At 56.4% G+C, this 57,671-nt stretch carries 54 protein-coding genes and 1 pseudogene (2 of these 55 running past the window's edge); 21 read left to right on the top strand and 34 right to left on the bottom strand.

The genetic code is table 11. The features are described 5' to 3' along the window. The 5 genes and pseudogenes from AC0N03_RS13635 to AC0N03_RS13615 form a co-directional block, all read left to right on the top strand. On the top strand, positions 1-2,827 hold the 3' portion of the coding sequence (locus tag AC0N03_RS13635) for an AAA family ATPase (RefSeq protein ID WP_474289360.1). It extends 902 nt beyond the left edge of the window; the window shows 2,827 of its 3,729 coding nt (coding positions 903-3,729); its start codon lies off the left edge, out of view; its stop codon occupies positions 2,825-2,827. Between the two features lie 364 nt (positions 2,828-3,191). Beyond that, positions 3,192-6,506, top strand: a complete 3,315-nt coding sequence (locus tag AC0N03_RS13630) for a TM0106 family RecB-like putative nuclease (RefSeq protein WP_474289359.1) — start codon at positions 3,192-3,194, stop codon at positions 6,504-6,506. Continuing rightward, entirely contained in the window at positions 6,503-6,832 is a 330-nt protein-coding gene (locus tag AC0N03_RS13625) for a DUF4357 domain-containing protein (protein WP_474289358.1), read from the top strand. The genes AC0N03_RS13630 and AC0N03_RS13625 overlap by 4 nt, the downstream gene beginning before the upstream one ends. Before the next feature lie 120 nt (positions 6,833-6,952). Then, entirely contained in the window at positions 6,953-7,324 is a 372-nt protein-coding gene (locus AC0N03_RS13620) for a hypothetical protein (protein WP_474289357.1), read from the top strand. A 72-nt stretch (positions 7,325-7,396) separates the two neighbouring features. Beyond that, positions 7,397-7,834, top strand: a pseudogene (locus AC0N03_RS13615) (winged helix-turn-helix transcriptional regulator); the annotation flags it as partial. A 159-nt stretch (positions 7,835-7,993) separates the two neighbouring features. On the opposite strand, the gene AC0N03_RS13610 reads toward AC0N03_RS13615, so the two are convergent. From AC0N03_RS13610 to AC0N03_RS13595, 4 genes are all read right to left on the bottom strand, one after another. Beyond that, positions 7,994-8,767 carry an NYN domain-containing protein gene (locus tag AC0N03_RS13610; protein WP_474289356.1) on the bottom strand — a complete coding sequence of 258 codons (774 nt, stop codon included), beginning with the start codon at positions 8,765-8,767 and terminating at the stop codon, positions 7,994-7,996. Positions 8,768-9,347: 580 nt separating this feature from the next. Next, complete coding sequence (locus AC0N03_RS13605; RefSeq protein WP_474289355.1) at positions 9,348-10,271, bottom strand: hypothetical protein; 924 nt, start codon at positions 10,269-10,271, stop codon at positions 9,348-9,350. 1,033 nt (positions 10,272-11,304) lie between these two features. Then, the gene (locus AC0N03_RS13600) at positions 11,305-11,736 is read right to left on the bottom strand and encodes a YybH family protein (protein ID WP_474289354.1); all 432 of its coding nucleotides are present in this window, start codon (positions 11,734-11,736) and stop codon (positions 11,305-11,307) included. 101 nt (positions 11,737-11,837) lie between these two features. Next, the gene (locus AC0N03_RS13595; protein WP_474289353.1) at positions 11,838-12,320 is read right to left on the bottom strand and encodes a cupin domain-containing protein; all 483 of its coding nucleotides are present in this window, start codon (positions 12,318-12,320) and stop codon (positions 11,838-11,840) included. A 113-nt stretch (positions 12,321-12,433) separates the two neighbouring features. On the opposite strand from AC0N03_RS13595, the gene AC0N03_RS13590 reads away from it, so the two are divergent. Further along, entirely contained in the window at positions 12,434-13,033 is a 600-nt protein-coding gene (locus tag AC0N03_RS13590; protein ID WP_474289352.1) for a TetR/AcrR family transcriptional regulator, read from the top strand. Positions 13,034-13,416: 383 nt separating this feature from the next. Here the strand turns inward: AC0N03_RS13590 and AC0N03_RS13585 are convergent, their stop codons facing one another. Continuing rightward, entirely contained in the window at positions 13,417-13,815 is a 399-nt protein-coding gene (locus tag AC0N03_RS13585; protein WP_474289351.1) for a VOC family protein, read from the bottom strand. A gap of 95 nt (positions 13,816-13,910) precedes the next feature. On the opposite strand from AC0N03_RS13585, the gene AC0N03_RS13580 reads away from it, so the two are divergent. The 4 genes from AC0N03_RS13580 (at position 13,911) to AC0N03_RS13565 (ending at position 18,446) form a co-directional block, all read left to right on the top strand. Beyond that, positions 13,911-14,633 (top strand): helix-turn-helix transcriptional regulator, encoded by a 723-nt coding sequence (locus AC0N03_RS13580; RefSeq protein WP_474289350.1) that lies wholly within the window; start codon positions 13,911-13,913, stop codon positions 14,631-14,633. Positions 14,634-15,710: 1,077 nt separating this feature from the next. Next, positions 15,711-16,040, top strand: a complete 330-nt coding sequence (locus tag AC0N03_RS13575) for a hypothetical protein (protein ID WP_474289349.1) — start codon at positions 15,711-15,713, stop codon at positions 16,038-16,040. 109 nt (positions 16,041-16,149) lie between these two features. Beyond that, positions 16,150-17,670 (top strand): D-arabinono-1,4-lactone oxidase, encoded by a 1,521-nt coding sequence (locus AC0N03_RS13570; RefSeq protein ID WP_474289348.1) that lies wholly within the window; start codon positions 16,150-16,152, stop codon positions 17,668-17,670. A gap of 311 nt (positions 17,671-17,981) precedes the next feature. Next, positions 17,982-18,446, top strand: coding sequence for a nuclear transport factor 2 family protein (locus tag AC0N03_RS13565; protein ID WP_474289347.1), 465 nt, complete (start codon positions 17,982-17,984; stop codon positions 18,444-18,446). 193 nt (positions 18,447-18,639) lie between these two features. Here AC0N03_RS13565 and AC0N03_RS13560 read toward each other — a convergent pair whose 3' ends face one another. Beyond that, a complete protein-coding gene (locus AC0N03_RS13560) occupies positions 18,640-18,921 on the bottom strand; it encodes a GlsB/YeaQ/YmgE family stress response membrane protein (protein ID WP_474289346.1) in 282 nt (93 codons plus the stop codon). Positions 18,922-19,483: 562 nt separating this feature from the next. Here AC0N03_RS13560 and AC0N03_RS13555 point away from each other — a divergent pair. Continuing rightward, positions 19,484-19,918 (top strand): hypothetical protein, encoded by a 435-nt coding sequence (locus tag AC0N03_RS13555; protein ID WP_474289345.1) that lies wholly within the window; start codon positions 19,484-19,486, stop codon positions 19,916-19,918. Between the two features lie 94 nt (positions 19,919-20,012). Here AC0N03_RS13555 and AC0N03_RS13550 read toward each other — a convergent pair whose 3' ends face one another. From AC0N03_RS13550 to AC0N03_RS13535, 4 genes are read right to left on the bottom strand one after another with little or no spacing between them, the layout of a single operon-like run. Then, complete coding sequence (locus AC0N03_RS13550) at positions 20,013-21,086, bottom strand: NAD(P)-dependent alcohol dehydrogenase (RefSeq protein WP_474289344.1); 1,074 nt, start codon at positions 21,084-21,086, stop codon at positions 20,013-20,015. Continuing rightward, positions 21,083-22,348: a multidrug effflux MFS transporter gene (locus tag AC0N03_RS13545; RefSeq protein ID WP_474289343.1), complete on the bottom strand. Its 1,266-nt coding sequence runs from the start codon at positions 22,346-22,348 to the stop codon at positions 21,083-21,085. The genes AC0N03_RS13550 and AC0N03_RS13545 overlap by 4 nt, the downstream gene beginning before the upstream one ends. Further along, positions 22,348-23,331 carry an aldo/keto reductase gene (locus tag AC0N03_RS13540; protein WP_474289342.1) on the bottom strand — a complete coding sequence of 328 codons (984 nt, stop codon included), beginning with the start codon at positions 23,329-23,331 and terminating at the stop codon, positions 22,348-22,350. The genes AC0N03_RS13545 and AC0N03_RS13540 overlap by 1 nt, the downstream gene beginning before the upstream one ends. Before the next feature lie 17 nt (positions 23,332-23,348). Further along, the gene (locus AC0N03_RS13535; RefSeq protein WP_474289341.1) at positions 23,349-23,759 is read right to left on the bottom strand and encodes a (R)-mandelonitrile lyase; all 411 of its coding nucleotides are present in this window, start codon (positions 23,757-23,759) and stop codon (positions 23,349-23,351) included. A gap of 132 nt (positions 23,760-23,891) precedes the next feature. Here AC0N03_RS13535 and AC0N03_RS13530 point away from each other — a divergent pair, with 132 nt between their 5' ends. Further along, complete coding sequence (locus AC0N03_RS13530; RefSeq protein ID WP_474289340.1) at positions 23,892-24,788, top strand: LysR family transcriptional regulator; 897 nt, start codon at positions 23,892-23,894, stop codon at positions 24,786-24,788. A 499-nt stretch (positions 24,789-25,287) separates the two neighbouring features. Here the strand turns inward: AC0N03_RS13530 and AC0N03_RS13525 are convergent, their stop codons facing one another. The 5 genes from AC0N03_RS13525 to iolG form a co-directional block, all read right to left on the bottom strand. Then, on the bottom strand, positions 25,288-26,310 hold the full coding sequence (locus AC0N03_RS13525; protein ID WP_474289339.1) for a Gfo/Idh/MocA family protein: 1,023 nt from the start codon (positions 26,308-26,310) through the stop codon (positions 25,288-25,290). 185 nt (positions 26,311-26,495) lie between these two features. Continuing rightward, complete coding sequence (locus AC0N03_RS13520) at positions 26,496-27,542, bottom strand: ABC transporter permease (RefSeq protein WP_474289338.1); 1,047 nt, start codon at positions 27,540-27,542, stop codon at positions 26,496-26,498. Further along, positions 27,539-29,038 (bottom strand): sugar ABC transporter ATP-binding protein, encoded by a 1,500-nt coding sequence (locus AC0N03_RS13515; protein WP_474289337.1) that lies wholly within the window; start codon positions 29,036-29,038, stop codon positions 27,539-27,541. The genes AC0N03_RS13520 and AC0N03_RS13515 overlap by 4 nt, the downstream gene beginning before the upstream one ends. Positions 29,039-29,058: 20 nt before the next feature. Continuing rightward, a complete protein-coding gene (locus tag AC0N03_RS13510) occupies positions 29,059-30,123 on the bottom strand; it encodes a sugar ABC transporter substrate-binding protein (RefSeq protein ID WP_474289336.1) in 1,065 nt (354 codons plus the stop codon). Between the two features lie 248 nt (positions 30,124-30,371). Continuing rightward, a complete protein-coding gene (gene iolG, locus AC0N03_RS13505; RefSeq protein WP_474289335.1) occupies positions 30,372-31,382 on the bottom strand; it encodes an inositol 2-dehydrogenase in 1,011 nt (336 codons plus the stop codon). Between the two features lie 146 nt (positions 31,383-31,528). On the opposite strand from iolG, the gene AC0N03_RS13500 reads away from it, so the two are divergent. Next, on the top strand, positions 31,529-32,347 hold the full coding sequence (locus tag AC0N03_RS13500; protein ID WP_474289334.1) for an SDR family oxidoreductase: 819 nt from the start codon (positions 31,529-31,531) through the stop codon (positions 32,345-32,347). Positions 32,348-32,460: 113 nt separating this feature from the next. Here the strand turns inward: AC0N03_RS13500 and AC0N03_RS13495 are convergent, their stop codons facing one another. Together AC0N03_RS13495 and AC0N03_RS13490 are read right to left on the bottom strand one after the other, a co-directional pair. Continuing rightward, positions 32,461-33,624 (bottom strand): substrate-binding domain-containing protein, encoded by a 1,164-nt coding sequence (locus tag AC0N03_RS13495; protein ID WP_474289333.1) that lies wholly within the window; start codon positions 33,622-33,624, stop codon positions 32,461-32,463. 887 nt (positions 33,625-34,511) lie between these two features. Next, positions 34,512-34,745, bottom strand: a complete 234-nt coding sequence (locus AC0N03_RS13490; RefSeq protein ID WP_474289332.1) for a Flp family type IVb pilin — start codon at positions 34,743-34,745, stop codon at positions 34,512-34,514. A 343-nt stretch (positions 34,746-35,088) separates the two neighbouring features. Here AC0N03_RS13490 and AC0N03_RS13485 point away from each other — a divergent pair, with 343 nt between their 5' ends. Then, positions 35,089-35,535, top strand: coding sequence for an Rrf2 family transcriptional regulator (locus AC0N03_RS13485; protein ID WP_474289331.1), 447 nt, complete (start codon positions 35,089-35,091; stop codon positions 35,533-35,535). A 3-nt stretch (positions 35,536-35,538) separates the two neighbouring features. On the opposite strand, the gene ccoS is transcribed toward AC0N03_RS13485, so the two are convergent. The 6 genes from ccoS to ccoN all read right to left on the bottom strand — a co-directional run bounded on the left by ccoS (position 35,539) and on the right by ccoN (position 40,127). After that, positions 35,539-35,700, bottom strand: coding sequence for a cbb3-type cytochrome oxidase assembly protein CcoS (gene ccoS, locus AC0N03_RS13480; protein WP_474289330.1), 162 nt, complete (start codon positions 35,698-35,700; stop codon positions 35,539-35,541). Continuing rightward, positions 35,697-36,488: a DUF2189 domain-containing protein gene (locus tag AC0N03_RS13475; protein WP_474289329.1), complete on the bottom strand. Its 792-nt coding sequence runs from the start codon at positions 36,486-36,488 to the stop codon at positions 35,697-35,699. The genes ccoS and AC0N03_RS13475 overlap by 4 nt, the downstream gene beginning before the upstream one ends. 207 nt (positions 36,489-36,695) lie before the next feature. Continuing rightward, complete coding sequence (gene ccoP / locus AC0N03_RS13470) at positions 36,696-37,577, bottom strand: cytochrome-c oxidase, cbb3-type subunit III (RefSeq protein WP_474289328.1); 882 nt, start codon at positions 37,575-37,577, stop codon at positions 36,696-36,698. Further along, positions 37,568-37,735: a cbb3-type cytochrome c oxidase subunit 3 gene (locus AC0N03_RS13465; RefSeq protein WP_474289327.1), complete on the bottom strand. Its 168-nt coding sequence runs from the start codon at positions 37,733-37,735 to the stop codon at positions 37,568-37,570. The genes ccoP and AC0N03_RS13465 overlap by 10 nt, the downstream gene beginning before the upstream one ends. Positions 37,736-37,738: 3 nt before the next feature. Next, on the bottom strand, positions 37,739-38,476 hold the full coding sequence (gene ccoO / locus AC0N03_RS13460; RefSeq protein WP_474289326.1) for a cytochrome-c oxidase, cbb3-type subunit II: 738 nt from the start codon (positions 38,474-38,476) through the stop codon (positions 37,739-37,741). A 4-nt stretch (positions 38,477-38,480) separates the two neighbouring features. Beyond that, positions 38,481-40,127: a cytochrome-c oxidase, cbb3-type subunit I gene (gene ccoN / locus AC0N03_RS13455; RefSeq protein WP_474289325.1), complete on the bottom strand. Its 1,647-nt coding sequence runs from the start codon at positions 40,125-40,127 to the stop codon at positions 38,481-38,483. A gap of 132 nt (positions 40,128-40,259) precedes the next feature. Between ccoN and AC0N03_RS13450 the strand changes: the two genes are divergently transcribed. Beyond that, positions 40,260-40,427 carry a hypothetical protein gene (locus tag AC0N03_RS13450; RefSeq protein WP_474289324.1) on the top strand — a complete coding sequence of 56 codons (168 nt, stop codon included), beginning with the start codon at positions 40,260-40,262 and terminating at the stop codon, positions 40,425-40,427. On the opposite strand, the gene AC0N03_RS13445 is transcribed toward AC0N03_RS13450, so the two are convergent. Next, on the bottom strand, positions 40,407-41,291 hold the full coding sequence (locus AC0N03_RS13445) for a hypothetical protein (protein WP_474289323.1): 885 nt from the start codon (positions 41,289-41,291) through the stop codon (positions 40,407-40,409). The genes AC0N03_RS13450 and AC0N03_RS13445 overlap by 21 nt on opposite strands. A 422-nt stretch (positions 41,292-41,713) precedes the next feature. Between AC0N03_RS13445 and AC0N03_RS13440 the strand changes: the two genes are divergently transcribed. The 6 genes from AC0N03_RS13440 to AC0N03_RS13415 all read left to right on the top strand — a co-directional run bounded on the left by AC0N03_RS13440 (position 41,714) and on the right by AC0N03_RS13415 (position 46,753). Beyond that, positions 41,714-42,052 (top strand): ribbon-helix-helix domain-containing protein, encoded by a 339-nt coding sequence (locus AC0N03_RS13440; protein WP_474289322.1) that lies wholly within the window; start codon positions 41,714-41,716, stop codon positions 42,050-42,052. Between the two features lie 62 nt (positions 42,053-42,114). Beyond that, positions 42,115-42,510, top strand: coding sequence for a VOC family protein (locus AC0N03_RS13435; RefSeq protein ID WP_474289321.1), 396 nt, complete (start codon positions 42,115-42,117; stop codon positions 42,508-42,510). Between the two features lie 86 nt (positions 42,511-42,596). After that, positions 42,597-43,163, top strand: a complete 567-nt coding sequence (locus AC0N03_RS13430) for a gluconate 2-dehydrogenase subunit 3 family protein (protein WP_474289320.1) — start codon at positions 42,597-42,599, stop codon at positions 43,161-43,163. A 63-nt stretch (positions 43,164-43,226) separates the two neighbouring features. Then, complete coding sequence (locus tag AC0N03_RS13425) at positions 43,227-44,795, top strand: GMC family oxidoreductase (RefSeq protein WP_474289319.1); 1,569 nt, start codon at positions 43,227-43,229, stop codon at positions 44,793-44,795. A gap of 276 nt (positions 44,796-45,071) precedes the next feature. Further along, positions 45,072-45,212, top strand: a complete 141-nt coding sequence (locus AC0N03_RS13420; RefSeq protein ID WP_474289365.1) for a DUF2256 domain-containing protein — start codon at positions 45,072-45,074, stop codon at positions 45,210-45,212. Continuing rightward, positions 45,209-46,753, top strand: a complete 1,545-nt coding sequence (locus AC0N03_RS13415; protein ID WP_474289318.1) for a cryptochrome/photolyase family protein — start codon at positions 45,209-45,211, stop codon at positions 46,751-46,753. Before AC0N03_RS13420 ends, AC0N03_RS13415 begins: the two co-directional genes overlap by 4 nt. Before the next feature lie 166 nt (positions 46,754-46,919). Here the strand turns inward: AC0N03_RS13415 and AC0N03_RS13410 are convergent, their stop codons facing one another. From AC0N03_RS13410 to AC0N03_RS13365, 10 genes are all read right to left on the bottom strand, one after another. Then, positions 46,920-47,549 (bottom strand): SRPBCC family protein, encoded by a 630-nt coding sequence (locus AC0N03_RS13410; RefSeq protein ID WP_474289317.1) that lies wholly within the window; start codon positions 47,547-47,549, stop codon positions 46,920-46,922. 19 nt (positions 47,550-47,568) lie between these two features. After that, on the bottom strand, positions 47,569-48,387 hold the full coding sequence (locus AC0N03_RS13405; RefSeq protein WP_474289316.1) for an XdhC family protein: 819 nt from the start codon (positions 48,385-48,387) through the stop codon (positions 47,569-47,571). A gap of 2 nt (positions 48,388-48,389) precedes the next feature. Beyond that, on the bottom strand, positions 48,390-49,574 hold the full coding sequence (locus tag AC0N03_RS13400) for a vWA domain-containing protein (protein ID WP_474289315.1): 1,185 nt from the start codon (positions 49,572-49,574) through the stop codon (positions 48,390-48,392). Between the two features lies 1 nt (position 49,575). After that, positions 49,576-50,457: an AAA family ATPase gene (locus tag AC0N03_RS13395; RefSeq protein WP_474289314.1), complete on the bottom strand. Its 882-nt coding sequence runs from the start codon at positions 50,455-50,457 to the stop codon at positions 49,576-49,578. A 15-nt stretch (positions 50,458-50,472) separates the two neighbouring features. Further along, entirely contained in the window at positions 50,473-52,902 is a 2,430-nt protein-coding gene (locus AC0N03_RS13390; RefSeq protein ID WP_474289313.1) for an aerobic carbon-monoxide dehydrogenase large subunit, read from the bottom strand. Continuing rightward, complete coding sequence (locus AC0N03_RS13385; protein ID WP_474289312.1) at positions 52,899-53,399, bottom strand: (2Fe-2S)-binding protein; 501 nt, start codon at positions 53,397-53,399, stop codon at positions 52,899-52,901. Before AC0N03_RS13385 ends, AC0N03_RS13390 begins: the two co-directional genes overlap by 4 nt. Before the next feature lie 11 nt (positions 53,400-53,410). Beyond that, positions 53,411-54,277 (bottom strand): FAD binding domain-containing protein, encoded by an 867-nt coding sequence (locus AC0N03_RS13380; RefSeq protein WP_474289311.1) that lies wholly within the window; start codon positions 54,275-54,277, stop codon positions 53,411-53,413. Positions 54,278-54,473: 196 nt separating this feature from the next. Continuing rightward, positions 54,474-55,682: an MHYT domain-containing protein gene (locus AC0N03_RS13375; protein WP_474289310.1), complete on the bottom strand. Its 1,209-nt coding sequence runs from the start codon at positions 55,680-55,682 to the stop codon at positions 54,474-54,476. Positions 55,683-56,102: 420 nt separating this feature from the next. Further along, positions 56,103-57,080: an ABC transporter permease gene (locus AC0N03_RS13370; RefSeq protein WP_474289309.1), complete on the bottom strand. Its 978-nt coding sequence runs from the start codon at positions 57,078-57,080 to the stop codon at positions 56,103-56,105. Next, positions 57,016-57,671, bottom strand: partial view of a sugar ABC transporter ATP-binding protein gene (locus tag AC0N03_RS13365; protein WP_474289308.1) — the 3' end only. Its footprint extends 886 nt past the window's final position; only the last 656 of its 1,542 coding nucleotides appear in the window; the start codon falls outside the window, past its right edge; it ends in the stop codon at positions 57,016-57,018. The genes AC0N03_RS13370 and AC0N03_RS13365 overlap by 65 nt, the downstream gene beginning before the upstream one ends.

The raw sequence follows: 57,671 nt of genomic DNA, 5'->3' as shown, positions 1-57,671 counted from the left end.
GATTGAAAAAGCCGAGCCCTTGCGTGCGCTCTGGATAGCAATTCAGGATACGCAGAGACGGGTTGACAGAGCCAATTCCGAACTCGTCGAAATACGCCAGCTTCGCGATAAAGCTGCGGCAATAGCCGAAGATTTGCGACAGGTTGCCGCCGAAGCTGCAGCAGCTTTTGCCGCTAAGGAAGCTGAGTTCAAGACGTTTGGTCCGCAATGGGACGAGGCGGCTTCATTGGACGCCCAGATTGTAACGGCGACCAAGGAGGCGGCCTCGGCGCATTTGACTGCCGCAGATATGGCGAAGGCGGCTGCAACTGAAATCACAGCCGTTACAGAGTTGCGTGATGCGGAAATGGACGCACAGACGGCCTTGATGGCGGCAAATGCAGAACTCATCGACCTTTCATCCGCGCACAGGCTTGCAGACCTCTGGGACCAGGTACAGAGTGACATCCTCGCGCACGCTGACGCGCGGAAAGCAGCCGAAGAGGCAGAGGCCAAGACAGAAGAACTGCAGGCGATTCTTTCGAGCTTGCAGGAGAAGGTCGATGCTCTGAACGAGACAGCGGCGATCAATGGCGAAGAGGAAGCCGCATTGCAGAGCGCGATCAGCAGCCTTTCCGCTAAGATCGCGGCCCTCGAAATCCAACACCAGCCCGAAATGGCAAAGCAGATTTCCGATCTGGCTGCGGCTCTTTGGGCTATAAACCGCGCAGGAGAAGACCACGCCGCCGCCCGAAACGATCTATCTGAGGCGCGGTCAAAGCAAGTATCGGCGCAGAACGCGGCGTCTGAGGCTCAAGAGGCCATCGCTGCCGCCACCAAGACGCTAGCCCAGCACGAAGCCCGGATAGACGCCCTGGCAGCACCGTCGGAACAGGCGGACCTCGCGCTCTCTGATGCCGCGCGCAATCTTCGGCTTCGGCTTGAACCCGATGCCCCTTGTCCGGTTTGCGGATCGACCGAACACCCAATCCATGCCGACGCGGCCTTGGCGGATATTGCGTCACGTCTTCGGGCCGATCTGGCCAGCGCCCGGCAAGCCGCACAAGACGCGCGCAAAGCCCAATCGACGGCGGAACGGCAGCTCGCCCAGGCTGAGGCGCAAGCCGAACAGGCTCGAAACGGGATCACATCGGCCAACAAGCGCCTCGAAAAGGCGGAGAGTGATTGGGCCACGGCACAGACTGAGGCCAGCACCTTGCCCAGCTGCCCTGCACTGTCTGATGCACCCTGTGAAGACCTCACCGCCCTACAGGCTGCGCGCCAGCAGGTCCTTGAGGCGCAGGCGGCAGAGGCCCGGGCGCAGAATGACATAGCGAAACTGCGCAAGGAGCTGGCCCAGGCCAGTGAACGGCGGGAGACCCTGCGGAATCTTTTGAAAGCCAAGGCCGCCGAAAATGAGGAAATCGCAATAGCGAAAGCCGAGGCCGACCGTGCACTGGTTCTGGCGCTGCAAGCCGCCCAGAACCATAATACTTTGGCAGATCGACATGGCGCCGCCGTTGCACCATTTCTGGCGGCACTGGAAGAACCGCTGGACGCGCTAAGCGACCCCTTGCTTGTGCAGCGCCTGAACGCCGTCGTCGCCAGTGTCACCGCTGCGCGCCAAAACCAGACACGCGCCAGGGATATTCTGGCCGATCTTGGACCAAAGATTGCAGGACAGACTAGCAAGTCGGAAGCCGCCGCAGCTGCGGCTGAGCGTGCTCGCTGGCAAGCAGGTGAACGCCAGCATTTGCTTGACGACCTCCTTGCCAAACGCGCGCTGCTTCTTGGCGGCGAGGCCACCTCCGATCACCGCACACGCTTCAACGACAGCCGAAAAGCTGCGCTGTCTCTCCGCGATGAGGCCCAGAAGGCCCATGCTCAGGCCACAAATGAGGCCGTCGCGACTACAACCCGTTACACGGCAGCAGAGAGCGAGCTAACCTCCGCCTTGGCTAAGACTGAGACCGCAAATGCCGAGCTGATGATAGCGCTCGAAGGTCTCGATCTTTCGGCGGAAACACTTGAGGAGTTGTTCGCTTTCAGTAAAGCCGAGGTGCAGACGCTACGTGACCATCTGCGCAGCCTCGACGACGCGGTGACAGCGGCCCGTGCCGCGAGCAACGCACGACGCCTTGATCTGGCCGGACTGCAGGATACTCTGCCCGAAACGCCTCCGGAAGAACTGCGCGCCAGGATCGACGCAATAGACGAGACAGCGACTATCCGACAGCAGCGGCGCGGAGCCATCGAAAGCCAGATCGTCGCGGACGAAGAGAGCCGGCGCAAACTCGCCGGGTTGGAAGAGGAAATCGAAACCGCGCGCGCGGAACTTGATGTCTGGCTGGCGGTCAATGCAGCTGTCGGTTCTCGTAACGGTGACCGTTTCGCCCGATTTGCGCAATCCATCACTCTTGATGTTCTGGCGGACAGCGCCAATCGCCATCTGGCCGATATAAACCCGCGGTACCGCCTACGCCGTGCCGCAGATCTGGCGTTGCAGGTAGAAGACATCGATATGGGCGGCGAAGTCCGGGCCACCCGCAGTCTGTCGGGCGGTGAGCGCTTTCTTGTTTCGCTGGCTCTTGCGCTGGCGCTGTCGCGAATGGGGAGCAAGGGCGGCCTCGCCGCTACCCTCTTCATCGATGAAGGCTTCGGGTCCTTGGATACCACCAGCCTCGATCTGGCCATCGACGCGCTGGAGAGCCTACAATCCCAAGGGCGAAAGGTGGGGGTCATCAGCCACGTCGAGGCTATGAAGGACCGCATCCCGGTCCGCATCATGGTTGCAAAGCTGGGCGGCGGGAAGAGCGCGGTGCGGATCTCTGACAGCAGAGATGTGTAGTTGCCTGCACGATCACTCGAAGATTCAACCTGGAACAGACTGAGTCCCGGGCTGTTCTGGCGGCGCGACTCGAAGCTGTGAACGCATCAACTTGTCCGTCTCCTCCTGCGACCAACTCGACCAAATTATTGAGAAAATCGCGGGGATCAGGTCTCTGATTGCGCCACGGAGCTTGCGGATTATGCGGCGCGAGAACAAAATCGAGGACTGATGGGAGAGGATGTCTGTATTACCGGCGACGACGAGACCTCACAGCGACTTGCCAAGCCCGACAATTATTGACACCTACATGAGTTATTGACGAAGCGTCAGCCGAACGAGACGATTCCGCCTCGGGTTGCGCTCACCAGGCTTGCAGGAGCCCATGCGGGAATTCAGGAACAACATCCTCTTTTCAGCGAGCGACCTTATGCGCTTCATGGGTTGTGCTCACGCAACAACCCTCGATCTGGCACATATGCGCGGAACTGGCCCAGAACCGCGCGCCGATAGCGAAGATACCGCGTTGCTGCAGAAACAAGGCGATGCCCACGAAGCGGCACATCTGGCACGACTCGGTAAGGCGGGACGCCAAGTGGTGGAGATTGCGCGGGGCGATCTCGCGCAGAACGCTGAAACCACCCGCGCAGCGCTCGCCTCTGGGCCGGAAGTTGTGTATCAGGGGGCGTTCTTGTCCGGCAACTGGGGTGGTTGGTCGGATTTTCTGGAGCGGGTTGAAAACCACTCAGCGCTGGGGGCTTTCAGCTATGAGGTGACTGACACCAAGCTGAAGCGCCGCCCGCTTCCCAAACATGTATTGCAACTCGTACTCTATTCGGACCTACTGACCGAAATTCAGGGCATAGCGCCCGAGTTCGCCCATGTAGAACTCGGCGATGGAAGCCGCGCAACTCTTCGACTTTCCGACTATACAGCCTATGCCCGTATGGCGCGGGAACGTCTCGAAGGCTTCGTGGCAAATCCGCAGCCGACACGTCCCATCCCTTGTGCAGATTGTAGCCTTTGCCGTTGGGCCGATCATTGTGCAGATGTTTGGCAGGCAGAGGACAGCTTGTTCAACGTCGCCAACATCAGCCGCGTACAGGTGAAGAAACTGGAGATGGCCGGAGTCAGAACGATGCAGTCCCTTGCCGGTCTCGATCATCCAATCCGTAACATGGCGGAAAACACCCGAATCCGCCTGGTCACTCAAGCCCGGCTGCAACATGCCCGCAAAACTGGCGCGCCTTCATTCGAATTACGCGCACCAGAACCCGGCAAGGGCTTTGACCTGCTTCCGGCGCCGCAACAAGGCGACATCTTTTATGACATCGAGGGCGATCCGCATTTCGAAGGTGGCCTCGAATATCTTCATGGCGTCTGGTGCGATGGCCAGTTTCGTGCTTTCTGGGGGCATGATCATACCGCTGAGGCGCAGGCGCTCGCCGATTTGCTCGATTTCTTCCGCACTGGCCTTACCGCCCATCCAGCTGGACGTATCTACCATTATGCGCCCTATGAGATCACCGCGCTGCGGCGGCTGACCACAAAATATGGAATTGGCGAGGCTTTTCTCGATCGTCTCTTGCGAGAGCGTCGCTTCGTCGATCTATTTGCCGTCGTACGCGGGGCGCTGATCGGATCGGAAGCGAATTACTCCATCAAGTCAATGGAAGCCTTCTACGGACGTATACGCGACGGCGAGGTAAAGACGGCGGGCGGGTCGGTCGTCGCCTACGAACGATGGCGTGAAACGCACGATCAGAACATCCTCGACGAAATTGAGAACTATAATCGTATTGACTGCATATCGACCGAAGAACTGCGAAACTGGTTGCTCGGCATACGACCCGCCCGGCCGTGGCCAACGCCCGGTCAGGACGCGGACGCGATAGAGGCCGAAGAAGACGCAGAGACGCAAGCCTTACGGACATTGCTTTCGACATCGGGTTTGCCTCAGAATCGGCAGGACATGTTGTTCAACCTCGGGCTCTTTCACAAACGAGAGGCCAAGCCAGCACAATGGGCCGTATTCGACAGTGTCGGCAAGGACGAGGACGATCTGATTGACGATCTCGATGCCCTTGCCGGTCTGGAAGCCACAGGCCCCGCCAAAAAGATCAACCGCTCTACGGTGCGGACCTATCGTTTTCTTCCGCAAGAGACAAAGTTACGACGCGGCAAAAATGCCACGGTACCCGTCGTGGATGGGGCGCCGGCGACGGTTCACATCGAGGCCCTGGACCGAACCGCGCGCGAATTAACCGTCAAAGTTGGTGCTGCGAAGGCCCATCTGCTGTCAGATCGACTGACGCTGCACCCAGATTGGCCATTGAGCACCGACGTTATTGCCGACGCCATGCGCGAAGTGATCGCCGATCAATGCGGGACAAAACGTTTCACAGCCGTTAGTGATATTCTGTCTCTTGCTGCCCCGCGCCTGAAAACGGGAGTGAGTCTCGATCTGTTGAAAAGAGCAGATCCGGTTGCTGGCACGATCGCTGTTGTGGCGGCCATGGCCGATACAATTCTGCCGATTCAGGGGCCGCCCGGCACAGGCAAAACCTATGTGATAGCCCGCGCTATCCTGTCTCAGGTGCGCCAAGGCTTTCGTGTTGGCATTGCTTCGAATAGTCACGAAGCGATTCGCAATGTGCTGATGGGCTGTCTGAGTGCGCTGGAGGAAAGTCCCTCGGGCGCCGCTCTGAAAAGAATTGAGCTCGCGCACAAGGTCAGCGGAAGTGATGATGGTTATCCCGAAGACTTCACCGGCATTACACGGACCACCTCAAACGACGATCCCAAGTTGACACAGGCGCATATCGTCGGGGGCACTGCGTTCTTCTTCTCACGCCCCGACTTCGAACAAGCTTTCGATTGGTTGTTCGTGGATGAGGCCGGACAGGTTAGCCTAGCCAATATGGTTGCCATGGCTCGGACTGCTCGCAACATCGTGCTCGTCGGTGACCCGAGACAGCTGCCTCAGGTCATCCAGGGGGCCCATCCCGAGCCAGCCAATCTGTCATGCCTTGACTGGATGCTTGGCGACCATGCCACCATTCCGCCTGACCGTGGAATCTTCCTGCCTGTCTCCCGGCGGATGCACCCGCAAGTTTGCCGATTCATTTCTAATCAGGTCTATGAAGGACGGCTTGAGAGCCATCCTGATACCATTCACCAACGGGTGAGCGGCACATCTTTCCCCGAGGCTGGCGCTTTCTGGGTACCGGTTCCCCACGAGGGCAACGCCCAAATCGCGCCGGAAGAAGTCATCGCTATTCAAGCAGCCATACGCAAGCTGCTCTCTGCGATCTGGACGGAGAAGGACGGTACGTCCCGCCCCATGCGTGAGACGGACATCATCGTCGTTGCTCCCTATAACGTTCAGGTGAATGCCCTGCGCGAAGCGCTACCCAACGGGATCCGCGTTGGAACTGTGGACAAATTTCAAGGACAGGAAGCGCCAGTCTGCCTTGTCTCAATGACCGCTTCGTCGGCAGAGGAAACGTCGCGGGGGATGGAATTCCTGCTATCGCTTAACCGCATTAACGTGGCAATCTCCCGCGCCAAGGGCTTGGCGCTGGTATTCGGCGCGCCGCGCTTACGCGAAACTAAATGCGAAACAGTTGAACAAATGCGGCTGGTGAATACGCTCTGTGCGCTGCCTGCTTATACGTTGAATCAAAAGGAAGAAAAATGAGTGACAATGACTGGTTTGTGATGCGCCCTCAAAAGGCCCAGGCCTTTGGCCGGCCTGAAGGCAAAGGTTTTATGGTACAGAAAGGATCAACGGCGATGCGGGAAGGTTCGCCGCTAGTGAAACGGGATCGAGAAGAACGTGACCGATTAGTTCGACTAGGTGTTCTTGTGCCTGACAATGACCCGGATCTCTATTGTTTTTCGCGCGATCACCTGTTGAGCAGCGCTAGTGTCGCGGGCGGCATAGTGAAGGACGGAAATTGTAGTGGACGGCAAAGCTGGTGCAGGCCCAGTGACGGGAAGACGCTCAAAGACGTATTGGGTTGAGCCTTGGGATACCTTTCACCTCACTCAAAATGAGTTATGGCTGACAGGCAATCGTAATGACGGTTAAGGCCTCAGGCTATGTCGTCATTTATATCAAATTGCAGCAGACGGACCGGTGCTATGGGAAATGACGCGAATTTGGACCTGATTAACCACACCGACCAGATGCCCGCTGAAACTTGGAATGATTTCATTGCAAGTGAACTTCGGTCAACTTTTGGTGCCTATCTCGCGAAACCTGCTTTCCTTCTTGGTCACTCTCGAACCGAGGCGCAGACCTCAGCTGATTATGCGGGCCGCGAACTTCTTGAACTCGTGCAGAACGCAGCTGACGCCGCAAGTGAATCTGGTGGTGACGGACGCGTCCTGATCGAAGTCAACGGCGAAGCGCTTTTCGTAGCCAACACTGGACAGCCTTTTCGTAAACAGGGCGTAGCGGCACTAATGACGGCTGTTGATTTTCACTCAGAACTGAGCCGGGTGGGCACATAATTTCCACTGAGAATTGAGCCATGTGAACCTTCCCCCAAAGCGGTGAGCGACGGGGGCAACGGAGTGATCCACATGGGACTTTTGAACATCATCCGACGAATGCATTTGCGGCAGCAGCTGTCGATCCGTGAGATCGCGCGGCGCACGGGACTGTCGCGGAATACGGTGAGCAAGCATCTGGTGGCGGACACAGTCGAGCCAAAATTTGCCACGCCCGAGCGTTCGAGCAAGCTTGATCCCTTCGCCGAGAAGCTGGCCGGCTGGTTGAAGACCGAAGCTGGGAAGTCACGCAAGCAGCGTGAAACGCTGAAGCAGGTGCATGCCGATCTTGTGGCGCTCGGCTTCACCGGCTCCTATGGTCGGGTGGCGGCCTTTGCGCGTCAATGGCGGGCAGATCGCCAGCGCGAGCAGCAGACCACGGGGCGAGGAACATTCGTTCCACTATCTTTCCGCCCAGGCGAAGCCTTCCAGTTTGACTGGAGCGAGGACTTTGCCGTTCTGGGCGGTAAATGTTGTTTACCGTTGCGATTTGATCCACTTTTTCATTTCATCGTAGCCCAGCGCTATATCTGAAGAGTTCATAAAAAACAGATACTTAAAGAGCTCTTGAATGGATCGGCACCACATGAAAGAGCGGATCAATTACTAGCGGAGTTCATCACTGTTGTTCTACTTTGCCCGCAGGTACAGGTGTTTCATCGTTTGACCGGGAGCCGTTCGTTCTTCGGTTACGAAAAGGTCTGTCTTTGCTTTGACTAAATCGGACAGCTTCTTGTAGCCATACAGACGAGAATCGAAATCGGATTGCAACTTGGTCAAGTAGCTTCCGAATGTTCCTAGGCGCGCCCATCCGTTTTCGTCGGAAGATTGCTCCAAAGCATCCAGCATGAATTTCTTCGGAAATTTCGGCGACATATTCACTGGTGGGGAGGGATTTGGAGGCGTAGTGGCCTTCGCTGGGGCAAGCGTAGCTTCGACTTTGTGGCTCGGTACAACGATTTCTGGCTCAGCAACGCTAGGGCGCAAAACTTCGGTAAAGATGAATTTATGGCAAGCGCTCCTGAAAGCGTCTGGTGTTTTCTTTTCACCAAAACCAAGGACCGTTAAACCTTCTTCTCGAATCCGTGTTGCAAGCCCCGTAAAGTCGCTATCGCTCGTTACAAGGCAGAACCCATCAAATTTGCGGGTATAGAGCAAATCCATTGCATCAATAATGAGCGTGCTATCGGTGGCGTTTTTGCCTGTGGTGTAAGCGAATTGCTGCACGGGCTTGATGGCGTATTTTTGGAGGACTTTCTTCCAAGATGAACTGCTGGAAGAAGTGAAATCGCCATAGATGCGTTTTACGGTTACCTCTCCGAACCGTGCCACTTCTGCTAGGATCCCTTCAATGACCGATGCCTGTGCATTGTCCGCGTCAATCAGGACCGCCAAACGAGCCATAGACTCTTCAGATCCTTTTCTAGCTATGAGCCTCGGCGAAACCATCCCTTGCAACCTCTCTCTACAAAGAAGAAAGCAGGATTGCATATGACGAATTAAGACGCAAATTCCCTATATTATTGATACATTTATATTGAATAAATCCAAAAAATTTAAAAATATATAGCGCAAGATAATTGGCTTTATTATATTTTTGCTTCTGTCTTTTACGAATAGATAAAATAAAATTTATGAATGAACCAAAGACCCAACATAAACGCAAAAATAATTACGATTAATACATCTTCACTAAACGGAATATAGAACCATATTGTTGAATTTCACTAAAAACTGAAACATTTTTCCGCTTTGCTAAGGTCCATAGTAACTTTGTCAAACCACTGAAATTTAGAAAATATTCCAGACTACCCGGATCACCACGAGATAAAAAATTGAGTCAATCCGAAAAGGGAATTAACACGCGTGGGTTGCGAATGAATTCCCACCAATATTTATCTAATAATCCGGCCACCTTTTTAAATGATTTCAATCCGTCAAAATCGTCTGACAATTTTCGCTGCTCTCACTTAGCATGCCATTTTTAGCGCTGTACCATCGCTGCATACGGAAGAAGCAACCGCGCTGCTTCAAATGCAGCATCTACCAGGTCAATCTGATTTTCTAAGGGTTCTGTCAGATCAATCGGTTCAACGCCGATGAGCAGGTGAAGAGTACCAGCGTGAACAGTTGTCCACATATTTTCTGGGATTTTACCCGGAAGAATGGCTAATGCCCTTTCCTTCCAATTCTGTTCGCAGACAAGCACCATTGTGGACGTAGTGAAGCTGTGTTTCAGTCGCATATTCTTTGGAAAATTCAGACCTTTAAAGTAATATTCCTTGTCTCTGCCATATTGCGCAGTGAAAGCAAATTCATGATAATTTTTTTCTACGTAATTAAAATAATCTTGTTTAAATTTCGCCAAAATCGTATCAACAACCACCGTTTCGTTTCCCGGTGTCCCCGCCATGCTACGCCGCTGACGATTAGCCGAGCGCATCAAAGTGTCCCGTCGCCAGTGCGCGCGAGGTTCATTTTGTTTGTCGAACCAGTCGGCAATATCCTCAAAGGACAGAGTCGCATGCCAATCTTCTAGAGGCACACCAGCAAGATAATAACGCGGAGCACAAAGTATTGCGAAATAGCGTTTGACGGAATTTGAACCGCAAAGTGCTGCGCCACGCTCATGATAGCGTATAGCCTGCCGTGGTTGCATGGCGGCGCCAATTTTATCCTCGATCATCAAAGCAACACGCTCGCCGCCAGTTTCAATCAGTGCGAGCACATCTGTTTCACCATTGCCTCGATAGACACTATGTTGCGCCGACACCAGAGACGCCCCCGCAACCCCAACATGCTCCGCGAGCCAAATTATAAATTTAGGGTTGCAATGCATCTCCTCAAGCAAGAGCAGATCGATGTCACGTTCCTGAGCATTGAACGGTGGAGGGCTGTAAATCATCAATTGGCTTTCATGGCACAATTACAATCGGTAAACGTGCCATTATGCCACGTTGTCGGCTTAGATAAAGCGAACATCAGCGGAAAGGTGAGCGAGCCCAAAACGGAAAGGCAACACATGTTATGAAATTGCCTGATAAGATCAAAATCAATCTGTAAATTCCCTGATCTGCCAAATATTTTCCCTGTTATGATTTACGATTGAAAATGTCCAAGCATCAGAAATTCCGAAGAAATTTGAGAAATTCAGATCAATCTGGCCCTCAAAAATCCAAAAATTCCCTGTATTTTCCCTGTAAATCAGGGAATTTGTGCAGAGACCGGTTCGCTCCAGACTGCGTCCACCGCCAATCTATCAAATAACTGAAAGAAATCAGCAAGCTACTGTAATTGCTGACCTTCTAGCTGTTGTTCACCTTACGATCTGATCCACTTTTTCATTTCATCATAGTCCAGCGCTATGTCGGAAGAGTTCAAAAAGACAAATACTTAAAGAGCTCTTGAATGGGTCAGCGTCACATGAAAAAGCGGATTAATTACTAGCGAACATCAACAGCGACCTCGTTAAAGAGCGCGCCAAGGCAGGGCTTGCCTTCGCCGCGCGCGGGCGACACGGCGGGCGACGTCCGGTCGACACGCCCGGTAAACTTGAACACGCCCGCGCCCTGTTCACGAAAGGGCTGAATTTACGGGAGGCCGCGACAAGACTGAAAATTGGGAAAACCGCGCTTTACGACGCCCTCGCGAGCACGAAATCGAGCGGCGGCTCAGTTCGAAATTCCGTTCAGCGGCGGAACGCGCCATTCAGCAGGGAATTGCTCTTTCGTGCTTCGAATAAACATGCTTTGGTCAAATCGGTTTGCGAAGGCCTCGTGTCGCAAACTTCCTCACGCCTCGGGGCGGTATAGCGGAAGTGGGCGGCGCGAGCCTGCGATCGAGGACGAGCGCCGGCACGATGCCAGGCACGCCGACCCTGATCCCGGACTGCACTCAACGCGGCGGGGCCCCGCCGCGTTTGGGTCTGAGCTGTGGTGACATTACATTACTGCCGCAGGATTGCTGCTGTTCCAGATGTCGCGAGCCATTCGCCAGGTTCCGGCAGGCTGTCTCTCGTAAATCGTAATGTACTTGCCGGTCTCGCACATGGGCGATCCACCGGTCGCCGGACTTAAGCTTATGGTGTAGCCGCCACGTTCGAATGCCCATTCGCCGGAGATTCGGACTTCATCTACAGAAAGAGCAAACTGCACTCGAAACTGACTAAGCATCCCGTGACACCACGATGCAATCATCGGTTTGCCGATATTTGCGGGCCCATTGGGAGGCATTTGTATGCCGTCGTCTGCGAAGAGCGCCGCCCAAGCGCCGGCATCGCCGACGTTGAGTGCGGTGACGTGGGAATCTCGTACGCTGTCGATAGCGCCGAGATCGGCTTCGTTGCTGTATCGTGTGTCCTGCATGATGTTCATTTCCCTCTTGAATTTCCGTTTAGGAAGGGTGGGACGATGAAGCGAAGCTGTCAGCCTTTCGCAATGTTCGGGTTGGCCGATAGCGACGCCTATTCGGTGGATCAGCGATCGGGCATTGGTCCGAGGATCGACAGGCCGTGGCGCTGCGCGGCGGCGACGAGTTTCTGTAAATCGGCTTCACTGGGTTCGGAAGGACTTGCACTGTCCCCAGTTTGACTCGTCTCGCGCACAAATTCCGCGAATGTTCCTCCGTTGGTCATGAGCAGGACGCGGGCCGGCTTCGTGCCCTCAATGCGGAAGCCGTGGGGGATTCCGCGCGGGCCGAAACCGTAGTCTCCGGTATTCAAGGTAACCGAACGATCTGCGACCACTACGGTGACGGTTCCGTCTATGACGTAGAACGACTCGTCCTCGTTGTGATGAACGTGCCAGGGCGAGGCAAAACCGGGCGGGATTAACTGTTCGATCAAGCTGAAAGTGTCGCCCGTTTCCGCGCCGCTGGCGCGGATCCAGGTTGGCAGAGACAAGAACCATCGCTGGGGAGCGGGCACGGCTTCGACGGAGGTTAGTGTTTGCGGGGTCATATCGGTGTCTCCTTCTGGACAGGCAAGGCAGCATGAGTTATATTAACGAAATGATAATTTCATGAAATAAAGATTTCGTCAATATGAAAACTCGCGGTAGTAGACAATATCGGATGACCAGTCGCGCCGTGGCCCGCGATGAGACGCGGGAGCGGATCGTGCGCGCAACGATGGCGCTGCATGACGAACGGGGCGTCGCGACAACTTCATTTGCGGATATTGCTGAGCGGGCCGGCGTCGGCCCGGCGACAGTGTTCCGCCATTTCCCAACGCTGAGCACACTGGTGATGGCTTGTGGCGCTCACGTCGCCGCCGAAATGCGACCGCCATCACCGGCGGATGCGCCGAAGGTTTTCCAGGGCCTGACAACCACGCGCGCCCGGATCGAACGATTGGTCAATGAGTTTGACGCTTTTTACGCTCGGGGTTCGCTCCGTCTGATCGCGGCCGCCAACGATAGAGATCGCATACCGGAACTCGATCAATTCCTGACGATGGTAGACGCCGGAATTGAAGCCTACATCAAGGAAGCCGTCGCGGATGAGGCGCCGGACAGATCGCTTATTGTCGTACTGATGGCTCTTTGCAGCGTGCACGTCTGGAAAGCGATGACACGCGCCGATCTTGCGGCGGCGGACCGTCAAGCGATTCTGGTTGACATTTTAATGAGCGCGATCGTTGCAGTGCGGGCGCAGAAACAGGGCCGGCAGTGAATTCCGGCCTGTCGCCATGCACGCTTTTGGCCACCGCGTCAGCTTCGCGAACAGGGCGTTCATCCCACTCTCATGAACCACGCCTCCAAGGATCAAGGGGCGCGTACGCCTCGGTAGCGGGGCTTGGCGGGCCCGGACGTCACCAACGAGGCTGCGGCTATTGGTGTTGTTTACGGTTACGATTTGATCCACTTTTTCATTTCAACGTAGCCTAGCGCGACGTCGGAAGAATATACAAAAACAGATACTTAAAGATATTTTTAATAGATCAGCGCCACGTGAAAAAGTGGATCAATTACTAGTCAAGTTCAACAGGATCACCATAAATTGGCAAAATGGGCCAATTGAAAAAGGGAAATCAACAGACTCCCATTCTAATCCACTCAGCGGAGTGCAAATCGTTTCTTCGCAATCTCGCTTACAGGTGTGTACAGAGCGACCAGTGTACCCTCGGGATCTCGGAACTGCGCCGTTTTGTTGCCCCAAGGCATCATTTTCGGGCCGTGCACCACCTCGGCCTTGTCTGCAAGCCGGAGGAACTCGAGGTCGACATCGTCAACCATAAACTCAAGGATAGCCGTTCGGTTGGACGCGGGCGCTGCGCTGCCCTCTTTAAATAATGCCACCGTGTCTGCGGCGCCAATAGCTAGTGTCGCAGAGGACGTGACGATCTCGGCGAATACTGGCGCCAGCCACTCCGCCGCCATGCCCGTCAGCATCTCGTAAAACGAAACTAATGCCTGAATGTCGCTGGCGATCAGGCGCGTAGAAGCAAATTTCATGACCAATCCTTGTCTGTGATATGCATGATCAGGGGTTGGTCGCCTATATACTCTCATGCTACTGACAGCATCCCGTCAGCAGGAGCTACTGCCCAATGCGCCGCGCCGACCGCTTGTTTCAAATCGTCCAAATCTTACGCAGATCGCACCATCCGGTCACCGCGGCTCGAATTGCAGCGGAACTGGAAGTCTCGACGCGTACGGTTTATCGAGATGTCGCGGATCTCATCGGACAGCGCGTTCCTATCGATGGTGCGGCCGGTTTTGGTTACGTGCTTGGAGCTGGCTATGACCTGCCGCCCTTAATGTTCACGACAGACGAAATCGAGGCAGTAATCCTTGGCGCTCAAATGATCGCCAAACTCCCCGACCCGTATCTCGCAGCAGCAGCTCTTGATGCAGTGTCCAAGATTATGTCCATTTTGCCGGAACAACTGCGAACGTCTGTCGCGACACCGAGCGTGGCCGCGAAGCCCGCGCTGGAGACGGCTGCGGTCGGCCTGGACATGCGGGCGCTCAGGTCGGCTATTCGGACTGGTCGCAAGCTGAAGCTGCGCTACCGTTCGAAGTCAGGCGACGAAACGGAACGTACCGTCTGGCCGGTTTTCTTGGGGTATGCGGAAACCGAATGCATGTTGATCGCCTGGTGTGAACTCAGGCAGGGCTTCCGTCATTTCCGCTCCGATCGCATTCTTGAAGCAAGCGTGCTCTCAGAGGCGGTGGAGGTCAGCCGAACCCAGTTGCGGCGGCGTTGGGATCACTGGCGTGAACACGACCTTCGAAGAATGGCCGAATTGTCAATTCTCGCTTCCGATTGATCCATTTTTTACTCTGCAATGATTCATTGCAAATGTGCCAAACCACTGAAATTTGGTAAATTATTTCAGATCAGACGGGTCGCTATAAAATGGCAAAACGGGTCAATCTGAAAGGCAAATCAAAGCAACAGTATCAGCCTTTCCATGCCCCGTGGCCGAGTTCATATGGCTCACTCCAAGCAGACTTCAGATTATGGATTCCGTCAGTATCCAATTTTCAGGAGAAACTCACCTCAATCGAATTTTAAACAAGATTTTTGTTCGTTACAGTCTGCTGTATTCCGGAACGTCAGCAACAACAAAAAGCTGAGCTACACGCCGTGCTTTTGCTGGAGTCCGAGTCGGTACCCGATACCAGCCCTCAACCAGAAATTGTGCTGGCTCAAGCCCCTTCGAAATCGTCTCCCAACCCTCAAAATATGAACCGTACTTGGGAAGCCCCGGCACAAAGCAAGCCAAATGCATTAAAGGCGCGGCCAATTCCTGCCGCGGCGATGCCTGCTGGCAACCTTTAGCCAGGGCAATTTTTCAATATTACAAACAAAATATTCGAATAATTTTAGATTAATATCGCGTAAAATTTCATATTTTTGAGAAATATTACAACATTATTTCAATATATTCTATATATATGAAAGTATTTTACAAAATTTTAAGGATATTTAAATTTATTCTATATTGTCATACGAATAAAATCACACTAGGTTAATCACGTTGCTGCCGGCGAAAGTGTTCCAGCGTTCAATTCCGGCAATAAAGCGTCTGCGTCAGCCCCTCAGGGGCAACCCAAATTAACCAGAATCAACCTGATCGATGCGCAATCCCTGCTCGCAGCTCATGTGTGGCAGCAGGACGAGTGCGCGTCCAAACAATAACGACCGGGGATGTCCGACAGGGCCTCGTCGCCGGCAAACGAACCACGGCAGGAGGGACACTGGAAGGCAGCTAACCAACAACACAGGCATATTCGTCGCCGGGTCTTCCGGCAAAATAAAACGCGGCAAGCAAGGGAGCGCAAGCTTCCGGAACTGCTTTTGCACCCGAAATCCATCAGATCCAGAAAGACGGAGTTTCATCATGGCAATGAGTAAGATCGGAAAATTCACGCTGCACAATGGCGGCGGCTTCGTGGCGCGCGGCCAGGTCGCCTATCTCGACGATAACGGCGAAAAACACCTGACCGGCAATCAGGGGGATATATTGCTGGGCCAGACCAAGGATGTCGATCCCGGCGCTCTGGGCGTCCCGGATGGGTCGATCATTGATCTTTATGTCTTCGTGGTCTGGGGTACCGACAATGAAGCCCGCCAGTCGTTCATTTATCAGGCTGGCAGCCCCGTCAAGGCCAATTACACGATCACCGGGACGACACTCTCCAATACGTTGGGATTGATTTCCATAGGCTGATCCCCCCGGCACGGAACCGGCCTGCCGTCCGGCAATGGCCGGTTCCGGACCATCGTCGCGATTGCGACTTAAAAAACAGGATTTCTGTCAGCCCGGAAAGAAACGCGATATGAGCACCAACAACAACGATACCGACGATTACAACCAGACCTGGCGCAATTGGGCAGGAAATCTGTCCTCGGCGCCCGATGAAATACTCAGACCCGCCAACCTTAAGGAGGTGCAGGATCTTGTCCGCAACAGTGCCGGTGAAAAAATTCGCGCCTTCGGCACAGGCCATTCCTTCAGTCCGCTCGTTGTGGCCAACGGCCAGTTGCTGGTTGATCTCTCGGATTACAACGAGGGAGGACGCAAGGCCTGGCGCTGGCAGAAGGACGGCGGCAATTTTGTCTCATTCCTGCCCTCGGCACGCTGGTCGGATGTACGCGACGCCCTGATGACAAAGGATTCTCCGCTGCCGCAGATGTATCTTGCCAGCACGGGCGCACTGGCCTCCATCAACGCCGTTGGCTTTGTCGCGGCGGGCTGCCACGGCACCGGCTGGAATCAGCCCACCGTTTCCGACTACGTCTGCGCGATAGAATTTGTGGCGGCGGATGGTCAGTTGCATGTGTTTTCCGATGAAACAACCCCGGCGGATATGGCGGCTGCCCGCGTCAACCTTGGCCTTCTCGGCATTATCACCAAGGTCACCTTACGGGTTGAGCCGGCCTTCAAACTGCTGGACGAAGAAATTGTCGTACCGACCGAAAATATCATGGGGCCCAATCCCGCTAAGACGGACGGCGAAATCGACACCCGAAATTTGCACAGGCTGATCACAGAGAACGAATATGTCGAACTGTTCTGGTTTCCCGGCAGCGGCTTCGACGGCAAGATCTGGCTGAAGAAGTTCAACCGAACGCAGGATGAGATACGCGATGTGCCGCTGCGGCCGGACGGCTGGATAGATAAATTCGCCGACGCCGTGATGAACTGGTCCGCCGAGCATCCGGCGGCGTGGAACATTATCCTGCCGACGACCTGGAACACCATCAGTGACCGGGCCGGTGCCATAGAGGCGAGTCACGGTTTCGTGGCGGAGGCGCCCCGCGTATTTTTCTATGCGGATCAGGCCTTCCCCATTCTCGACCTCGAAGTGGCCATTCCGATACCCATGACCGGCCCCGGAGTCTGGGATGTCCGCAATGTGGTGGAAGCCTGGTACAAAGCCCTCAATTACACCTACAAGTTCCAGGGTGATTTTCCGCTGACGACCTGCCTTCATGCACGCTTCACCAAAACCAGCCAATCGCTGCTGTCCGCCGCTTATTCTCCAAGCACAACCGACCGCGTCTGCTGGATCGAGATCCTGAGTGCCTATCCGAAGGCAGAACCTGATCCCGTCAAGCGCGCAAACGCCATGAAGCCACATATGGCCATGATCAACGATGTTGTGAACGACTGGATCAACCTGCGCAAAGGGCGGCCGCACTGGGCAAAGAACTGGCAATATGTCCAGCCGAACGTCGATATGCGCTCGCTCTTTCCTGCGGAAAATCTGCAGGCGTTCAATAACCTGCGCCGCCGGCTTGACCCGGACGACATATTCCTCAACGCCTTCCTGGCGAAGCAAAACCTTTTCTCTTGACGCGTGTCCGTGTCCGCAGACGGAAGCGCCCGCCGCAAAGAGAAGCGGCGGGCGTCAGAAACCGGCGATTTGGCCTGAGAGGCTTGGAGCGGCCCGATATTCTGGGACGGACATGCATAACAGACCAGTTGACTCGTGCTCTGATCCCTTAAAACTGACCGCTTTTTGGTTAGGGTTTTCTGCTTTATTTTTTCCCCAAAGAATGGGGGAATTCGAGCCTCATGTCGCAAGAAAACTTTGTATCGGCCCATTAACTGATTAGTTTGTTCAACAATTCAGTTTCAAACGCTGAAGCAAAGGAGAGAAAGCCCATGTCCCGTCCCCCGTTACCACCGTTTGACGCCAAAGCTGCCGCACAAAAGGCCCGCATGGCTGAGGATGCTTGGAATTCCCGTGACCCTCAAAAAGTGTCACTCGCCTATACCGAGGACAGCCAGTGGCGAAATCGAACAGAATTTATCCATGGTCGTGAAGAGATTGTTGCTTTCCTTACGCGTAAATGGAACCGCGAGTTGAATTATCGCTTGATCAAGGAAGTGTGGGCCTGCGCCGAGAACCGTATTGCCGTCCGCTTCGCCTACGAGTTCCATGACGACAGTGGCCAATGGTTCAGAGCTTACGGCAATGAAAACTGGGAATTCGATGAATTCGGCCTGATGCGCCGACGTATTGCGTCTATCAACGACATGCCGATAGCCGAGAGCGAACGTAAATTCCACTGGCCGCTCGGACGTCGACCCGAGGATCACCCCGGACTAACCGAACTGGGCCTGTGATCGCCGTTTCACACCGGTGACAAGCTCGGCACTTAAACGCACGGTAATTGGCCAGAGGCCCGAATTACACTCCAGCTTCTGGCGGCAGATTGCCGTGGCCGTTGACAGCAAGGCTGTGCAAGGCAAGGCAATGCCGGCGACTGACATCGCCGGAGCGCATCTGCATGTATTGGGTCGAATAATGATGATTTTTTCACCAACGCCGACCCCAGCCGCCACGGCCTCTGGCAAATCGGATGACAAGCAGCAGCAGCACAGCTCCGATAGTGGCGTTGATGATAGATTCGACAAAGCCGACACCAAGATGAATTCCAATCCGAGGCAGGAGCCATCCGCCAATAAAAGCTCCGACAATGCCAATGAGAAGATCACCAATCAGTCCGAAGCCTGTTCCCCTCACAATCAATCCGGCAAGCCAGCCGGCGACGACACCGACAATCAACGTTATTAACAGGCCTTCATTCGACATATACATGAGGGAGGCTCCAAAACTGTCAAACTGCAAGGTTCCGCCATAGGACTACGGCACAGGAAGCGCGAATTGTCCATGCCAATTTACTTTCGCCAGAACGCCTCACAATTTCAAAAATGCCAATCTGGTCGGCGGAGGCATGTCTTGGATCACGTAAATCGGATTTCCCCGGCAATGGACGGCATCCGAGTGATGGGTCAATTGGCTCGCTCTGCGATGAGCCTCTCCAGCTTCATCAAACCACGGCATTTTAACAATATATCATGTCCGGGCAGACCATCATCAGCGGAAAAGTGGCCAGCCAAAAACGGGAAACCAACACACGTTAGGAAATTGCCTGATAAGATCAAAATCAATCTGTAAATTCCCTGATCAGCCAAATATTTTCCCTGTTATGATTTAGGCGTGAAAATATCCACGCATCAGAAAAATTTAGGAAATTTGAGAAATTCAGATCAATCTGACCCTCAAAAATCCAAAAATTCCCTGTATTTTCCCTGCAAATCAGGGAATTTGCGCAGAGACCGGTTCGCACCAGATTGTGTCCACCGCCATTAAGTCTCTGATGAAAAACAATATTTCATCCAATCGAGAGTTCCTCCAAGCGATTTCGGCGCTCTGCGCACCCTTGTCTCCACGTTTAGATCAACTCGATTTCAGGCAATTCTCCGGCTCACTCGTCTCTGCGCGCCGGATTGCCAAGATTTCTTGCCAACATTTACGCACTTTGGCCGTCCCTATACGGATTGAGCACCGCTCGATATTTTTCAGCTGGCCCTTCGCCGTCGATGCCGATCTAAGTGCCAAAGATGAGGCGTTTAATGCCGCTCAATTACATAGCGTTGATAATGGGGTGTGTCTGGCGCGCCCTGTCTCCGGAAAGATTGGATCGACGACACCCTTATCCTTCATGGCGCCGCGCAACGCTGCACCGTCGAGGACATCGCCCCCGACGGCTTTCGCCCGTCTGGCACCCGGCGTCAGCAGACCGCCTGCCTAACGCAGAAAGATCGCCGTACCACATCGGTCTGCTGCATAGGCACCCCTGCAGTATTACGCGCCAACTGGCCGTTGCGCCCCGCATCGGAGCACAGTCAAGCGCTCTCTGCGGCTGCTGCGGGCAGCGTGGCCATATCGATGACAAAACGGTACTTCACATCGCCTTTGACAGTGCGGTTGTAGGCGTTATTGACGTCCTTCATGGCGATCGTTTCGATGTCGCAAACAATGTTGTGCTCACCGCAGAAGTCGAGCATTTCCTGAGTTTCGGGTAGGCCGCCGATAAGAGACCCGGCCATTGAGCGGCGGCGGAAAATAAATGGCACGCCGCTCACATGCTTGAGCGTCTCAACTGCGCCGACGATAACCATCGTGCCATCGCGTCTCAGCAAGTTCATGTATGGATCGGTATCGTGACCGACGGGGATCGTGTTCAGCAGGAAGTCGAAGGTGCTCGCCGCCGCCGTCATGGCGTCGGCGTCCCTTGAGATCAAAATATCATCGGCGCCGAGCTTCTTGGCATCCTGACCTTTTTCAGGCGAGGTCGTGATCATCACAACATGCGCGCCCATGGCATGAGCGAATTTCACGCCCATATGACCAAGGCCGCCCAGGCCGATAATGCCGACTTTCTGCCCCGGGCCGACCTTCCAATGCTTCAGCGGGGAATATGTCGTCACCCCCGCACACAGCAGGGGCGCTGCAGCAGCCGGATCGAGATTGGACGGAATGCTCAGGACAAAACGCTGGTCGACGGTAATCTTGTCGGCGTACCCGCCCAGTGTGAACTTATGCGGCGTGCCGCCGATTTTGTCCTCGCTGTTATAGGTTGCCGTCCAGCCATGCTCGCAATATTGCTCCAAGCCGTCATCGCATGCGATACAGTGACGGCAGCTATCGACGAGACATCCGACACCGACCAGATCGCCAGTTTTGTATTTCTGCACCCTGCCGCCTACAGCAGATACGCGCCCGACAATCTCGTGACCTGGAACAAATGGATATTGCGTGCCGCCCCATTCGTTGCGCGCCGAATGGATGTCCGAGTGGCAGATGCCGCAAAAGAGGATGTCAATCACGACGTCGTCGGGCCGCGGTTCGCGCCGCTCAAGGCTAAAGGGCGCGAGTGCGGATTCAGGCGAGGCCGCAGCATATCCGAGTGCTTTCATGGGATAGTCTCCAATGTTGTTGGTTGATGGTTATGAAGTAGGGCGACAGTTTTCGTCTCGCGTCGCAACAGACGCGTGCTCGCGAAGCTGCCAATGCCGCAAACAGCGATAACCCAGCCCATGGGCCAGGGTGTTCCATCCGCGAATGCGCCCACAAGCGCAGAACCAGCTATGCCGCAGCCGTATTGAATGGCGCCGACCAAAGCAGATACCGCTCCGGCACGTTCCGGAAATCCCGCCAGAGCTCCTGCAATCGAGTTGGCAACAATAAAGCCCGTAGCCGAGGCGAAGACAAACAGGAGTAAAGCGAGGCTCCACAAGCCGCCCCAACCGGTGAAGGTCGCAATGGCAATCGCGACTCCGGCGGCGGCTGCGCCTCGCGTCCCGGCCGTAAGAAGCCGATCGCTGCCAAGCCGGGTCACGAACCTGGCGTTGATAAGACTCGAAATCATGATGCCGACGATTCCGGCTGCGAACAGCACGCCATACAACTGCACGGGCACATGATGGTAGGTTATGTAGGCGAAGGGTGAACCGGCGATATAGGCGAACATGGCACCGTAGAAGAGCCCGCCTGCGCCGGCATAGCCGAGCAATCGCTTGTCGCGCAGCAGCGGCCCATATCGCAAGAAGGCTTCACCCAGCGGCTGGCGATTGCGCCGCGCAGCCGGAAGCGTTTCAGGGAGAACGGACAGCGAAGCCAGAGTCAGCAGGCCGACCGCGACAAGCGTCCAGAAGATCGCTCGCCAGCCAGCCAAAACGAGGATCTGGCCACCGAGGATCGGTCCGAGCAGAGGCGCTATCGCCATAACCGTCATGAGCGTCGACAGCATCTGCGCCGCGCGATTGCCGGTGTAGAGGTCCCGCACCATCGCGCGGGCCAGGACGACGCCCGCGCTGGCACCAAGCGCCTGAATGATACGCCAGACAATTATGACGAGGGCACTGCCGGATAGGGCACAACCCGCCGAGCCGATCAGAAATAGGATGAGGCCGAGCGCGACCGGCCCGCGGCGCCCGAAGCGATCGCCGACCGGTCCCCACACCAGCTGGCCAGCGCTGAAGCCCACCAGGTACCCGGAGACGGTCAGCTCAAGCGTCCCTGTCCCCGCATGCAGGGCCTGGGTCATCGTCGGCAGCGCCGGCAGATAAAAGTCCGTCGAAATAGAGGCAAACCCCATCAGGGCGCTCAGAATAGCGAGCACCCAAATGGCGGTCGTGCCATCGGCCGACACGGCGTGTGACGCAGGCTGCATTTTCATCAACGCCCCACACGCGCCTGCAAATGGGCGGGATAGCGGTCGCCCACAACCGTGATGCCCGAAAGGGCAGCTTCAATCTGACGAAGGTCCTCCGAGGTCAGTTCCACAGAGGCGCCGCCAATATTTTCCTCCAGCCGATGCAGCTTGGTGGTTCCCGGAATCGGGACGATCCATGGCTTCTGCGCAAGCAGCCAGGCAAGCGCGATCTGCGCGGGAGTCGCCTTCTTGCCAGCGGCAATTTTGCCGATCACATCAACCAATCCCTGATTGGCCTTGCGGTTTTCCTCCGAGAAGCGCGGTACGATGTTGCGGAAGTCGGTCTTGTCGAAGCTCGTGCCGGCAGTGATGGCGCCCGTCAGGAACCCCTTGCCGAGCGGGCTGAATGGGACGAAGCCGATGCCGAGTTCTTCGAGCAGAGGCAGGATATGCTTCTCAGGCTCGCGCCACCACAGCGAATACTCGCTCTGGAGGGCCGCGACAGGCTGAACCGCATGAGCGCGTCGAATTGACTCGACGCCAGCTTCCGACATGCCAAAATGCTTCACTTTGCCGGCTGCAATCAGTTCCTTCACCGTACCTGCGACGTCTTCTATTGGCACGTTGGCATCGACGCGATGCTGGTAAAACAGGTCTATGCGGTCGGTGCGCAGATGCTTCAGCGCGGCGTCCGCTACCTGACGGATGCGCTCAGGACGGCTGTCCTGGCCTTTGCTGGCATCACCATCCCGGAAGCCGAATTTGGTGGCGATCACAACCTGATCGCGGAACGGCTCCAGCGCTTCGCCCAGCAGTGCCTCATTGGCGCCCTGCGCATAGGCCTCGGCGGTGTCGAAGAAGGTCACCCCCTGTTCGAATGCGGCGCGGATCAGCTTGATCGCGGCTGATGTGTCTGTGGCTGGACCATAGCCGAAGCTCAGACCCATGCAGCCAAGGCCAAGGGCCGAAACTTCCAGCCCGCTTTTTCCAAGTGTTCGTTTTTGCATAATGTGCAGTTCCTCGTTTAGATGCGGGTGGGACCGGACTGGTACTGCTCGTCGGTAACCTTTTCCATCCAGTCGACAGGGCTGCCATTGAGTTTTTCGGCAATGGCAATATGCGTCATGGCTGTCGCCGGCGATGCGCCGTGCCAGTGTTTCTCGCCAGGGGCGAACCAGACGATGTCCCCTGGGCGTATCTCTTCGACCGGTCCGCCTTCACGCTGAACCCAGCCAAATCCGGCGGTGACGATCAGTGTCTGGCCCAGCGGATGCGTATGCCAGGCCGTGCGCGCGCCCGGCTCGAACGTAACGGTGGCGCCGCTGGCGCGAGCGGGTTCGCTGGCGGCGAACGGCGCATCAATGCGAACGGTTCCCGTAAAATATTCAGAAGGGCCTTTGGCTGAGGCCTGCAAGCCAGAACTTATAATGTTCATTTTGTTCTCCTATCCAGAAAAAGCCGGAGACAGTGCGAAACTTTTCTACTTCATCCTGTTTTCAATTTAGCACCTGCCCATTGCTACAATTAGATGCTAAAATGTGCATGTAGTCATAAGGTGAGCTAATGAATGGCGCGGATCGATCTCAATGACATAACCGCCTTTCTGGCGGTCGCCCGGGAGGGAAGTTTTACCAGGGCCGCCGCTCGTCTCGGCGTGTCACAGTCGGCTTTGAGCCAGACCATGCGCAATCTTGAAGCCAGGCTTGGTCTTCGCCTTCTGACCAGAACGACGCGCAACGTTGCGCCGACCGATGCAGGACAGCGCCTGATCGACACGGTCGGTCCAAGGCTGGAGCAGGTCGACGCGGAACTGGCTGCGCTGACGGCGCTTCGCGATAAACCCGCGGGGACGGTGCGGATTTCTGCCGGCGAGCATGCCGCCGATATGGTGCTATGGCCCGCAATCGAAAAACTCCTGCCACGCTACCCCGACATCACTGTCGAAATCATCATCGACAACGGGCTGACGGACATCGTCGCCGAACGCCTTGATGCGGGCGTGCGACTCGGCGAGCAGGTTGCAAAGGACATGGTGGCGGTACGCATCGCGCCAGACATGCGCATGGCTGTGGTCGGATCGCCAGCTTACTTCAGCGACCGGAAAAAGCCGCGAACACCACAGGATTTAACCGTTCACAGTTGCATCAATCTGCGCATGCCAAGCGCCGGCGGTCTTTACGCCTGGGAATTTGAAAAAGGAACGCGCGAGCTCAAAGTGCGGGTGGAAGGCCAGCTCGTCGTCAACACGGCCACGCTCGCCGTCAAGGCCGCTCTGGCCGGAGCGGGGCTGGCGTTCGTGCCGGAAGACCGCGTATTACCGTTGATTGCCGAAGGCAAGCTGATCCGGGTCTTGAGCGACTGGTGCGCCCCGTTTTCCGGCTTTCACCTTTACTATCCAAGCCGCAGACAGCCGACGCCCGCATTTGCAGTCTTAGTCGACGCCCTTCGGTATCGCACGCACTGATGTTGCCATAGTCGGTTCGCTCGGATCAATTGCGCCCCGCACAGCGATGACGAGGAGACCATGCGCGATGCGCTATGCTCTTCAACGTTCTTGCGGAGCAACCGATATATTCTTCCATTCAACCAATGCAGTGGACCAAGAGAAATGCCCATCCCAATCAATCAATGGCGCGTCAACGCTAAAAGTGACGTCATTTTTAGGCGTACGACAAATACACGCTGGCTTGTTGTAAACTAAGATTGACGAAAGTCTCCTGCATCTGAGCGCTCCTAACGCACAACCAAGGACGTCCGTGTAGTAGTTCGCAAGACGACGTTTCATTGGTTTGAAATGGTGATTCTGGCTTCAGATTGATCCAATTGTTCACTCTGCAATAATCCAGTGCAACTATTCAAATCATTGCAATAAATCAAAAATATTCCAGATGAGGCAGATGACGGAGAATTGGATAAAGGCATCGAAGCGAGAAGGAAATTAGCAAACCGCCTTTTCTTGCAGCCTAGAATATAACGACGCAGCCTTCCGCCGCGCTGATCCGCGCAGCATCCAGCACGGCGAGCGTCGCGATGCCCTCCTCAGCCGAGACTGGCAACGGCCCGCCGCTGATCACGGCTGCGGCAAACTGCTCGTAATAATCGTGGTAACGGCCCTGCTCGGAAGGCACGCGTTCCGTACCGTTTGCGGTACGCAGCGCTCCCCGGTGTTCCGCCTTTTCATACCCCCAGCCCTTCAGATCATCTGCGGGCCGGCGTCCGGCATATATCGCCTGCGCCTGCACATCGCTGCCCGTCGAGACAAAGCTGCCAAGCTCGCCATAGGCGCGGTATTCCTTGACCGCGAGCCTATTGAGCTTGCTTGACGAAAGGTGGGAACATGCGCCTGAAGCGTGGCGAAGATTGAGCACAAATCCGGCATCGGTCAGGCCTTCGGCATAATCGATGAAGTCAAGTTCCGCATAGACGGAAACCACAGGCCCAAGCAGCCAGAGAACCTGATCAACCATGTGGCTGCCGAGATCCCGCAGAAGGCCTCCTGCCGGGCCTTTCTCAAGGGTTCGCGGATCATCCTGATCCATGCGAGAATGCAGACGCCAAAGCCTGCCCAGCCGGCCGCTTTCGAGCACCTTTCTGAGCGTCAGAACATCAGTATCCCAGCGGCGGTTATGAAACACCCCCAGCGCGACGCCCTGCGCTCTGGCAGCGCGCGCAAGCTCGGCGCCGGCTTCAGCGCTTGGCGCGAAGGGCTTATCGGCAATGACATGGATACCTCCGGCAATCGCCTCGAGCACAAGTTCGCGCCGCGTGTGCGGCGGCGTCGTGATGGTGACGGCATCTACGCCGCTTCTCAGCATTTCGGCAAGACTTGCGTAAATCGGAATATCCGGCAGGTCGGACCGAACGGCAGCTATAGTCTCGGGCGCACGGGCAACGATGCCCGCTAGTTCGACACCCTTGGCAGCCTGAATGAAGGGTACATGAAAGTGCCGTCCACCGGTGCCGTAACCTACCACTCCGATACGCATCTATCTCTCCTGCGTGCAATGATCATCCGGACTGCACTCTGAACTTTCAAAATGAGATCTGTCGCGAATGGGCGCGCCCCGACATTTGCCGAGCGACGCGCCCAGATTGGTACAATGGTGGAGACAATCGTCTCGTATATCGCTCCGGCACAGGCCGCTTTCGCAGCATATGCCGGAGCAGAAATTCAGGTCCGCGTGCGCACGCCGCTTGAACGGTTGCTGGCAACGGTTGTCAACACGGCTGCGATGATGATGACAGCGCCAGTCGACGCCTGCACATAAAAGGATGGCACCTGCGCCAGCGTCAGCAGATTATTGATGACGCCGATCAGGAGCACGCCGCTCACGACGCCGACGATGGTGCCACGGCCGCCGCCCAGACTCACGCCGCCGATAACTGCCGCAGCAAAGGCCGAAAATATGATCCCCTGCCCTTGCGTCGTCACCGCCGAATCCAGTCGCCCGGTCATCAGGACGCCAGCCAGCCCCGCCAGAAGCGCGGCAAAGACAAAAGCAGACCAGATCACCCTGTCGACGTTGATACCGGCGGCGCGCGCCGCTTCTTCATTGCCGCCAACCGCGTACAATGCCCGTCCGTAGCGATGATATTTGAAGACCAATCCGACCAGAATCGCGATCACGACAAACACAAGCACCGAGACCGGGAGTCCCAGCAGCTTTTCAGAGCCGAGATAGGTCAGAGCCCTGCCGGGGGAGTAAATGGAACGGCCATTTGAAATGATCAGGACACCGCCGCGCAGCAGCACGAGCAGACCCAGAGTCGAGATGAAGGGATTAAGCCCCACCCTTACCACCATGAAGCCGTTGAAAAGCCCGATAAGTCCGGCCGTTCCCAGCGCGACAACCAGACCAGCCCAAGCGGGCAATTCAATACCAAGCCCGCCTGCTGCTGCAGGAACCAGGGTTATCGCCGCCAGCATCGGCGCGAAGCCGACGATACCTTCCAAAGAAAGGTCTAAACGGCCGATGAGCACGACGAATGTCAGCCCGATGGTGGTCAGCCCGAGGACACTGACCTGCTCGAGAATGTTGATAAGATTAGCCGACGTTGCAAAGCGCGGCGCAACGACGGCACCCACGATCACAAGTATGAGAAGCACGGGGTACATCGTGTACCCGTCAGCGACGAAGGCGCTTCCGAAGGCCGAAAATCGCGACTGACCGGAATTCCGCCTGTCCGGTTTGGAATTGCTCACCATTTCGATGCTCATATCACGCCCTCCATGCGCAAGATTAGATCTTTCATCGTGTATTCACCGACCAGTTCGTCGACTATCTGTCCCTCGAACACGATGACGACGCGATTGGCCAATTGTGCGATTTCATCCTCTTCGTCAGAAACAACGACAACGCCCAGACCCTTTCTGGCTAGGTCGCGCAGCAGCGCGTAGAGTTGTTCCTTGGCCCCCACATCGACGCCGCGGGTGGGACTGAGGGCAACGATAACCTCGGGGTCCCGGCAAAGTGCGCGCGCAAAAACCACCTTTTGCTGGTTGCCGCCGCTCAGTTGGCTGACAGCCTGCTCAAGAGACGACGCGATCACATTGGTCTCCCGTGCGAGCCGCCCGACCTGTTTGTTTTCCCGGCTTTTATTGATGAAGCCCAAAGTGCCGGACAACATGTCGAGACCGCCGATGGCCACATTCTCACGAACGCCGAGTATGCCGACATAACCGCTCGCATGCCGGTCGGTAGGGACAAGCCCGATCGTCGGGAGCGTTCCGCGCGGGCTGACAATTTCGCCTTTGGCCGGCTTCTCCTGTCCGGCGAGAATCATGGCCAGCGTCTCCTTGCCGCCGCCGACAGGACCGGCCAGAGCCACGATTTCGCCCGGGCGTATCTGAAAGTCGATATTCTTGTCCGAAAATTGATCAACCCGGATGCCGTTTGCCTGAAGCAGGACTGGCGCATCATAATCCGTATAGTCCACGCGCACGCTTCGGGCGGTCTTCTCGCCCATCATGAGATCGGCGATCGTCTCCACATCAAGACCGCTGACGGGCTCGCGCGCCTTGACGACCCGGCCGTCCCTGAGAATGGTCACGGTGTCCGCAACCTCAAAAACCTCATCGAGGTGGTGCGAAATGTAGATAAAGGAGACCCCGGCGGCTTTGAGCGTCCTCACCTGATCGAACAATATCCGCTTCTCAGCATTGCTGAGCGCCGCTGTCGGCTCATCGAGAATCATGACCGGGACGCCGCGGCTGAGCGCTTTCATAATCTCGAGCAACTGGCGCGCGCCCGCGCCGAGTTCGCCCGCCAGCGAGTCTGGCCGGATGTCCATGTTCCACTTGCGGAGCAAATCATCGGTGAGCGCCAACATGCGGGAATGGCTCACCATGCCGAATTTTGACCGGACGTTCGGGTTTTCCAGAAAAAGATTTTCCGCGACCGTGAGCAGGTTGAACAATTGCGGCGTCTGCTGGACATGCGCGATGACATTGCGGATGCTTGCCGCGTAACTGTGGCCGTTTGCCTCGACTTCGGTATCGGCAATCCGGATCGATCCGGTATCGGCTGGTGTAAACCCGCTCATTGTAGACACGAGCGTGCTTTTTCCTGCGCCGTTCCGGCCTAACAGGGCGTGGACCTCACCGTGCATGACGGTGAAATCCACGCCGAGCAGAGCGCGCGTAGAACCAAAGGTCTTGGCGATATTGCGCATCTCTACGATGGGCCGCGTGTTGTCCATGATCTTCGGTTCCACGTTTCGTCCCTTTCTATGGCTTATTTGCCGACCTTGTTCGCCCACAGGTCAGGCGAGTCGACATTGTCGGCGGTCACCAGCGTCGCGTTCAGCTGATACTGGGGTCCGACAGGAGTCTCGATGACCTGACCATCGTCGCGGGGTCCGATCTTTATCGTGCCACCTTTGGAGACCAGATCGATCAGCTCGGCAGTCTTGCTCGCATAGGCGCTGAGAGGCTGAGACACGGTTGCATCCAGAGCCTTTTCACGAATGAGCTGCAAACCCTGCGGCGTGCCGTCGATTGCAATGCGGATCACAGAATGGGCATCGCCTACCGGAGCGCCCTTGCCGGCAGCGGTCAGACGCGCGTTGACAGCAGACGCCATCAATTCGGATGCCATGAAGATGCCACTCAGCGACGGGTTCTGGGTGAGCACATTTTGCGTGGCATCCGCCGCCATATCCGCGGTCCATTCCGTTGGGCGCTGTATAAGCTTCACTTTGGGAGCCAGTTTGTGCAGAGTTTTGGCAAAGCCCTCGGAGCGGTCGAGCCCGTTTGGCGTGGTCAGAGCGCCCTGAAGCTCAAGAACAACACAGCTGTTATCAGACCAGCAGGCCTTGTCCTGAAGACGCTTGGCCATTTCCTTGGCACCCTGTGCGCCAGCGCCAACGTTGTCAGCGCGAACGGTCGCCGTCACCTTGCCGCCAGCCGGACTGTCATCAATCGAGAAGACAAGAACTTTGGCGTCATTGGCCTTCTTGACGACGGGCACGATGCCTGCGGCGTCGATCGGCGCGAAAACAATGACATTGGCGCCATTGGCCATCAGATTTTGCAACGCATCAACCTGAGCGGCAATATCGCCGTTCGGATCAGGCGCTCCAACCAGGGTGAAGCCCTTGGCGGCGAAAGCCTTTTTTGACAAATCCAGCATCAGCGTCTGGAAATCGTCCTTCAGGAATTTCGGGGTGAACCCGATCCTGATGTCCGGCTTCTTATCCTGCGCCATGCTGGTTCCTGCGGTCAATGCTACCAGCAGCGCGCTCGCCACAATCGCTTTTGCCGATTGCCGACGGGTCAGTAAATGCTTTGTCGATTTCATGCTTTCCTCCACTTGTATTTCTGGTCCGACCGCCTCCGAGAGAAGCACGACGCACCGCCTCTGCCCTTTGTGTTGCTCACAGAGGGAGTCTGAAGTTGCGATTTGAGACAAAGTCCGATTGCGATGTCGTCAGCCGCAAATACGGTCTCAGAGCCCGCATGGCGGGCGCTGAAAGACTATCCCGGGGTGGCCGCGGGTGGGATCTGCCGTCGCTGCGGCAGACCTGCAGATCTGGATGTCTGGATAACTCAGGCTTTGACTTCTGAAACCTGCACCAAACGGCGCTCGCGCATCGAGATATAGGCGGCTTCAGCAAGGATAAGGGCGCGGCGGCCATCCTCGAAGCTCGCCAGCGGCTTAGCGCCCTTTTCGACACAATCCACAAAGCCGTCGATCTCGGCCATGAACGCCTCGAGATAACGTTCAAGGAAAAAGAACTGATACGGTTCGCTGGCCTCGACCGTCTTGGCCGTATAGCGACGCAATTCGTGCGGCTTGCGATTGTCCGAGATCAGCATGCCACTGCTTCCCATCAATTCGACACGCTGATCATAGCCATAGACGGCTGTGCGCGAATTGTTGATATGGCACTGCTTGCCGGACGCCGTCCGCAGAATGAACATCGCACTGTCCACCTCGCGCAGCTCAGCCCCAAGAGCCGGATCAATAAGTGCACCGCCGACAGCAAAGACCTCGGTCGGCTCCTCGCCCAGCATGAAGCGGGCCAGATCGAAATCGTGAATCGTCATGTCGCGGAACAGGCCACCGGCAGCCTCAAGATAGGCACGCGGCGGAATGGCCGGATCGCGGGACGTGATAATGACCTGATGCAGATCGCCGATATCGCCGGCCAGCAGTGCAGCGCGCGCCGCGCTGTGGCCCGGATCGTAGCGCCGGTTGAAACCGAGCTGTATGGGAATGCTGGTATTGCCGATTTTGGCGGCACAGGCATTGACCCGCGCAAGGCTGAGGTCGATCGGCTTTTCGCACAGCACGGCTTTGCCCGCGGCGACAGCCATTTCGATATAGTCTGCGTGAGTTGGTGTCGCCGTTGCGATCAGGACAGCGTCGACCTTGTCAGAGGCAAATATTTCGGCGGCACTGGCCGCTGCGCTGACGCCAAGCGCCTGAGCGACCTTTTCAGCCGATGGGCGGTGCACATCGAAAACCGCAACCAGTTCGGCGCGCGGATGACGCGCGACGTTGGCAGCATGCATTTGTCCGATCCGGCCACATCCTAGAACAGCGATACGCAACATGTAATTCCTCCTTGTCATATCCAATGCATTTTGTGCATTATTTTTTGCTTCATTGATGCAAAACATGTTGCATAAACGCACGATTGTCAATAAAAATTCGAGATATTAAAAAACGCAATTTTTATTGCACAGAGAGGAGTCGTCTAATGAACAGAGTTGATGGCAAGATCGCCGTAGTAACCGGCGGAACGCAGGGTCTGGGTGCAGCCGTCGCCATGCAGCTGGCCGAATCGGGTGCGGCAGGGCTGGTGACATGCGGCCGCAACGCCGGAAAAGGCCAGGCCGTTGCACAGGCGATCCGCGCCAGGACCGGCTGTGACGTTCGCTTTGTTCAGGCCGACCTCGAAAAAGTTGCTGACTGCCGGACCGTGTTCGAAGCGCTGGACACAGCTTTCGGACGCGTCGACATTCTCGTCAATGCCGCCGGCCTGACCGATCGGGGCGATATTCTCACAACCGACGAAAGCCTGTTCGACCGCATGTTTGCCGTCAACGCCCGTGCACCCTTCTTTCTTATGCAGGAAGCCATCCGGCGGATGATCCGGGACAATATCGAAGGCGCGATTGTCAACATCGGCTCAACCTCGGCGCTCGCCGGGCAGCCCTTCATCTCGCCCTACTGCGCTTCAAAGGCCGCATTGGCGACCTTGACGCGCAACACGGCTTTTGCCGCCATGCGGAACCGGATCCGGGTCAACCAGCTCAACATCGGCTGGATGGCATCCGACGGCGAGGACCGCATTCAGCGCGAATACCACGGCGCCGATGAAAACTGGCTCGAAAAGGCCGCGGCCGATCAACCCTTCGGACGTCTTCTCGCACCGCAGGAAGTCGCCCGCGCCGTCGCATTCCTTGCCTCGGGCGATTCCGGCATGATGACAGGATCGGTGATCAATTTCGACCAATCGGTCTGGGGCGCCTATTCGTTCGCGCCGCCAACACCGGCGGCAAAACTGGCGCTTTGATAAGGCCGGAAATTCTTTGCCAGCACGCGAACAAAGCCAGAGCCTCTTCTCCCCGTATTCGGCAAGTTCCGGATGAAGGGAGAAGAGGCCGAATTGATCGGGGAAGAACCCGATTAAAAAATGGCGCAGTTGCAGCGGGTAAAGACCTGACTCTGCGTGATCCGGTTTACCGGTTGAACGCCTTGCCGCGCCATCCGGATGCATTCCACCGCCAGGGCGATCTCGCGCTCGAAATCATGCCCGATAGCTATGTCCATGATACCCCGCTCCAGCAACGAGCGCGAGTTCACATTGAGTTCATGACCGACAAACACGGTTGAATGGCTGAGCCCCTCGTCCTCCAGCGCCTTTCCCACACCAATGTTCGCCCCCGATACGTTGTAGATTGCCGCCGGCGGGCCGCTTTTCCCGATATATCGGCGCACCGCCTCGTAGATCACGTCGACGCTCTCGTTGGAACTGACTTTTTCGTCAATGACCAGAGACGGGAATTCCGACCGCAGAACATGCCGGAATCCCTGTTCGCGGTCCTGATGACACCGAAATGGAACACTGTAAACGAAAAGCACCCTTCCCGCCGCTCCGCTCGGCAGCAGCCGGCCGCACAGCCAACCCGCCGTCGCGCCGGAAACATATTGGTCCGAGCCGACATAGGCCGTTCGTCCCGACGACGGCAGGTCTGTCGTCAGGCAGATCACCGGGATGCCCCTGCCGGTCACATTACGGACCGCATCGTTGATCTCCGGGTGCTCTCTTGCGACCAGAATAATGCCGTCCGACGCTGCTGCCGCGGCTTCGATTCGCCGCGCAAAATCAGCGGTATCGACCGTGTAGGAAACATGCAGTTCGGCCACAATTTCCACGGACGGATTTTGGACGCAAAAATGTCGTGCTGCGGCTGCCGCCGCCTCATTGAACGAGCGCCCCGAATCGACCACGAGATGAAGACGCAGAGGCTTCGAAATCTCCGGCAAGGAGAGATTTCCTGTGTCCATAAGCCTCGCTTCTTCGATTGACGCCGACAGATGCTGTTGAAGTACGGCCTGAAAATCGCGATAGCCTGAAAAACCAAGCCCCTGTACAAAACGGACGACACTCGAGGCATTGACCCCGCAGCGCTGCGCCACTTCGGCGCTCGACAGCAGCGCAGTTACGCCGAGATTTGCAGCGAAGAAAGCTGCAAGCCGCCGTCCGCCCTTTCCCAGATAATCCTGAGCAGCATCCAGTACCGCGAGCAGTTCGCTGGCCGTCTGCGGTTTTGATCTGGGCTGGTGCATGGTTGAGTCCTTTTACAGGATCATATTAATTTTGTGCAAATACGCAATATTTATTGCATAAACGCATAAACAATCTGTGCGATCAAACAGGCAAAACACAGCCAGCCGCCAAAGAAGAACTATTTGATCCGTGATGGAAATCTAAAAATCCGGTGTTACGAAAGAGCAATGCGAGTTCCAAGGCGCTTGCCTGTCTCCGACAAGATTCATTATTCCGAGGCAATAATCCGAAATGATTATGGCCCGAGACTATCAACTTTCGCCTCAGTTCGACCGATTTGTTTGCTCCGCACTGACCAATTATAAGTTGTCAGATCACTGAAATTTATCAAATTATTCCAGATCAAGCGGGTCACCATGAAACAGAAAATGGGTTAATCCGATAAGGATATTGTCAACCTGCATCTCGGGGCCAGCGCCGCGATGAACTGAGAGCCTCACCGCCTTTTCTGCCAATGTGGTGCTGCTTACTGTTATCATGATTATTGAGGCATCTATTTCCCCGTTCGGAACGAGAATTATCCCTGTTATGATTCAATCGAATTTTAGCGACATCCGCGACTAACGCGCTGAGTTCTACGCAATATATCAGTACAAATCTGCGCTTTTGAACCCTCAAAAATCCAAAAATTCCCTGTATTTTCCCTGCAAATCAGGGAATTTGTGCAGAGACCGGTTCGCACCATACTGCGTCCACCGCCAATTAACTATTGATTTAAAAAGTTTTAATCTTTCGGGATCAACAGAAAACTGCTCAAATCCATCCTGAAATTCCGGTCGGCCTCAGCAGCACCACGGCAAAATCAATCGTGCTCGCAATTCAGACACCATGTGCACTCACATTGGCAAATCAAGACAAAGAATAGTGCGCATCATGGGCAAACGGCCTAATGGCAATTATTGGCGCCATAATTGTTGCCTTGCCCGTTATCATGATGATAGCTGCCGCCCGACAGCGCACAATATACCGCCTGCCACTTGACGCCGACCCAGTCCCCTACAAGCAGAATTGTTCCGATGACGCCTACCAGCATAACCGATAACAATACCGTATATTCAACCAGAGTTGCGCCGGTCTCATCCCTGAAAAATCGATCCATCTGCTCAGTCAGTCGCCGCATGAATAAGTCCGGATCACGTTGTTACAAATTATATGCGGATGCAGCCGCGATACATTTTAGTCTCAAAATTGCTCAAATATGAAATGTGGTAACTCTGCCAAATCAGCATAATGCAGTTCCGGGCGGAGAACGAACACTATTTTTGCACCTCCCGTAACACGGTCAAACGGCCCGGCGAGCCTTGCGCCGCCCGTGGGCTGACAGTGCGGATCGCCCGGCGAAGCTGATGGCCGCAAATAATAAAGAATCGGCCCGCCGGCTTGTATAAGATACAAACAAAACATATGTTTTATTCAGATGCTTTCCTTTTCCACGCCGCCGGATCAAGTTGCTGGAGTTACGAATGAAACTCACGAGTTTTTCCGATTATGCCCTGCGTCTGCTGATGTATACAGCCTCGCAAAACGAGCATCTGATCACGATAGAGGAAGTGGCGCAGGTGTATGGAATTTCGCGGGCGCATCTCATGAAAATCGCCAATCTTCTGACCCGCGCCGGATATCTCAAGGCGGTGCGCGGGCGCTCGGGCGGGTTGATTCTGGGCAAAGATCCGGGCGAGATAAGGCTTGGAGACGTGATACGGGCGACCGAACCGGATTTTGCTCTGGTTGAATGCTTTTCGACACATAATCAATGCATCATCACGCAAAGGTGCCGGCTGCAGGGCATTCTGCATGAAGCGTTGAATGCGTTCAGCAACGTTCTTGACCGTCACACACTGGCCGACCTGATGCTGCGTCCGAAAGATTTCGGCCTCATTCCGGCAAAACCCATGGCGGCCAAGGCTTAGGCACTAATCGGAAGCGTCGGGTCGGTCTGTTGCATCGAGCAGGACCCTTACCGCAGCACCATCGATATCATCATACTGGCCCGCGTCGAGCGACCATAGAAAGGCCGTCAAGGCCGCAACGCCGAGTGCAAGGCCGATGGCAATCAGAAACACCACGCTGCTCATGACTGACGTCCCATTGCAGCATAGGCGTGCCAGGTCGCATGGCCCAGCAGCGGAAAGATGACAATCATGCCAACAAGGCCAGATGCGAGCGACAGCAGTGTCAGACCGAGAACCAGCGCAGCAAAGACCAGCATAACCGGCAGGTTATTCCAGACCAGAGACATGCTTGTTCCCATGGCTGTCAGCGCATCGACAGGCTGATCGAGCAGCATAGGTATGGAAAACACGCTGATGGCGAAGGCGAAAGCCGCAAAAAGGCCGCCGACCAGCGTTCCCACGATCAGCATCCAGGCGCCGGTGGGCGTCGTGAGCAGCATGGGCAGGATGTGATTAAGCCCGGGAAAGCCGCGCAGACCGAAGAACAGCGCATAGATCAGCACGGCCGCGCGCAGCCACAGAATGCTGAGCAATGACAGCAAAACACCAACGAACAGCATCTGGCCGCCCGATTCCGGCCTGACAAGGACCATGCGGGCAAGGTCGATTTTCTGACCCAGAGCGAGACGCCGGCTCTTGTCATAGAGGCCTATGGCCAGCATGGGGCCAACTACGAAGAATCCGGCCAAGACAGGAAACAGGATATAGTCGAGCCCGAAACGGAACAGGCCGATTATGATGACGGACGAAACAAGGGTTATCAGGCAACCATAGGCCAGACTCGGGCCGGGCCGCGTAATGAGATCCTTCCATCCCGCGCCGAGCCAGCCGACAGCTGCAGTGGCAGGCAGGTGGCGCGCATATTTGGGCTCGCGCGGAAGTGGCGGGACAGTGGCCGGGATCCTGATCATCTTATCTCCCTCGGGCTTCAAGAGGCGACGGCGTGCAGCCGGATTGCGCCGCGGCATAGGGCAGCTTTTGGTTGGTCTCACCGGGGAGCGCATGCGCCACGCAAGCGGGCTGCGATTTCAGCGCCACATATATCAGATGTGCATTGGCTGCGCCCAAAAGCAGGACACCTGCAGCGACACCTGTCAGCGTGAGGATACGAATCCGGTTCACGGGCCTTTTGTCCTCAGATCGACGAGATAAGCGACAAGAATCTTGATCTGCGCCGGGGTGAGTCGCTCTTCCCATGTCGGCATATGGCCCTGCCTGCCGTAGAACACCGTCTTGAACAGCGTTTCCGCGTCGCCGCCATAAAGCCATGCGCCATCGGTGAGGTTACGCGACCCCATCTCGGGATTACCCTTCGCGTCCTCACCATGACAGGCCGCGCAATTCGCTATGAAAACGTCATGGCCAGCTGCCAACTCTGCCGCCGGAACGGTCTTTGCCACTGCCGGATCGGTCAGACTGCGGACATAATCCACGACTTTTTCGATATCGGCGCGCTTCAGCAAGCCATCCTGACCGAAGGCAGGCATTTGCGAGGAGCGGCTTTCCTTATGGGCCGAATTTATGCCAACACGGATGGTCTGCGCCATAATATCGGGCGTACCGCCCCATATGAACGTCGGCCCCGTGAGATTGGGAAAGCCCTTGCCGCCCTTGGCATTCTGGCCGTGGCAGGCTGCGCAATTGGTCGCAAACAATGTCCGGCCGGTTTCCCGCACATCCTGCATCAGTTGCGGGCTGGAAAGGATCTGATCGAAATTGTCGGCCTTGATGCGGTCGATCCAGACAGCACGAATCTTCGCATTGCCTTCAAGGGCTTCGGCCACGGATCTGTGCTGGTCGAATCCGAGCACGCCTCTTGTATAGTTCAGCCCGGTCGGCCAGGCCGGCAGCAGGATCCACAGCGTAACGGCAACGATAAACGCCAGTGCCAGAAAGAAATAGACCGGCTTTGGAACCGGTGTGTTCAGTTCCTTGATGCCGTTCCATTCATGGCCGGTCGTCATATGGCCGGTGTGCGGGTCGCGTTCGCCTACGGACATGGCTTGTCTTCTTCCTCGAAAATGGCCTTGGCGGCATGGTCGAAGCCTTTCCGGTTGGCAGGCCAATAGGCATAGATGCACACAGCCAGAGAAAGCCCGATCAGGTAAAAAAGGCCATATGACTTGGCTATGGCTACGAGGGTATCGTACTGCGTCATGGCTCAGTCCTCTTTCAGCGCTTTGGCGGTATCGTCCTGCGGCAGCGGGGTCAGTTGGCCGATCACCTGCAGATACGCCACCAAAGCGTCCATCTCGGTCAGATCGCCGGCCTTTCCGGCAAAGGTGCGAATATGCGTCGCCTCGCCATAGCGTTTGACCAGGGCTTCGGCCTGGGGGCTGCCGGGATTGGCCTGCCCATAGGCATCTTGTGCCGCATTGGCAATCTCATCGTCGGTATAGGGTACGCCAACCCGGCGCAGAGTGGCCAGATGCTGGCCGAGATCGCTTGTTTTCAGTGAAGTGTTCTTGAGCCAGCTATAGGCAGGCATGATGGATTGAGGCACGACGTCGCGCGGGTTGTTGAGGTGCTTCACCTGCCATTCATCGGAATATTTGCCGCCGATACGGGCAAGGTCCGGTCCGATCCGCTTCGAGCCCCACAACATCGGATGATCATATTTCGATTCAACCGCCAGCGAATAATGGCCGTAGCGCTCCACTTCATCGGAAAGGGTGCGGATCATCTGCGAATGACACAAATAGCAGCCTTCGCGGATGTAGATATTGCGGCCCGCCACCTCCAGAGGCGTATAAAGCCGCATGTCCGGCGCGGCTTCAACCGTCTCCGAAATGGTAAACAGAGGTGCGATTTCGACAAAGCCGCCCACGGATGCCACGGCAATGATCCCCAGAACCAAAGCCATCGAGCGGCGTTCCAGCCTGTAATGCAATCCGAACATGTCCTCACTCCCCCGCCTGAAGCTGCGGGAGGCCAAGCGGCCTGTCCGGCATGGCTGCCGGGGCGGCGTCCGCATGTGTACGGGCAGTCATCCAGATGTTATAGGCGCCGATAATCGCACCGCTCAGGAACAAAAGGCCGCCAAATGCGCGCGCAACGTAATAGGGTTTGCTGGCGACAACACTGTCGAGGAAGGAATAGGCCAGCGTACCGCTGTCATTATAGGTGCGCCACATCAGGCCCTGCATGATGCCTGCATTCCACATGGCCATGACATAGACAACCGTCCCCGCGAGCGCCAGCCAGAAGTGCCATTCGACAAGCGCCGGGGAATACATCTGCGGACGCTTCCAGAGCCAGGGCGTCAGTGCATAAAAGGAACCGAACGTAACCATGGCCACCCAGCCCATCGCGCCGGCATGGACATGCCCGATGGTCCAGTCCGTATAATGCGACAGCGCATTCACCGGACGTATGGCCATGAACGAGCCTTCGAAGGTTGAAATGCCGTAAAATACGGCGGCCACCATGATGAAGCGCAGCGTCGCGTCATCGCGCACTTTGTGCCAGGCTCCGTTGAGCGTCATGAGCGCATTGGTGGCCGAAGCCCAGGACGGCACCAGCAGCATCACCGAGAAGGACATGCCGAGCGTCTGCACCCAGATGGGCAGAGCGGTATAATGCAGATGGTGCGAACCGGCCCACATGTAAAAGAAAGTAATGCCCCAGAAGCTGATGATCGACAGGCGGTAGGAATAAATCGGACGCCCGGCGCGCTTGGGCAGAAAATAATACATCATGCCGAGAAAGCCCGAAGTCAGGAAAAAGGCGACGGCATTGTGGCCGTACCACCATTCCACCATTGCATCCTGCACACCGGCGTAAATGCCATAACTCTTGGCATGACCGAGCGAGACGGGAATACTCAGGCCGTTGACGATGTGAAGAATGGCCACCACAAGGATGAAGGCCATGTAATACCAGTTGGACACGTAGATATGCGGCTCGTTTCGGCGCGCCAGAGTGCGCAAATAGATGCTGAAATAGACAACCCAAACGACAACCAGCCATATATTGGCATACCATTCCGGCTCGGCATATTCCTTCGAGCGGGTAATTCCGAGCATATAGCCGGTGACCGCCAGCAGGCAGAAGAGATTGTATCCGGTCAGCACAAACCAAGGGCTCAGCTGGTCTGGCAGGCGCGCCCGTGTCGTGCGCTGCAACACATGGAGGGACGTTGCGATAAGCGCATTGCCGCCAAAACCGAAGATGACAGCAGTCGTGTGGATCGGGCGGATGCGCCCCCAGCTCAGCCAGGAAATGTCCCGGGTGAGGTCAGGGAAAACCAGCATCCAGGCAACCAGAACACCAACGCCAAGACCAAATACCACCCAAACCATCGCCAGCATGATGCCCGCGCGGGACGGATCGTCGAAATATTCGCCTTTATCGGCAGGATCAGGTTCGGGCGAATAATAGGCCCGGCCAATCAGGACGACCATGGCAATGCCAAAAAGCAGGATCAGTGCGCCGTGAACGCCGATCGGGTCATCACGACCGGCAATCGAAAACATGAGGCCAACGAGCGCGACGCCGATGCTGATGGCTATGGCGAATTGCCGTTCGAAAACGGTCAGATTTGAGATCATGTCCAGGCTTTCATAAAGATATATCTTTTATGTATATTATTTGCCGCCAGTCAACAATCCGGCAATTTTGATGGCGGATATTTTGCCGCAGGCACACAGTGTCAGGATAAGCGTCGAGACTGATGATCGCGTATGAAACAACATCGCGACCTCATGGCCGCAACCAAAATCAAGCGCAGCCTGCGCTTGTTCCACGTCCTCAAACCGGAGCAATCAGCGTTTGTGTTTCAGATTTTCTACGCGCGGGCCGACACTGAAGTCACGTTCGCTGAAATGCGCTTAACGCATTTCCCAGAATAGTCGATTGTCGAAATGTTTCGCTATCTGGGCATTTGCGATTCTGATCGCGGTGGCTTCAATCGGGGTAAGCGCGGCCTTCGGTTCTAGCGCGCCGGCCATATTGAGCGAATCGTTATGGTAATGCAGGATTGAAATCGGTTGTGTCGGGTCGAAATATTTGTGTTCGCCGGTAAAATGAACATAGTAGTTGATGTTCGAAAGTGCCAGATCGAGAGGCAAGCCGGTCTCGTGAATCGCCAAGCAGAAACTTACTTGATCTACGTGGTTCTCTTTACCTGAGTGGCGCAATAATTCGATATTGTCGAGAAGCCAGAGAGCCCACCGCCTCCAAGCGGTAAACAAAATCTCTGCATATTTTCTGGGAACGCTGTACATGCCGCCATTGCAATTTCCATGGTAGGTCTTGGCTTGATCAGCATCAACCATGCAAGTTGTCGGCATCGTCGTGAAACCGGCAGCAATAGCAATTTGATTGAGCACTTCGAGCGACGGATTGGCGAAATCAACAATTTTTGCGCTGATAACTTCTGTTGACATTTGCCCCCGGCAATCAGCGACGAGGATCATATCTGTATCCAGAAAAACGAAGTGTTCGGCGTCAGCTTGGCGCACGTTGCTCCATTGAGCAAGCTTATTGCAGTATTTCCCGTCGCCGAACCTTTCTAACTTCGACACATTGCATCCCATTGATTTAAAAATGTCGATGGTCCGCGTACCCACTTCCGGCGTGAATTGAACATAGATATTTTGCGGCGCGGTGCCGCATTGTTCAATGATCGAGTGAGCGAGGTGCCATCCCTGATAGGCAAATCTTGGATCAGCATCGACAATAAACGAAAACGCAATCTTCCGCATATGGTTCACTGGGAATCCTTGCTGCTAAATGGCAAAATTTATATCTTAAGATAAACCACCTCAGAATTGCCCGAGACTGTTTGACTCAAATTAAGTTGCCATGGCTGGTTCGTTCAGCATGGCGTATCAGCATTCCTCAGTTGCAGCTGGCAGTATGTTGCCGCAATCATACTTCATGTAAGTGCCGTCGGTCGATGGCCCAAGCCCCTTCAATAGAATGAAACGGCTGATAATGAATTGGCAGAACAAGCCGAGACTGCCAGAACCCACAGGCCAGCTTCCATCAGATGATGCCGGGGAACTTTATCACGCAATGCTGGACGAACCGGAAATAGCAGCCTAATTTAAACCGCACAGCTTCCGGAAATGCCAGTACGGTTCATACCGGTGATGGATTGCAGAGCCGGACGTGAGCCTCAGGGAGACAAACCATGTGCCAGATTTATGCGAGACAGTCTCCGGAGAGCTATGCATTCGAAACCCGGTCGATACGTTTGAACGGCCAGAGCACGAGTATTCGGCTCGAAAAGATTTTCTGGCTCGTTCTTGAGGGCATTTCCCAGCAGGAAGGCATATCTCTCCCGCGCTTCATATCGACTTTGCATAATGAAGTGCTGCTGCTTCGCGGAGAGGCGCCGAATTTTGCCTCTCATTTGCGTTGCATCTGCCTTGTCGCCATTGAAAACAAGGCGCTGGAGCAGGTTTGGCCATCTGCGCTGGGGCCCACTACAAAAGTAGCAGGAAACATAGGCGGAGTAGTATCCCAATAACACCCGGCTCCGGGTTTCCCAACTATCCTCATTGCATCGGAGATAGTAAGGGAAGGGCCGAAATGGCTAAAGCAATTCACGCGATGATCCGCGTCCTCGACGAGGCGCGCTCTGTCGAATTTTATGCAAAGGCTTTTGATCTGCACATTGCCGACCGGCTGGATTTTGAGACATTCACTCTCATCTATCTGCGCAATGCAGAGGCGGATTTTGAAATCGAACTGACCGTCAACAAGGGTCAGGCCACGCCTTATGATCTGGGCAACGGCTACGGCCATATTGCCTTTGTCGTCGATGATCTCGAAGCCGAACATCGCCGCTTTGAGTCCCTTGGCTATGCGCCGCGCAAGATTGTCGATTTCAACCGCGACGGCGCTCTGCTCGCGCGGTTCTTTTTCGTTGAAGATCCGGACGGTTACAAGATCGAAGTTTTACAACGGCACGGCCGGTATCAATAGCCTTGGCTGGCGGCGGCGCATCCGCGCCGCGAACGATTTTCAACACAAGTTGAAAACGACAATAAAAACAAACGGAGGAAACATTGATGAGCGACCATAACCACGATCATCCCCATCACCACGGCCATAAAAGGCCGCCGATGAGCCGCCGCACATTTTTGCGGCGCTCATCCGAAGTGGCCTTTGCCACGGCTGTCACCATCACCTCGGCTGGCGCTTTGCTTAACAGCTCCGAAGCCTGGGCGCTCGAGGTCAAGGGCCTGAAGCCCGAGACAATGAAAACCCTGATTTTGCTGGCGCGCGACATCTATCCGCACGACAAAATTGCCGACCGCTTTTATGCCATCGCGGTGAAGGGCTTCGACACGAAGGCCGAGTCCGACCCCGCCTTCAAGGCCATGATTGAATCCGGCATTGACGGGCTCAACGTCGCGGCAGGCGCGTCGGGCTATACGGGCGTTGGCTGGGAGGCCGATCGCGTCGCCCTGCTCCGCTCGATCAGCTCCACGCCGATGTTTGAGGCCGTACGCTCGACACTCGTTGTTTCTCTCTACAACCAGCAGGAAATCTGGCCGATCTTTGGCTATGAGGGCGAGTCCTATTCCAAGGGCGGCTATATTCACCGCGGCTTCAACGACATTGACTGGCTCTGAGCCTGACCGGATCTGACGCAAACGTCTCCGGCATGAAAAGACAAAAATTCGGGAGTTGAAACAATGGCAGCTAAATTTGACATGAACGACGACAGTGTGGTCGTCATTATCGGTTCGGGCGCAGGTGGCGGCACTCTGGGCAACGAGCTTGCGCAAAAAGGCATCAACGTCGTTATTCTGGAAGCCGGCCAGCGGCACGAATATGAAGATTTCATCAACGATGAATGGGCCAGTTTCGCACAGCTGGCATGGACGGATGCCCGCACCACCTCCGGCAGCTGGCGCGTTCACAAGAATTTCCCCAATCTGCCGGCATGGATTGTCAAGGCGGTCGGCGGCTCGACAACCCATTGGGCCGGCGCTTCGCTGCGCTTTCAGGAGCATGAATTCAGGACCCGAACCACCTATGGCCACGTGCCCGGCGCCAATCTGCTCGACTGGCCGATCACTCTGGCCGAAATGGAACCCTTCTATGCGCGCGCGGAAGAAAAAATGGGCGTCACGCGCACCGGCGGGCGGCCGGGCCTTCCGGGCAACAACAATTTCAAAGTCCTCAAGGCAGGCGCGGACAAGCTCGGCTACAAGGAGTGCCATACCGGCAATATGGCCATCAATTCGGTCGAACGGGACAACCGCAACTCCTGCCAGCAGACCGGCTTCTGCTTTCAGGGCTGCAAATGGGGCGCGAAATGGTCAACCCTCTACACCGAAATTCCAAAGGGCGAAGCCACGGGCAAGATGGAGGTGCGTCCGCAAAGCCATGTATTGCGCATCGAACATAATGCTGCCGGCAAGGTGACCGGCGTCATCTATGCGGACAAGGACGGCAAGGAGCAGAAACAAAAGGCCCGCATGGTTGCCGTGGCGGGAAATTCCATCGAAAGCCCGCGCATTCTGCTCAATTCCGCCTCGTCCAAATATCCGGACGGTCTGGCCAATTCTTCCGGTCAGGTTGGCCGCAATTACATGCGCCACATGACCGGCTCGGTCTATGGCGTGTTTGAAAAGCCAGTGCACATGTACCGCGGCACGACCATGGCCGGCATTATCCGCGATGAAGCGCGGCACGATCCGAGCCGCGGCTTTGTTGGCGGCTATGAGATGGAAACTCTGTCGCTTGGCATTCCGTTCATGGCGGCCTTCCTCGATCCGGGTGCATGGGGCCGTGAATTCACCAGCGCCCTCGACGGCTATTCCAACATGGCCGGCATGTGGCTTGTGGGCGAGGACATGCCGCAGGAAACCAACCGCATCACGCTCAGTTCGGTTAAGGATAAATATGGCATGCCGGTTGCCGACGTGCATTTTGATGATCACGCCAACGACATCGCCATGCGCAATTATGCCTATGCGCAGGGCGTCAAGCTCTATGAGGCTGTCGGGGCCGTTCGCGCCTTCCCAACCCCGCCCTATCCCTCGACCCACAATCTGGGCACCAACCGGATGAGCGCCAATGCACGCGATGGCGTCGTCAACAAATGGGGCCAGACGCATGACATCAAAAATCTGTTCGTTTCTGACGGCAGCCAGTTCACCTCCGGCGGTGCGGAAAATCCAACACTGACCATCGTTTCGCTGGCCATTCGTCAGGCTGAATATATCGCCGAGCAGATGAAATCCGGCGCGATCTGATCTACGGAGCGAGCAGGCGTGCGGCCTGCTCGCTCAAAATTTTAACCATGTGAAATCCCGAAATCCGTTCGCGGCCGGAATATTTGCGTTTTGGCCCAAATGGCGCGGCATCTCCCTTGCCCCTTGTCCTGAGGTTCCTCTCCCCCTCGTTGTTTCGCAGACTCAGGACAAGGGGGCTTTTTGTCCGCACGCAATTCAACATTCGCGGAGCGGGCATTGTGCCCGACTTTCGCCGCATGCAGCGGTCCGGTCCGGGGTTGGCTGCGTAAACGGTGCATGGCTAAAATGCGCAAGAAATCTGACCTGCCCCAAAAAATCTGCATCGCCTGCGGACGACCGTTCAACTGGCGCAAGAAGTGGGAAAAAGTCTGGCCGGACGTCAAATATTGTTCTGAAAAATGTCGCGGCGCCAAATGACGACACTGCGATTCGTGCTTGGCGATCAATTGTCGCGGGGAATTTCCTCATTGCGCGACATGGCCGCAAACGACGTGATTTTGATGGTCGAGGTGGCTGAAGAGGCAACCTATGTGCGCCACCACAAGCAAAAGCTGGTGTTTGTCTTTTCGGCCATGCGGCACTTTGCGCATGAACTGCGCCAAGCCGGCTTCCAGGTGGATTATGTCAGGCTTGATGACCCCCGCAACAGCGGTTCGTTCACCGGCGAACTGACCCGGGCGGTGGCGCGGCACAGGCCGGAACGTGTCCTGATCACCGAGCCTTCCGAATGGCGGGTAGCACAGATGATTCAGGGCTGGACCCTGGATTGCCCCGTCGAGATCCTGCAGGACACGCGATTTTACGCCTCGCCGGCCTTTTTTGCGAACTGGGCCCGGGGACGCAAAAACTACCGTATGGAATTTTTTTATCGGGAACTGCGCCGCAAGACCGGCATTTTGATGCAGGACAACGAACCGATCGGCGGCCAATGGAATTTCGACGCGGAAAACCGCAAGCCCCTGCCCAAAAAATTTACCGCGCCCGAGCGGCTACGATTTGAGCCGGACGCCATCACCCGCGAGGTGATGACCATGGTTGAACAGGCTTTTCCCGCGCATTTTGGCGAGGTACAGCCCTTTGGCTGGGCGGTGACGCGCACCGATGCACTCAGGGCACTCGAACATTTCATCACGGATTGTCTTCCCCGGTTTGGCGAATTTCAGGACGTCATGAAAAAGGGCGAGGATTTTCTGTTTCATGGCCTGTTGTCGCCTTATCTCAATATCGGCCTGCTGGGTGCGCGCGAAGTATGCCGCGCAGCGGAAGCCGAATATGCGCAAGGCCGCGCACCGCTCAATGCGGTGGAAGGCTTTATCCGGCAGATTCTGGGCTGGCGGGAATATGTGCGCGGGCTGTACTGGCTGGAAATGCCCCGCTACAGGGACACAAACGCCTTGCAGGCAAACCGCGCTCTGCCCGCGCTCTACTGGGGCGGCGAAACAAAACTGAATTGCCTGAGGCAGGTGATTGATGTCACCCGGCGCACCGCCTATGCGCATCACATCCAGCGCCTGATGATCACCGGCAATTTTGCGCTTTTACTGGGAATTGAGCCGCGCCAGATCGAAGAATGGTATCTTCTGGTCTATCTGGATGCCTATGAATGGGTTGAGCTCCCGAATGTGCACGGCATGGTGATGTATGCGGATGACGGCTTGCTAGCCTCCAAGCCCTATGCCGCCTCCGGCGCCTATATCAACCGGATGTCGGATTATTGCGAGGGGTGCTTCTATGACCCTGCCGTGAAAACCGGGGAGCGCGCCTGCCCCTTCAACCCGCTTTACTGGAACTTCCTGATCGAAAACGAAAACAAACTCAAGGGCAATCCGCGCATGGCCATGCCCTATGCGACACTGGCAAAAATGAGCGCCGCGCGCAGGCAAGAGATCCGGCACGATGCGGCAACATTCATGCAGGAGATCGGGATCGAACAAGAGATCGGGACCGGAGCGCACTGAAGCGGACAAAGGCTTGCGCCTGTGCGCCGACAAAGTGTCCCGGCCCGAACGACTTCGCCCAGACATCGCTCCGGCCTTGCCAACATCGTTGCGCATCCGGATTAAGGCATTGCCGCGACGGATAGACAGGCCAGAGACGCCTGTCTGTCTCTGGAAATCCGGTGACCTAGATCGTCTTCGACGCCGAGCAGATGTGAAACCGGATCGCGTCGCCCGGTTCGTGATGATGCCCCGTGAGACAGCACAAATTCGTACTTGCCACCAGCAGGAACGCCGCAGCGGATGTGGTACCCAGAATTTTTGTGAACCAGCCCTTTTTCGCCGGTTCTTCCGCAGCCTCAGACGGCGCAACCGGAACCGGCCCGACAATTTCGCTGAATTTCTCAAAGAAATCACCGGCCAGTTTCTTGGCGGTGCTGTCAATCAGGCGGCTGCCCAACTGTGCCAGCTTTCCGCCGATTTCGGCCTTTACGGTGTAATTTAGAATCGTGGCCTCGCCATCGGCCAGCAACGATACATTTGCGCCGCCTTTGGCAAAACCTGCAATGCCGCCCGAGCCCTCTCCCGAGATTGTGTAGCCGTTCGGCGGATCAAGATCCGACAGATTGACCTTGCCCGTGAAGCTGGCCTTGACGGGGCCAATGCGCAGGGTCACCTTGGCGTTCATCTCGTTTTCAGATGTCTTTTCAATGGAGTCGCACCCCGGAATACATTGGCGCAGAATATCGACATCATTGAGCGCTGCATAAACCTTTTCGCGTGAGGCCTCGATACGTTGTGAGCCGTTCATATCCATTGACGTTTTCCTCTGATTGTTATGATTTGCGTTGGCCGCGACGGCGGAATTCCACCATTTCCGCCAAAATGGAGAGTGCGATTTCGTCCGGCGTGATCGCACCAATATCGAGCCCGGCCGGCGCGCGGATCTTTTCAAGGTGATCAGGCATGATGCCGCCGGCGATAAGATCGCTTTTCAGAGCCGCTGCCTTTTTGCGCGACCCGACAAAAGCAAAATAGGTTGCCGGCGCCTCGATCATGGCGCGCAATGCGGCCGTGTCGCCGCGGCCCTGCGTCGCGATGACGATATAACCATGCCCGGCATAATCCTGCGGCAGGTTGAACCCGTCGATCATCCGATCCACTTCGCCAAATGCGCCATGATCCGCAGCGGGCGTGCAGACAACGGTAAAGAATCCCATCCTGCGGCCAAGATCGGCAAGAGCCGCAGCCACGGGCGAGGCCCCGCAGATGATCATTTGCGGGCGCGGCAAGATCGGCTCCACGAACACATCCATCGTTCCCTGACTGGGGCACATATTCTTGGCATAGAGCACGCCATCACGCATCTCGCCGGCGCTGACGTGCTGCTCCTGCAGCAAATCATCCGGCTGAATGCTGACCAGACGCGGCTGGCCATCGCACAAGGCCTCACGCGCGGCTTTCAGCACAGCCCCCCGGGCGCACCCGCCCCCGATCCAGCCGCCGGATATGCTGCCATCGGCGAGGATCACCGCCTTCGCCCCCGCCTTTGCCGCCGTTACCGCAACAGTGCGCACTACGGTGGCCAGGGCAAAGGGCTCCCCGCGCGCCTTGGTGTCGCTGATGAGGTCAAGAATATCAGCTTGCTTCTGCATGATCAGATCCTCGCCAGATAGGGTTCAAGCGCCTGAAGACTTGCCAGATTATGTGCAGGCGCAAACAGGTCGATATAGGGAAGAGAGGCCTGCATTCCGGCTGCGGCGGGCGTATAATCCTGCCAGCCTATCATTGGATTGAGCCAGACGATGCGTCGGCAGCGTTTGCGCAAAACCGACATTTCCGCCCCCAGATCGCCCGCCGGGCCGGTGTCGTAGCCGTCCGAAACAATCATCACACAGGTACGCGAGTGTATGACACGCCGCGCATGCCAGCGATTGAAAGAGCCGAGGCTTGCCCCGATGCGGGTGCCGCCGCCAACGCCCTGCGCCATCAGCGACATGCGCTCCACGGCGCGCTGCGCATTGCGCTCGCGCAGCGCTGGCGAAACATGCACCAGCCGGGTGTGAAAAACGAAGGCTTCCGCTTCCCGGAAGTTTTCGAGAACGCCATGCATGAAACGCAGGAAAACCGCCGAATACAAACTCATGGAGCCAGAGGCATCCAGCAAGATGACCAACCGCAGGGGCTTTTCCTTGCGCTGGCGATGCACCAGTTCCAGCGGCGTGCCGCCATGGGCAATGCTTTTGTGAATGGTGCGGCGCAGATCCAGCCGCGAACCGCGGCTTCGCGCCCGCATCCGCCGGGTCAGCCGCGCACGCATGGCTCGCGCCAGACGCTCCGCGATCTCATGGGCGGCCGCAAGGTCTTCGGGCTGCGTGAGATGACGAAAATCGGTTTGGCTTAAAACCTCGGTGCGCGATGCGCCCTCGCGTTTCGATTGACCTGTCTCGCTCGTTTCGGCTTCGCCGCGCTGAACATGATCAACCGACCTGCTGTCTCCCTGACCACGGGACCCATGCTGTGCGACATTCAGCCCTGATGGCGATTTTTGCGGCGCGCCGGAAATGCGCGTTGCCGATTTCATGCCACGCCGAAGCCAGAAGGCATCGAAAATTTCATCGAATCTCTGCCAGTCAGACTGGCGGCTGCAAAAAAGCGTACGCAGGGCCGGTCGCAGAAGTGCTGGCCGCGCAGCACCAGCTCCGCTCAGGATGCTGAGCGCGTCATGCAATTCCGCCAGACCAATTATAAAATCATGATCCCTAAGCGTGCGCACAAACCCGCTGAGACGGTCGCGCATGCCGGCGCCAAGGCTCTGGTTTTCCTGCCTCAGCGCGGTCATCTCAGGCCACCTTGCCCAACAGCCGATCAGACACTTCGCGCGTCATGCGCGATTTATCCTCGGCGGTCTTGATCAGACACATCAGCGTTTCAAACACGATTTCCGGTTCGTCCTGCAAATGCCGCAACTGAAGACCCGCCAGAGTTGCCGCCCAGTCCAGCGTCTCGGCCACGCCCGGCGTCTTGCGCAGGTCTTCCTTGCGGATCAGGCCGACCATGCTGGCAATCTGCAGGGCGAGCGCCGTATCGATTGCCGGAACACGGGACAGGATGATCCGCGCCTCGCGGTCGACATCAGGGTAATCAACATAATGATACAGGCACCGGCGACGCAGGGCGTCAGAGAGCTCGCGCGTGCCATTTGAGGTCAGAATCACCCGCGGAATGGTCGTCGCCGCAATGGTGCCAAGCTCCGGAATCGAGATCTGAAAATCAGACAGCAGTTCGAGGAGAAACGCTTCGAATTCCTCATCGGCACGGTCAACTTCATCGATCAGCAGAACCGGCGCCCTCGCCTGACGGATCGCAGCCAGAAGCGGGCGCTCAAGCAGATATTTCTCGGAGAAAATATGCTCCTCAACCGCATCGGCATCACGGCCCTCGCGCGCCTTGATGGCCAGCAACTGGCGCTGATAATTCCACTCATAGAGGGCCGCGCTCTGGTCCAGCCCTTCGTAGCATTGCAGCCGGATCAGCTTCGTTTCATGCGCCAGAGCCAGGGCCCTCGCGACTTCGGTTTTACCGACACCGGCCTCGCCCTCCAGCAACAGAGGACGGGACAGGCTTTCCATCAGCCAAAGCGCGGTCGACAGGTCGCAGTCGGGAATATACCCGACCGCCGCCATCTGAGCCGCAATCCTGTCCTGTGGAATCTTCATCGCCATCGGCCCGGTTTCCGCCTATTTATGCAGACCCAGACGCTCGCCCACCTTCCAGAGCCGCCATGCATCATGCGGCATCTGGATATGTCCGGCGTTCAGGAAAGCATAAGCGTCGTTGACCGCATTGGAGAAACACGGCACGCCGCCGACATGCGGGCTCTCGCCCACGCCCTTGGCGCCGATCGGGTGATGCGGCGAGGGCGTAACCGTGAAATCCGTCTCCCAATGCGGCGTTTCCACCGCTGTCGGCAGGAAGAAATCCATGAACGAAGCGCCCATGACATTGCCGGTTTCATCGTAGCGGATTTCCTGCCCCATGGCGCAGGCAAACGCTTCCGTCAGCCCGCCATGGACCTGCCCCTCGATGATCATGGGATTAATGCGCGTCCCGCAATCATCCAGCGCATAGAAGCGGCGGGTCTTGGCGACGCCCGTGTCCACGTCAATATCCATAACGCAGAAATAAGCACCGAAGGGATAGGTCATGTTCGGCGGTTCATAATAGTTCACCGCTTCCAGCCCCGGTTCAAGATTCGGCGGCGGATTATTGTAGGCCGCCCATGCGATTTCCTTCATAGTCTTGAACTTTTCCGGCAGGCCCTTGACGCGGAAGCGATCGACATCCCATTCAAGATCGCCTTCGTGCACCTCAAGCATATGCGCCGCGATCATCTGGGCTTTTGCCTTGATCTTGCGCGCGGCAACCGCCGTTGCTGCGCCGGCAACCGGCGTGGAGCGCGAACCATAGGTACCAAGACCATAAGGCGCGGTATCGGTATTGCCTTCCTCGATCATAATGTCGTCGGCCGGAATACCCAGTTCGGTGGCTATGATCTGGGCATAGGTGGTCTCATGCCCCTGGCCCTGGCTCTTTGTGCCCATGCGGGCAATGATCGAGCCAGTGGGGTGAATGCGGATTTCGGCGGAATCAAACATGGCAATGCCGAGAATGTCGCAATTCTTCGAAGGCCCCGCGCCGACAATTTCCGTGAAGAAGGAAATGCCGATGCCCATGATCTCGCGGGTTTCCCCGCGCAGGAAAGCCTCGCGCTTGGCGGCCTGCTCCTTGCGAAGCTCGGCATATCCGATGGTTTCCATAGCCTTCTTCATGGCGGTGTGATAATCGCCGCTGTCATATTCCCAGCCCAGCGCCGCCTTGTAGGGAAACTGCTCTGCCTTGATGAAGTTCTTCATCCGCAGTTCGGCAGCATCCATGCCAAGCTTCTGCGCCAGCACCTCGACAGCGCGCTCAATGGCGAACACGGCTTCCGTCACACGGAACGAGCAGCGATAGGCCACGCCGCCCGACGCCTTGTTGGTGTAAACGCCATCCACCGTCAGATGCGCGACCGGAATATCGTACGAACCGGTGCAGATATTCATAAACCCGGCCGGCCATTTCGACGGATCGGCGCAGGCGTCAAACGCACCGTGATCGGCCAGCACATGGACGCGCATGGCCAGAATCTTGCCCTCCTTGGTCGCGGCAAGTTCGGTCGTCATATGATAATCGCGGGCAAAGGAGGTGGTGGACAGATTTTCCATCCGGTCCTCAACCCATTTGACCGGCACGCCCAGCACGATGGAGCCAACGACAGAACACACGTAGCCAGCATAAGCGCCGACCTTGTTGCCAAATCCGCCGCCGATATCCGGCGCAATGACGTGAATCTTGTGTTCCGGCAGGCCGGAGATCAGCGCAACCACGGTGCGGATGACATGCGGGGCCTGAAATGTTCCCCACAGGGTGAGTTCGCCCTTGATCTTGTCAAACGAAGCCACGCTCTGGCAGGTTTCCAGCGGCGAAGGGTGCGTGCGGTGATCAACCAGCATTTCCTTGATGGTCACATCCGCCTTGGCAAATACGGCGTCTGTCTCGTCCTTGTCGCCGATCTGCCATTCAAAAATATGATTGGGGTGTTTGCGCGGGCCATGCGCACCAACCATCTTGTCCTTGATGTCCTCGCGCAGGACAGGCGCATCCGGCGCCATGGATTTGAACGGATCGACGATGCAGGGCAGCGCTTCATAAACAACGTCAACAAGTTCGGTGGCGTCAGAAGCGATATAACGATCCTCGGCAATGACGAATGCGACTTCCTGATTCTGGAACAGCACCTTTTCTTCGGCCAGCACGGCCTGTACGTCGCCCGCAAGCGTCGGCATATAATGCAGGCCGAGCGGCTTGAGATCGGCGGCGGTGAGCACGGCAATCACACCCGGCAGAGCCTTGGCGCGGCTCGTATCGATGCTGACGATCCGGGCATGCGCATGGGGCGAGCGGACAAAATCGCCGAACACCATGCCCGGCAATTTCAGATCATCGACATAATTGCCCTTGCCCTGCGTGAAGCGGATATCCTCGACGCGCTTGCGCTTGCAGCCCATGCCCTGCAGCTTTTCCGTGCGTTCCGCACGATCAATTTCAATCGGGGTCTGCTGGTTCATTGTGCGGCCTCCAGAAATGGTGTTCCGTTGATTTTGGCCGCCGCATATTGGATGGCCTTGACGATGTTCACATATCCTGTGCAGCGGCACAGATTGCCCGCGATGCCGTAACGGATTTCCTCTTCGGTGGGATTGGGGTTTTCCTGCAGCAGACGATGCGCCCGCAGGATCATGCCCGGCGTGCAATAGCCGCATTGCAGACCATGCATCATGCGAAAGCCTTCCTGCAGCGCGCTGAGCGTGCCATCCGGGTTGGCCATGCCTTCGATGGTGGTGATCTGCGCACCCTGTGCCTGAACGGCGAAGGTCATGCAGCTCTTGACCGACATTCCGTCTATTTCCACGGTGCAGGCCCCGCAATGGCCCGTGTCGCACCCGATATGCGCGCCGGTCAGATTGAGTTGTTCGCGCAGAAAATGGATCAGCAGCGTACGCGGCTCAACCAGAGCTTCGACCGGCTTGCCGTTAATGGTCAGTTTGATGTGAGATTTCGTCATGCTGGTTCCCCTCAAGCCGTCGCGCGGGACTTTGCCCGCTCAAGCGCCCGGCGCATCATGATGCCCGCCATTTTGGTCCGGTATTCAGCCGGGCCGCGCATGTCGGAAGCCGGATTGGTTATGGCCTCTGCGGCAGCGACCGCCCTGGCAACCGTCGCTTCATCCAGAGTGCTTCCGACAAGAATTTTGCCTGCCTCCTCGGCCCAGAGCGGCGTTTCCGAAACATTCGTCAGCCCGATCGACGCACTCGTGCAGGTTCCGGCAGAAAGAGTGATGACCACCGCAGCTGCCGCAGTTGCGTAATCGCCAACTTTTCGCTTCAGCTTCTCGTAAGCGTAACCATGCCCCGCTGCCGGCTTGGCGATGCGGATCGCGGTAACAATCTCCCCAGCCTGAAGCTCGGTGACATAGGCGCCATGATAAAATTCGCGGGCAGGCACGCGGCGCTCACCGTCCGGGCCAGCAAGATGAAAAATTGCGCCGAGACATTGCATCAGGGCGGGCATGTCATTGCCCGGATCACCATTGGCAACGTTGCCGCCGAGTGTGCCGCGATAGCGGATCTGCGGATCTGCAATGACCCATGAGGTTTCGCGGATGATGGGAATATGCCGGGACAGAAGCTCCGACGCGATCATCTCATGCTGGGTGGTCATGGCTCCGATGACAATATCGCCGCCCTCCTCGCGCACACCTTTCAGGTCGGCGATGGCGGACAGATCAATAAGGTGTTCAGGCGAAGCCAGACGCGTTTTCATCAGCGCGATGAGGCTCTGCCCTCCGGCCAGAGGCCGGGCCTCGTCACCCAGCCGGCCAAGAAGCGCCACGGCGCTCGCGACGGAATCCGGACGATGGTAGTCAAATGAACCTGGTATCATGAACGCTCCTCCCAGAGCAGACGGGCTTGATCAAGCCTCGGCACAGAAGACCCGGCAGCTTCCGGGCTGCGGGCCCTCGATTGCTCTGAGAGTGCTAAAACCGGGGCAGAAAAGACAAGAACAAGCCCACGAAGCGCATCAAATTGCACCAATTGCGCTTGTCTGCACGAATTGCGTCGCTAGTCCTGACCTAATATCAAGCCATATTGACTTGTCTGGCGACCGCCATTTCCTGATATGCGGACAATTCCTGCCTGAGGATTGCGACACGCGTGCGGCTGATCGGCACAGTGCGGCGAACGGACGAACTCAATTCAGCAATTCCGGCATCGGCCGATTTTCTGATCAGAATCACAAAGGCCAGATTCACGATATGGCTTCGGTGCGCCCGAAAAAAATTCGCCTTGGGCAGTCGGGTTGCAATTTCCGTGATGGACAGCGGACAGAACAGATCCTCCCGGCCATTGAACAGATAGGTGTAATGCGCATTTGCATGAACGGAAACGATCTCGGTGACCGCAATGTGAAAGCGGCTGCCGTTCCTTTCAAATGGCAGGACATCGGTGGCGGAACTTGCCGCCGCAGAGTCGTGAGCCATGCCTGTGGCAGGAGGCGGTTCTGGCGCTTGCGGCCTGACCTCCAGCTCTGCCGTCGGTCTGGCGCTCTCCTCGGCGCTTCGCCAGTTTCCGCGGTCGAGGGCGTCGGCTGTCTTGTTGGGAATCAGCGCCAGCATGAATATGCCGGAAATGGAGAATGCAACGATACTGACAATGACGGCAAGAAAATCGCCCGAAATGGCGGAGGCGACATCCATCGGCATGCCGTCCATGACATGCAGAGTGGTGCCGGCCATGGCCACATAATGCATGCCGGAAATCGCGCAGCCCAGAACACAGGCTGACAGTAGCAAAGGCGGCGCCTTCTCAGCAACAAACGCAAGCCAGAGCGCCAGACCCGAGGCAGCAACAGCCAATGCAACGCTGGCGAGAATGAATACGGGATTGTGGATCATATGCGCGCTGGAATGAACCGCGATCATCCCGATATAATGCATCGCCACTATGCCGAGGCCCATCACGCCAGCAGCAAGAACCAGCATGCGCATGGCCCTCAGGCTGGCCAGATAAATGGCAATTCCCGTCACGAGCACACACACCAGAAAGGAAATCAGCGTCGGCAAAATATCGTAACTGAGGCTGAAATCCGCCTTGACGGCGAGCATTCCGATAAAATGCATGCCCCATATGCCAAAGGCCAGCGTCAGGGCTGAACCGGCGATCAGGAAACGGCGATTAAGCGCAAAGGCACGCGGAATATGCTGAGCCAGACTCAGCCCGACGTAGCTCGCCTGAATCGCAACAAGAACCGAAAGAATGACGAGCAATGGATTGTAGCTGAAATTCATGTCTCACCCAAATGAGAGCCCTCACCGGAATATACGCATCGGAATCGGTATCAAAGTTTGTGAGAAAGGTCACCTGATATGCTTTGTTGATTATCTTGTCATTTCGCCCGGTGCCGGTGCGGCTCAGAACCACATTCAACAATCGATGCCCCCGAAAAAAAGGGTGCCCCTCGCGCCAAAGCTTGGCCCGGAGTCAGGACTATACGGGTGGGGACAGATGTTGCGATTTTCTGGGCTTCTTAAAACAAAGCGGCTTGCCGGGCAAAGCATGAAAGCCCGGCACGGGACGCACAGCCTGATTTCAACGAGAATTTAAACGTCCGGTCTGCCCCCGGGCGATACCCGGGGCTCAAACTTTTGACATTGAGAAAAGATCTGATCGGGCAAATTGCCCGATCAAGACATTCATATCCATATAAGTCAGGCGGCTGACGGCTTCTTGCCGAAGGCGACGGCGAGAATAATGATGCCGCCCGCGACCATCATCTGTTCCGAGACATCGAGCCCCATGATGATCAGGCCGTTATTGATTGTGCCGATCAGCAAGGAACCAGCGAAAGTACCCAGAATAGTGCCCCGCCCACCGAACAGGCTGGTGCCGCCCAGAATCACCGACGCAATGGCCATAAGCTCGGCGCCCTCGCCAAAATTGAAACGGGCGGTGCGCATCATGCCGGCATAAAGCAGGCCGGCCAGTGCCGCCGCTGCTGCCGAGAGCAGGAAGACCATGAATTTGACACGGCGAGTCTTGACGCCAGAATATTCTGCGGCCAGACGGTTGCCGCCCGTCGCCAGTACCTCGCGGCCAAAGCCGGTGTATTTGAGAACCACATGGCCGACGACCGCGATCGAAACCGACCAGAGCAGCAGCGAAGGCAGGCCGAGGACCGAGCCGCCGCCGAACAGGCTGTTGTAAAGCGAGTTCGAAATCGAAACGGGATTTGTATAGGTGATGCGCATGTCGAGGCCGCGGATGAACTGCATCATGCCGAGCGTCACCAGAAAAGATGGAATGCCGATAATCGTGACAAAAATGCCGTTCAGCACGCCTACGCCGATCCCGGCGGCCAGCGCCGCAGCCAGAGCAACCGGCCAGGCAAAGCCCGCCTTCATCGTCAGGGCCGCGACCAGCGCCGCAAGAGCCGTGGTCGAACCGACGGAAAGATCAAGTTCGCCAGCGGAGATGACGAAAGTCATGGCTATGGCGATCACCGTGATCATGGCGGTGGTGCGGGCAATATTGAACAGATTGGTGATCGTCAGAAAACCGCTGTCGCCGATGGTCACGCCGAAAAAGACAAGAACCAGAGCGAAGAAGATATAGACGACGTAGTTATGAAGCTGGATTTTGGGCAGTGTCATCGGCGGCTTGACGGATGCTGTGGCCTTGGATTGCATGGTGAAGCTCCTCTTCTGCAGTCAGATCGCGGCGGTTCATGTCTTGAATGATGCGGCCGCCATGAAGAACGAGAATACGGTCGCTGATGGTCATGAGTTCTTCGAGTTCGGACGAGATCACCAACACGGCCATGCCGCGATCGGCCATAGCGCGCACCGTTTCGACAATCTCGGATTTGGCGCCGATGTCGACGCCGATCGTGGGTTCATCAAGGATCAGAAGGCGGGGATTGCGTGCCAGCCATTTGCCGATGACGATTTTCTGCTGGTTGCCGCCGGACAGCAGCCGGGAGGTCTTGTCGGGTCCATCGGTCTTGATCGACAGATTGCGGATCGTCGACATGACCACTTTCAGAGCCGCAGCGTCCTGCACCAGGAAATGCGAGGTGAAGCCGGCAAGATTGGGCAGAATGATATTGTCGCGAACCGAATGGTCCAGCACCAGACCCTGTTTGCGGCGATCTTCCGGCACAAGCGCTATGCCCCGCGCAATGGCGTCCGCCTGATCGCGCACCGGCTTGCCATCGAAGATGATCTCGCCGGAAAGGGCGTGACGCCTGCCGAAAATAGTCTCCGCAATTTCTGTGCGGC

Source organism: Methylocystis sp. sgz306128 (assembly GCF_056032725.1).
The sequence above is the reverse complement of the archived record's forward strand: the minus strand, read 5'-3'. Positions and strand labels throughout refer to the sequence as shown.

Coding starts and splice junctions, on each gene's coding strand:
- AC0N03_RS13630 (WP_474289359.1), top strand. CDS start 3,192: ATGCGGGAATTCAGGAACAACATCCTCTTTTCAGCGAGCGACCTTATG.
- AC0N03_RS13625 (WP_474289358.1), top strand. CDS start 6,503: ATGAGTGACAATGACTGGTTTGTGATGCGCCCTCAAAAGGCCCAGGCC.
- AC0N03_RS13620 (WP_474289357.1), top strand. CDS start 6,953: ATGGGAAATGACGCGAATTTGGACCTGATTAACCACACCGACCAGATG.
- AC0N03_RS13610 (WP_474289356.1), bottom strand. CDS start 8,767: ATGGCTCGTTTGGCGGTCCTGATTGACGCGGACAATGCACAGGCATCG.
- AC0N03_RS13600 (WP_474289354.1), bottom strand. CDS start 11,736: ATGAACATCATGCAGGACACACGATACAGCAACGAAGCCGATCTCGGC.
- AC0N03_RS13595 (WP_474289353.1), bottom strand. CDS start 12,320: ATGACCCCGCAAACACTAACCTCCGTCGAAGCCGTGCCCGCTCCCCAG.
- AC0N03_RS13590 (WP_474289352.1), top strand. CDS start 12,434: ATGACCAGTCGCGCCGTGGCCCGCGATGAGACGCGGGAGCGGATCGTG.
- AC0N03_RS13585 (WP_474289351.1), bottom strand. CDS start 13,815: ATGAAATTTGCTTCTACGCGCCTGATCGCCAGCGACATTCAGGCATTA.
- AC0N03_RS13580 (WP_474289350.1), top strand. CDS start 13,911: ATGCGCCGCGCCGACCGCTTGTTTCAAATCGTCCAAATCTTACGCAGA.
- AC0N03_RS13575 (WP_474289349.1), top strand. CDS start 15,711: ATGGCAATGAGTAAGATCGGAAAATTCACGCTGCACAATGGCGGCGGC.
- AC0N03_RS13570 (WP_474289348.1), top strand. CDS start 16,150: ATGAGCACCAACAACAACGATACCGACGATTACAACCAGACCTGGCGC.
- AC0N03_RS13565 (WP_474289347.1), top strand. CDS start 17,982: ATGTCCCGTCCCCCGTTACCACCGTTTGACGCCAAAGCTGCCGCACAA.
- AC0N03_RS13560 (WP_474289346.1), bottom strand. CDS start 18,921: ATGTATATGTCGAATGAAGGCCTGTTAATAACGTTGATTGTCGGTGTC.
- AC0N03_RS13555 (WP_474289345.1), top strand. CDS start 19,484: ATGAAAAACAATATTTCATCCAATCGAGAGTTCCTCCAAGCGATTTCG.
- AC0N03_RS13550 (WP_474289344.1), bottom strand. CDS start 21,086: ATGAAAGCACTCGGATATGCTGCGGCCTCGCCTGAATCCGCACTCGCG.
- AC0N03_RS13545 (WP_474289343.1), bottom strand. CDS start 22,348: ATGAAAATGCAGCCTGCGTCACACGCCGTGTCGGCCGATGGCACGACC.
- AC0N03_RS13540 (WP_474289342.1), bottom strand. CDS start 23,331: ATGCAAAAACGAACACTTGGAAAAAGCGGGCTGGAAGTTTCGGCCCTT.
- AC0N03_RS13535 (WP_474289341.1), bottom strand. CDS start 23,759: ATGAACATTATAAGTTCTGGCTTGCAGGCCTCAGCCAAAGGCCCTTCT.
- AC0N03_RS13530 (WP_474289340.1), top strand. CDS start 23,892: ATGGCGCGGATCGATCTCAATGACATAACCGCCTTTCTGGCGGTCGCC.
- AC0N03_RS13525 (WP_474289339.1), bottom strand. CDS start 26,310: ATGCGTATCGGAGTGGTAGGTTACGGCACCGGTGGACGGCACTTTCAT.
- AC0N03_RS13520 (WP_474289338.1), bottom strand. CDS start 27,542: ATGAGCATCGAAATGGTGAGCAATTCCAAACCGGACAGGCGGAATTCC.
- AC0N03_RS13510 (WP_474289336.1), bottom strand. CDS start 30,123: ATGAAATCGACAAAGCATTTACTGACCCGTCGGCAATCGGCAAAAGCG.
- iolG (WP_474289335.1), bottom strand. CDS start 31,382: ATGTTGCGTATCGCTGTTCTAGGATGTGGCCGGATCGGACAAATGCAT.
- AC0N03_RS13500 (WP_474289334.1), top strand. CDS start 31,529: ATGAACAGAGTTGATGGCAAGATCGCCGTAGTAACCGGCGGAACGCAG.
- AC0N03_RS13495 (WP_474289333.1), bottom strand. CDS start 33,624: ATGCACCAGCCCAGATCAAAACCGCAGACGGCCAGCGAACTGCTCGCG.
- AC0N03_RS13490 (WP_474289332.1), bottom strand. CDS start 34,745: ATGCGGCGACTGACTGAGCAGATGGATCGATTTTTCAGGGATGAGACC.
- AC0N03_RS13485 (WP_474289331.1), top strand. CDS start 35,089: ATGAAACTCACGAGTTTTTCCGATTATGCCCTGCGTCTGCTGATGTAT.
- ccoS (WP_474289330.1), bottom strand. CDS start 35,700: ATGAGCAGCGTGGTGTTTCTGATTGCCATCGGCCTTGCACTCGGCGTT.
- AC0N03_RS13475 (WP_474289329.1), bottom strand. CDS start 36,488: ATGATCAGGATCCCGGCCACTGTCCCGCCACTTCCGCGCGAGCCCAAA.
- ccoP (WP_474289328.1), bottom strand. CDS start 37,577: ATGTCCGTAGGCGAACGCGACCCGCACACCGGCCATATGACGACCGGC.
- AC0N03_RS13465 (WP_474289327.1), bottom strand. CDS start 37,735: ATGACGCAGTACGATACCCTCGTAGCCATAGCCAAGTCATATGGCCTT.
- ccoO (WP_474289326.1), bottom strand. CDS start 38,476: ATGTTCGGATTGCATTACAGGCTGGAACGCCGCTCGATGGCTTTGGTT.
- ccoN (WP_474289325.1), bottom strand. CDS start 40,127: ATGATCTCAAATCTGACCGTTTTCGAACGGCAATTCGCCATAGCCATC.
- AC0N03_RS13450 (WP_474289324.1), top strand. CDS start 40,260: ATGAAACAACATCGCGACCTCATGGCCGCAACCAAAATCAAGCGCAGC.
- AC0N03_RS13440 (WP_474289322.1), top strand. CDS start 41,714: ATGTGCCAGATTTATGCGAGACAGTCTCCGGAGAGCTATGCATTCGAA.
- AC0N03_RS13435 (WP_474289321.1), top strand. CDS start 42,115: ATGGCTAAAGCAATTCACGCGATGATCCGCGTCCTCGACGAGGCGCGC.
- AC0N03_RS13430 (WP_474289320.1), top strand. CDS start 42,597: ATGAGCGACCATAACCACGATCATCCCCATCACCACGGCCATAAAAGG.
- AC0N03_RS13425 (WP_474289319.1), top strand. CDS start 43,227: ATGGCAGCTAAATTTGACATGAACGACGACAGTGTGGTCGTCATTATC.
- AC0N03_RS13420 (WP_474289365.1), top strand. CDS start 45,072: ATGGCTAAAATGCGCAAGAAATCTGACCTGCCCCAAAAAATCTGCATC.
- AC0N03_RS13415 (WP_474289318.1), top strand. CDS start 45,209: ATGACGACACTGCGATTCGTGCTTGGCGATCAATTGTCGCGGGGAATT.
- AC0N03_RS13410 (WP_474289317.1), bottom strand. CDS start 47,549: ATGGATATGAACGGCTCACAACGTATCGAGGCCTCACGCGAAAAGGTT.
- AC0N03_RS13405 (WP_474289316.1), bottom strand. CDS start 48,387: ATGCAGAAGCAAGCTGATATTCTTGACCTCATCAGCGACACCAAGGCG.
- AC0N03_RS13400 (WP_474289315.1), bottom strand. CDS start 49,574: ATGACCGCGCTGAGGCAGGAAAACCAGAGCCTTGGCGCCGGCATGCGC.
- AC0N03_RS13395 (WP_474289314.1), bottom strand. CDS start 50,457: ATGGCGATGAAGATTCCACAGGACAGGATTGCGGCTCAGATGGCGGCG.
- AC0N03_RS13390 (WP_474289313.1), bottom strand. CDS start 52,902: ATGAACCAGCAGACCCCGATTGAAATTGATCGTGCGGAACGCACGGAA.
- AC0N03_RS13385 (WP_474289312.1), bottom strand. CDS start 53,399: ATGACGAAATCTCACATCAAACTGACCATTAACGGCAAGCCGGTCGAA.
- AC0N03_RS13380 (WP_474289311.1), bottom strand. CDS start 54,277: ATGATACCAGGTTCATTTGACTACCATCGTCCGGATTCCGTCGCGAGC.
- AC0N03_RS13375 (WP_474289310.1), bottom strand. CDS start 55,682: ATGAATTTCAGCTACAATCCATTGCTCGTCATTCTTTCGGTTCTTGTT.
- AC0N03_RS13370 (WP_474289309.1), bottom strand. CDS start 57,080: ATGCAATCCAAGGCCACAGCATCCGTCAAGCCGCCGATGACACTGCCC.